General features: G+C 64.3%; 66 protein-coding genes and 3 tRNA genes (2 of these 69 only partly in view). 28 read left to right on the top strand and 41 right to left on the bottom strand.

All coding sequences use genetic code 11. The annotated features are described in order from the left end of the window. A protein-coding gene (locus tag NGM29_RS08745; protein ID WP_254160229.1) for a helix-turn-helix domain-containing protein crosses the window boundary here: on the bottom strand, positions 1–612 show its 5' portion. Its footprint begins 30 nt before the window's first position; the window shows 612 of its 642 coding nt (coding positions 1–612); the start codon lies at positions 610–612; its stop codon lies off the left edge, out of view. Between the two features lie 282 nt (positions 613–894). On the opposite strand from NGM29_RS08745, the gene NGM29_RS08740 reads away from it, so the two are divergent. Beyond that, positions 895–1,551: a helix-turn-helix domain-containing protein gene (locus tag NGM29_RS08740; RefSeq protein WP_254160228.1), complete on the top strand. Its 657-nt coding sequence runs from the start codon at positions 895–897 to the stop codon at positions 1,549–1,551. Between the two features lie 136 nt (positions 1,552–1,687). After that, positions 1,688–2,023, top strand: a complete 336-nt coding sequence (locus tag NGM29_RS08735) for a DUF7344 domain-containing protein (protein ID WP_254160227.1) — start codon at positions 1,688–1,690, stop codon at positions 2,021–2,023. Positions 2,024–2,110: 87 nt separating this feature from the next. Here NGM29_RS08735 and NGM29_RS08730 read toward each other — a convergent pair whose 3' ends face one another. From NGM29_RS08730 to NGM29_RS08720, 3 genes are all read right to left on the bottom strand, one after another. Further along, positions 2,111–2,902 carry an NAD-dependent epimerase/dehydratase family protein gene (locus NGM29_RS08730; protein WP_254160225.1) on the bottom strand — a complete coding sequence of 264 codons (792 nt, stop codon included), beginning with the start codon at positions 2,900–2,902 and terminating at the stop codon, positions 2,111–2,113. A gap of 109 nt (positions 2,903–3,011) precedes the next feature. After that, a complete protein-coding gene (locus NGM29_RS08725; RefSeq protein WP_254160223.1) occupies positions 3,012–3,296 on the bottom strand; it encodes a hypothetical protein in 285 nt (94 codons plus the stop codon). A gap of 153 nt (positions 3,297–3,449) precedes the next feature. Next, positions 3,450–4,856, bottom strand: coding sequence for a hypothetical protein (locus NGM29_RS08720; protein WP_254160221.1), 1,407 nt, complete (start codon positions 4,854–4,856; stop codon positions 3,450–3,452). 323 nt (positions 4,857–5,179) lie between these two features. Between NGM29_RS08720 and NGM29_RS08715 the strand changes: the two genes are divergently transcribed. Further along, positions 5,180–5,443 (top strand): cytochrome C oxidase subunit IV family protein, encoded by a 264-nt coding sequence (locus NGM29_RS08715; RefSeq protein WP_254160219.1) that lies wholly within the window; start codon positions 5,180–5,182, stop codon positions 5,441–5,443. Between the two features lie 377 nt (positions 5,444–5,820). Here NGM29_RS08715 and NGM29_RS08710 read toward each other — a convergent pair whose 3' ends face one another. The 27 genes from NGM29_RS08710 to NGM29_RS08580 form a co-directional block, all read right to left on the bottom strand. After that, complete coding sequence (locus NGM29_RS08710; RefSeq protein WP_254160217.1) at positions 5,821–6,249, bottom strand: hypothetical protein; 429 nt, start codon at positions 6,247–6,249, stop codon at positions 5,821–5,823. A 127-nt stretch (positions 6,250–6,376) separates the two neighbouring features. Continuing rightward, positions 6,377–6,964: an HdeD family acid-resistance protein gene (locus tag NGM29_RS08705; protein ID WP_254160216.1), complete on the bottom strand. Its 588-nt coding sequence runs from the start codon at positions 6,962–6,964 to the stop codon at positions 6,377–6,379. Between the two features lie 201 nt (positions 6,965–7,165). Then, the gene (gene secY, locus NGM29_RS08700; RefSeq protein ID WP_254160215.1) at positions 7,166–8,638 is read right to left on the bottom strand and encodes a preprotein translocase subunit SecY; all 1,473 of its coding nucleotides are present in this window, start codon (positions 8,636–8,638) and stop codon (positions 7,166–7,168) included. A 2-nt stretch (positions 8,639–8,640) separates the two neighbouring features. Next, a complete protein-coding gene (locus NGM29_RS08695; protein ID WP_254160211.1) occupies positions 8,641–9,153 on the bottom strand; it encodes an uL15m family ribosomal protein in 513 nt (170 codons plus the stop codon). A 2-nt stretch (positions 9,154–9,155) separates the two neighbouring features. Next, entirely contained in the window at positions 9,156–9,629 is a 474-nt protein-coding gene (locus NGM29_RS08690) for a 50S ribosomal protein L30 (protein ID WP_254160209.1), read from the bottom strand. Next, complete coding sequence (locus NGM29_RS08685) at positions 9,626–10,258, bottom strand: 30S ribosomal protein S5 (protein ID WP_254160207.1); 633 nt, start codon at positions 10,256–10,258, stop codon at positions 9,626–9,628. The genes NGM29_RS08690 and NGM29_RS08685 overlap by 4 nt, the downstream gene beginning before the upstream one ends. After that, positions 10,255–10,803 (bottom strand): 50S ribosomal protein L18, encoded by a 549-nt coding sequence (locus tag NGM29_RS08680; RefSeq protein ID WP_254160205.1) that lies wholly within the window; start codon positions 10,801–10,803, stop codon positions 10,255–10,257. The genes NGM29_RS08685 and NGM29_RS08680 overlap by 4 nt, the downstream gene beginning before the upstream one ends. After that, positions 10,803–11,252 carry a 50S ribosomal protein L19e gene (locus tag NGM29_RS08675; protein WP_253434020.1) on the bottom strand — a complete coding sequence of 150 codons (450 nt, stop codon included), beginning with the start codon at positions 11,250–11,252 and terminating at the stop codon, positions 10,803–10,805. The genes NGM29_RS08680 and NGM29_RS08675 overlap by 1 nt, the downstream gene beginning before the upstream one ends. Then, positions 11,249–11,956, bottom strand: coding sequence for a 50S ribosomal protein L32e (locus NGM29_RS08670; protein WP_254160203.1), 708 nt, complete (start codon positions 11,954–11,956; stop codon positions 11,249–11,251). The genes NGM29_RS08675 and NGM29_RS08670 overlap by 4 nt, the downstream gene beginning before the upstream one ends. 3 nt (positions 11,957–11,959) lie before the next feature. Next, complete coding sequence (locus NGM29_RS08665) at positions 11,960–12,493, bottom strand: 50S ribosomal protein L6 (protein ID WP_254160201.1); 534 nt, start codon at positions 12,491–12,493, stop codon at positions 11,960–11,962. Between the two features lie 2 nt (positions 12,494–12,495). Then, the gene (locus tag NGM29_RS08660) at positions 12,496–12,888 is read right to left on the bottom strand and encodes a 30S ribosomal protein S8 (protein WP_254160199.1); all 393 of its coding nucleotides are present in this window, start codon (positions 12,886–12,888) and stop codon (positions 12,496–12,498) included. Continuing rightward, entirely contained in the window at positions 12,885–13,067 is a 183-nt protein-coding gene (locus NGM29_RS08655; RefSeq protein WP_254160197.1) for a 30S ribosomal protein S14, read from the bottom strand. The genes NGM29_RS08660 and NGM29_RS08655 overlap by 4 nt, the downstream gene beginning before the upstream one ends. Further along, positions 13,060–13,605: a 50S ribosomal protein L5 gene (locus tag NGM29_RS08650; protein WP_254160195.1), complete on the bottom strand. Its 546-nt coding sequence runs from the start codon at positions 13,603–13,605 to the stop codon at positions 13,060–13,062. The genes NGM29_RS08655 and NGM29_RS08650 overlap by 8 nt, the downstream gene beginning before the upstream one ends. Further along, on the bottom strand, positions 13,602–14,330 hold the full coding sequence (locus tag NGM29_RS08645; protein ID WP_254160193.1) for a 30S ribosomal protein S4e: 729 nt from the start codon (positions 14,328–14,330) through the stop codon (positions 13,602–13,604). Before NGM29_RS08645 ends, NGM29_RS08650 begins: the two co-directional genes overlap by 4 nt. Beyond that, positions 14,327–14,683, bottom strand: coding sequence for a 50S ribosomal protein L24 (gene rplX, locus NGM29_RS08640; protein ID WP_254160191.1), 357 nt, complete (start codon positions 14,681–14,683; stop codon positions 14,327–14,329). Before rplX ends, NGM29_RS08645 begins: the two co-directional genes overlap by 4 nt. An 8-nt stretch (positions 14,684–14,691) precedes the next feature. Then, the gene (locus tag NGM29_RS08635; protein WP_253433997.1) at positions 14,692–15,090 is read right to left on the bottom strand and encodes a 50S ribosomal protein L14; all 399 of its coding nucleotides are present in this window, start codon (positions 15,088–15,090) and stop codon (positions 14,692–14,694) included. After that, positions 15,090–15,545, bottom strand: a complete 456-nt coding sequence (locus NGM29_RS08630) for a 30S ribosomal protein S17 (RefSeq protein WP_254160189.1) — start codon at positions 15,543–15,545, stop codon at positions 15,090–15,092. Before NGM29_RS08630 ends, NGM29_RS08635 begins: the two co-directional genes overlap by 1 nt. Then, positions 15,536–15,934 carry a ribonuclease P protein component 1 gene (locus NGM29_RS08625; protein WP_254160187.1) on the bottom strand — a complete coding sequence of 133 codons (399 nt, stop codon included), beginning with the start codon at positions 15,932–15,934 and terminating at the stop codon, positions 15,536–15,538. The genes NGM29_RS08630 and NGM29_RS08625 overlap by 10 nt, the downstream gene beginning before the upstream one ends. A 4-nt stretch (positions 15,935–15,938) precedes the next feature. After that, a complete protein-coding gene (gene rpmC, locus NGM29_RS08620) occupies positions 15,939–16,160 on the bottom strand; it encodes a 50S ribosomal protein L29 (protein ID WP_254160185.1) in 222 nt (73 codons plus the stop codon). Continuing rightward, positions 16,160–17,137: a 30S ribosomal protein S3 gene (locus NGM29_RS08615; RefSeq protein ID WP_254160183.1), complete on the bottom strand. Its 978-nt coding sequence runs from the start codon at positions 17,135–17,137 to the stop codon at positions 16,160–16,162. Before NGM29_RS08615 ends, rpmC begins: the two co-directional genes overlap by 1 nt. Further along, the gene (locus NGM29_RS08610) at positions 17,137–17,610 is read right to left on the bottom strand and encodes a 50S ribosomal protein L22 (RefSeq protein WP_254160181.1); all 474 of its coding nucleotides are present in this window, start codon (positions 17,608–17,610) and stop codon (positions 17,137–17,139) included. Before NGM29_RS08610 ends, NGM29_RS08615 begins: the two co-directional genes overlap by 1 nt. A 7-nt stretch (positions 17,611–17,617) precedes the next feature. Beyond that, a complete protein-coding gene (locus tag NGM29_RS08605; RefSeq protein WP_254160179.1) occupies positions 17,618–18,043 on the bottom strand; it encodes a 30S ribosomal protein S19 in 426 nt (141 codons plus the stop codon). Continuing rightward, on the bottom strand, positions 18,040–18,762 hold the full coding sequence (locus tag NGM29_RS08600) for a 50S ribosomal protein L2 (RefSeq protein WP_254160177.1): 723 nt from the start codon (positions 18,760–18,762) through the stop codon (positions 18,040–18,042). The genes NGM29_RS08605 and NGM29_RS08600 overlap by 4 nt, the downstream gene beginning before the upstream one ends. 2 nt (positions 18,763–18,764) lie before the next feature. Continuing rightward, positions 18,765–19,019, bottom strand: a complete 255-nt coding sequence (locus tag NGM29_RS08595) for a 50S ribosomal protein L23 (protein WP_254160175.1) — start codon at positions 19,017–19,019, stop codon at positions 18,765–18,767. Then, entirely contained in the window at positions 19,016–19,768 is a 753-nt protein-coding gene (gene rpl4p / locus NGM29_RS08590; protein WP_254160173.1) for a 50S ribosomal protein L4, read from the bottom strand. The genes NGM29_RS08595 and rpl4p overlap by 4 nt, the downstream gene beginning before the upstream one ends. An 11-nt stretch (positions 19,769–19,779) precedes the next feature. Then, positions 19,780–20,799 (bottom strand): 50S ribosomal protein L3, encoded by a 1,020-nt coding sequence (locus NGM29_RS08585; RefSeq protein WP_254160172.1) that lies wholly within the window; start codon positions 20,797–20,799, stop codon positions 19,780–19,782. Positions 20,800–20,803: 4 nt separating this feature from the next. Continuing rightward, positions 20,804–21,685, bottom strand: coding sequence for a putative RNA uridine N3 methyltransferase (locus NGM29_RS08580; protein ID WP_254160171.1), 882 nt, complete (start codon positions 21,683–21,685; stop codon positions 20,804–20,806). A 270-nt stretch (positions 21,686–21,955) separates the two neighbouring features. Between NGM29_RS08580 and NGM29_RS08575 the strand changes: the two genes are divergently transcribed. The 3 genes from NGM29_RS08575 to NGM29_RS08565 all read left to right on the top strand — a co-directional run bounded on the left by NGM29_RS08575 (position 21,956) and on the right by NGM29_RS08565 (position 24,591). After that, positions 21,956–23,869, top strand: a complete 1,914-nt coding sequence (locus tag NGM29_RS08575; RefSeq protein WP_254160169.1) for a polysaccharide deacetylase family protein — start codon at positions 21,956–21,958, stop codon at positions 23,867–23,869. A 151-nt stretch (positions 23,870–24,020) separates the two neighbouring features. Then, positions 24,021–24,091: transfer RNA gene (locus tag NGM29_RS08570), tRNA-Gly, on the top strand. A gap of 320 nt (positions 24,092–24,411) precedes the next feature. Continuing rightward, the gene (locus tag NGM29_RS08565) at positions 24,412–24,591 is read left to right on the top strand and encodes a glycine zipper domain-containing protein (RefSeq protein ID WP_254160167.1); all 180 of its coding nucleotides are present in this window, start codon (positions 24,412–24,414) and stop codon (positions 24,589–24,591) included. A gap of 75 nt (positions 24,592–24,666) precedes the next feature. Here NGM29_RS08565 and NGM29_RS08560 read toward each other — a convergent pair whose 3' ends face one another. Next, positions 24,667–26,793, bottom strand: coding sequence for a PQQ-dependent sugar dehydrogenase (locus NGM29_RS08560; protein WP_254160165.1), 2,127 nt, complete (start codon positions 26,791–26,793; stop codon positions 24,667–24,669). A 443-nt stretch (positions 26,794–27,236) separates the two neighbouring features. Between NGM29_RS08560 and NGM29_RS08555 the strand changes: the two genes are divergently transcribed. From NGM29_RS08555 to NGM29_RS08545, 3 genes are all read left to right on the top strand, one after another. Then, positions 27,237–28,373, top strand: a complete 1,137-nt coding sequence (locus tag NGM29_RS08555) for a cobalamin-independent methionine synthase II family protein (protein WP_254160163.1) — start codon at positions 27,237–27,239, stop codon at positions 28,371–28,373. A gap of 248 nt (positions 28,374–28,621) precedes the next feature. Then, the gene (locus NGM29_RS08550) at positions 28,622–29,461 is read left to right on the top strand and encodes a VOC family protein (protein ID WP_254160161.1); all 840 of its coding nucleotides are present in this window, start codon (positions 28,622–28,624) and stop codon (positions 29,459–29,461) included. Positions 29,462–29,577: 116 nt separating this feature from the next. Next, positions 29,578–30,030: a response regulator gene (locus tag NGM29_RS08545; protein ID WP_254160159.1), complete on the top strand. Its 453-nt coding sequence runs from the start codon at positions 29,578–29,580 to the stop codon at positions 30,028–30,030. Between the two features lie 200 nt (positions 30,031–30,230). Here NGM29_RS08545 and NGM29_RS08540 read toward each other — a convergent pair whose 3' ends face one another. Then, positions 30,231–30,872 carry a DUF7504 family protein gene (locus NGM29_RS08540; RefSeq protein ID WP_254160157.1) on the bottom strand — a complete coding sequence of 214 codons (642 nt, stop codon included), beginning with the start codon at positions 30,870–30,872 and terminating at the stop codon, positions 30,231–30,233. A 225-nt stretch (positions 30,873–31,097) separates the two neighbouring features. Between NGM29_RS08540 and moaA the strand changes: the two genes are divergently transcribed. After that, the gene (gene moaA, locus NGM29_RS08535; protein ID WP_254160155.1) at positions 31,098–32,081 is read left to right on the top strand and encodes a GTP 3',8-cyclase MoaA; all 984 of its coding nucleotides are present in this window, start codon (positions 31,098–31,100) and stop codon (positions 32,079–32,081) included. Positions 32,082–32,138: 57 nt separating this feature from the next. Here moaA and NGM29_RS08530 read toward each other — a convergent pair whose 3' ends face one another. From NGM29_RS08530 to NGM29_RS08520, 3 genes are read right to left on the bottom strand one after another with little or no spacing between them, the layout of a single operon-like run. Next, positions 32,139–32,633, bottom strand: a complete 495-nt coding sequence (locus tag NGM29_RS08530) for a DUF7519 family protein (RefSeq protein ID WP_254160153.1) — start codon at positions 32,631–32,633, stop codon at positions 32,139–32,141. Continuing rightward, on the bottom strand, positions 32,630–34,597 hold the full coding sequence (locus NGM29_RS08525) for a DUF58 domain-containing protein (RefSeq protein WP_254160151.1): 1,968 nt from the start codon (positions 34,595–34,597) through the stop codon (positions 32,630–32,632). The genes NGM29_RS08530 and NGM29_RS08525 overlap by 4 nt, the downstream gene beginning before the upstream one ends. Continuing rightward, the gene (locus tag NGM29_RS08520; protein WP_254160149.1) at positions 34,594–35,553 is read right to left on the bottom strand and encodes a DUF4129 domain-containing protein; all 960 of its coding nucleotides are present in this window, start codon (positions 35,551–35,553) and stop codon (positions 34,594–34,596) included. The genes NGM29_RS08525 and NGM29_RS08520 overlap by 4 nt, the downstream gene beginning before the upstream one ends. A gap of 183 nt (positions 35,554–35,736) precedes the next feature. Between NGM29_RS08520 and NGM29_RS08515 the strand changes: the two genes are divergently transcribed. The 13 genes from NGM29_RS08515 to rpsB all read left to right on the top strand — a co-directional run bounded on the left by NGM29_RS08515 (position 35,737) and on the right by rpsB (position 42,126). Then, positions 35,737–35,819 (top strand) — tRNA-Ser (locus NGM29_RS08515). A gap of 106 nt (positions 35,820–35,925) precedes the next feature. Further along, positions 35,926–36,447 (top strand): 30S ribosomal protein S13, encoded by a 522-nt coding sequence (locus NGM29_RS08510; RefSeq protein ID WP_253433936.1) that lies wholly within the window; start codon positions 35,926–35,928, stop codon positions 36,445–36,447. Further along, positions 36,447–36,968: a 30S ribosomal protein S4 gene (locus NGM29_RS08505; protein WP_254160147.1), complete on the top strand. Its 522-nt coding sequence runs from the start codon at positions 36,447–36,449 to the stop codon at positions 36,966–36,968. The genes NGM29_RS08510 and NGM29_RS08505 overlap by 1 nt, the downstream gene beginning before the upstream one ends. Position 36,969: 1 nt before the next feature. After that, entirely contained in the window at positions 36,970–37,356 is a 387-nt protein-coding gene (locus tag NGM29_RS08500) for a 30S ribosomal protein S11 (protein WP_253433931.1), read from the top strand. A gap of 3 nt (positions 37,357–37,359) precedes the next feature. Then, positions 37,360–38,109 carry a DNA-directed RNA polymerase subunit D gene (locus NGM29_RS08495; protein WP_254160145.1) on the top strand — a complete coding sequence of 250 codons (750 nt, stop codon included), beginning with the start codon at positions 37,360–37,362 and terminating at the stop codon, positions 38,107–38,109. Positions 38,110–38,287: 178 nt separating this feature from the next. Continuing rightward, positions 38,288–38,372: transfer RNA gene (locus tag NGM29_RS08490), tRNA-Leu, on the top strand. A gap of 159 nt (positions 38,373–38,531) precedes the next feature. Next, entirely contained in the window at positions 38,532–38,900 is a 369-nt protein-coding gene (locus NGM29_RS08485) for a 50S ribosomal protein L18e (protein WP_343233696.1), read from the top strand. Then, the gene (locus NGM29_RS08480) at positions 38,900–39,349 is read left to right on the top strand and encodes a 50S ribosomal protein L13 (RefSeq protein WP_254160143.1); all 450 of its coding nucleotides are present in this window, start codon (positions 38,900–38,902) and stop codon (positions 39,347–39,349) included. Before NGM29_RS08485 ends, NGM29_RS08480 begins: the two co-directional genes overlap by 1 nt. Continuing rightward, positions 39,343–39,741, top strand: coding sequence for a 30S ribosomal protein S9 (locus NGM29_RS08475; RefSeq protein ID WP_254160141.1), 399 nt, complete (start codon positions 39,343–39,345; stop codon positions 39,739–39,741). Before NGM29_RS08480 ends, NGM29_RS08475 begins: the two co-directional genes overlap by 7 nt. Before the next feature lie 12 nt (positions 39,742–39,753). After that, the gene (locus NGM29_RS08470) at positions 39,754–39,948 is read left to right on the top strand and encodes a DNA-directed RNA polymerase subunit N (protein ID WP_254160139.1); all 195 of its coding nucleotides are present in this window, start codon (positions 39,754–39,756) and stop codon (positions 39,946–39,948) included. Continuing rightward, positions 39,945–40,124 carry a DNA-directed RNA polymerase subunit K gene (locus NGM29_RS08465; RefSeq protein WP_254160137.1) on the top strand — a complete coding sequence of 60 codons (180 nt, stop codon included), beginning with the start codon at positions 39,945–39,947 and terminating at the stop codon, positions 40,122–40,124. Before NGM29_RS08470 ends, NGM29_RS08465 begins: the two co-directional genes overlap by 4 nt. Beyond that, positions 40,121–41,326, top strand: a complete 1,206-nt coding sequence (gene eno, locus NGM29_RS08460; protein WP_254160135.1) for a phosphopyruvate hydratase — start codon at positions 40,121–40,123, stop codon at positions 41,324–41,326. Before NGM29_RS08465 ends, eno begins: the two co-directional genes overlap by 4 nt. After that, on the top strand, positions 41,323–42,126 hold the full coding sequence (gene rpsB / locus NGM29_RS08455; protein WP_254160134.1) for a 30S ribosomal protein S2: 804 nt from the start codon (positions 41,323–41,325) through the stop codon (positions 42,124–42,126). Before eno ends, rpsB begins: the two co-directional genes overlap by 4 nt. Positions 42,127–42,306: 180 nt before the next feature. Here the strand turns inward: rpsB and NGM29_RS08450 are convergent, their stop codons facing one another. Together NGM29_RS08450 and NGM29_RS08445 are read right to left on the bottom strand one after the other, a co-directional pair. Then, entirely contained in the window at positions 42,307–42,918 is a 612-nt protein-coding gene (locus tag NGM29_RS08450; protein ID WP_254160512.1) for a trimeric intracellular cation channel family protein, read from the bottom strand. 226 nt (positions 42,919–43,144) lie between these two features. Next, positions 43,145–44,392: a DegT/DnrJ/EryC1/StrS family aminotransferase gene (locus NGM29_RS08445; RefSeq protein WP_254160133.1), complete on the bottom strand. Its 1,248-nt coding sequence runs from the start codon at positions 44,390–44,392 to the stop codon at positions 43,145–43,147. Positions 44,393–44,636: 244 nt separating this feature from the next. Between NGM29_RS08445 and NGM29_RS08440 the strand changes: the two genes are divergently transcribed. Together NGM29_RS08440 and NGM29_RS08435 are read left to right on the top strand one after the other, a co-directional pair. Further along, the gene (locus NGM29_RS08440; protein ID WP_254160132.1) at positions 44,637–46,250 is read left to right on the top strand and encodes an alkaline phosphatase family protein; all 1,614 of its coding nucleotides are present in this window, start codon (positions 44,637–44,639) and stop codon (positions 46,248–46,250) included. A 2-nt stretch (positions 46,251–46,252) separates the two neighbouring features. Then, the gene (locus NGM29_RS08435) at positions 46,253–47,269 is read left to right on the top strand and encodes a GNAT family N-acetyltransferase (RefSeq protein WP_254160131.1); all 1,017 of its coding nucleotides are present in this window, start codon (positions 46,253–46,255) and stop codon (positions 47,267–47,269) included. A 266-nt stretch (positions 47,270–47,535) separates the two neighbouring features. Here NGM29_RS08435 and NGM29_RS08430 read toward each other — a convergent pair whose 3' ends face one another. Continuing rightward, complete coding sequence (locus NGM29_RS08430; RefSeq protein WP_254160130.1) at positions 47,536–47,802, bottom strand: MarR family transcriptional regulator; 267 nt, start codon at positions 47,800–47,802, stop codon at positions 47,536–47,538. A gap of 312 nt (positions 47,803–48,114) precedes the next feature. On the opposite strand from NGM29_RS08430, the gene phoU reads away from it, so the two are divergent. Next, positions 48,115–48,786 carry a phosphate signaling complex protein PhoU gene (gene phoU, locus NGM29_RS08425; RefSeq protein ID WP_254160129.1) on the top strand — a complete coding sequence of 224 codons (672 nt, stop codon included), beginning with the start codon at positions 48,115–48,117 and terminating at the stop codon, positions 48,784–48,786. A 181-nt stretch (positions 48,787–48,967) separates the two neighbouring features. Here phoU and NGM29_RS08420 read toward each other — a convergent pair whose 3' ends face one another. Both NGM29_RS08420 and NGM29_RS08415 read right to left on the bottom strand, forming a co-directional pair. After that, entirely contained in the window at positions 48,968–49,381 is a 414-nt protein-coding gene (locus NGM29_RS08420) for an EamA family transporter (protein WP_254160128.1), read from the bottom strand. A 711-nt stretch (positions 49,382–50,092) separates the two neighbouring features. Next, positions 50,093–50,749, bottom strand: a complete 657-nt coding sequence (locus tag NGM29_RS08415; protein ID WP_254160127.1) for a DUF7344 domain-containing protein — start codon at positions 50,747–50,749, stop codon at positions 50,093–50,095. 164 nt (positions 50,750–50,913) lie between these two features. Between NGM29_RS08415 and NGM29_RS08410 the strand changes: the two genes are divergently transcribed. Together NGM29_RS08410 and NGM29_RS08405 are read left to right on the top strand one after the other, a co-directional pair. After that, the gene (locus NGM29_RS08410; RefSeq protein ID WP_254160126.1) at positions 50,914–51,648 is read left to right on the top strand and encodes an MBL fold metallo-hydrolase; all 735 of its coding nucleotides are present in this window, start codon (positions 50,914–50,916) and stop codon (positions 51,646–51,648) included. Positions 51,649–51,771: 123 nt separating this feature from the next. Continuing rightward, a protein-coding gene (locus NGM29_RS08405) for an efflux RND transporter permease subunit (RefSeq protein ID WP_254160125.1) crosses the window boundary here: on the top strand, positions 51,772–52,119 show its 5' end (the start). 2,721 nt of this gene lie beyond the right edge of the window; 348 of the gene's 3,069 nt are visible here — the first part of the coding sequence; the start codon lies at positions 51,772–51,774; its stop codon lies beyond the right edge, outside the window.

Here is a 52,119-nt window from a genome sequence, read left to right as displayed (position 1 = left end):
ACGGCGATGGCCGCGTCTGAGTCGGGACGAAAGCGACTGCTGGGTGATCCCAAGTTCGTCGGCAACGTCCTCGAGCGACGCTTCTCGTGGCGAATCGAAGTAACCCCGCTCGTAGGCCAGCACCAGCGCCTCTCGCTGGGGGTCAGTCAACTCGTAACCGTCGCCCTGTACCGGGAGTAACGCGTGCACGGCAGTGATTTCGATGGGGATGTCATGTTCCTGGCAACTGGTTCGGAACTCGCTGATCGCGCCGCGACTTTCGCCTCGAACCTCGAAACGCCACCCGTCTCTCGTCCCGATCCCGGAGAGAACGGCGACATTGGTCTTGGCAAGCGCGCTCAGGATACCGAAGTACGACTCCTCCCACTCCGCCCGCATGAGAAACTCGCTGTCGACGCTGTCGACGAGGTTGACGCTGACTATGCCAGCGTGAGCCTCGAAGGCGGCTTCAATATCCTCGGCCTCCGCGCCACGGATCCAAAAGTAGGGGATGATCAGGGTCTCGTGCGGGATGAGTCGCTCGAGTTCGACCGTGACCCCCGGCAAGTTTTCGAATATCGTTCCCAGCGGAAACTCCTCTGCTGGACTCGTGAATTCTAGCACGGTAGCCATACTCCCAGTTCGTCGGGACGACGAATAACCGGTGTGGGTGATGTATCAAGCCACGACGCAGCAGTCCGACAATGGCGGTTCGAGGACGACGTGGCGACCCGGGTAATGGCAGTTTAGAGACGCGGTGTGACAGGTAATAGCAGTATGAGCACGATCGGTGCTCTGAGCAGTGGGATTTCGAAGCGGGGAAACGGTTTCCCGATTCTAATCTCGGTAGAGCATGGTGTGCCATGCCACCTAGTTTTGTACCGGCATGGCTAACCATGGTGACGAGAGCGAGTTATGAGTGTGATCGCAGAATTCCGAATCCCCTCCGCCGACTTCGAACTCGGGCGGATTCTGCACATCGAGGGGATTACGTCCATCGAACTCGAGAACCTCGTGCCGATCGGTGAGGCCACCGTTCCCCTCTTCTGGATCCACAACTCGACGCGAGGCTCGTTTGTCGACGCCGTCAAACGCCACCCGACCGTCAACGACGCATCGGAGGTCGACGTCTTCGAGGACCGGACGCTCTTCACGCTCGATTGGGACGCGAACCAGGACCACCTCTTTCGGGGAATCAGAGAAACCGAGGGCCAGCTCTTGAGTGCCACCGGGACACCCGAATCGTGGGCCTTCGAACTGCGGTTCCCCGATCACACGGCCCTCAGCGAGTTCACGACCCGCTGTGAGGACGCACAGATCTCGCTGGAAGTGGCTCGCGTGTACAACCCGACGGAACCAGAAGCCGGTCCGTGGCACGGCCTGACCGGTCCCCAGCGGGAAGCGATCACGTTGGCCGTGGAGATGGGCTACTACGACATCCCGAGAGGCTGTACGACCAAGGAACTCGCCGACGAACTCGAGATTTCCGATCAGGCCGTTACGGAACGACTCCGCCGAGCGATCGGGGCGCTCGTCACGTACACGCTCATCCCCTCCGAGGATGACACGTGAGATCGGGTTCCCTCGTACATCATGGCGAATCCTCACACTTCTCACCCGGTAATGTGTGGATATGGATCGCCAGTCGAGCAAGTCGAGCGCGGCAGGATTGGGTATCGGGGGAGAGGCGACGAGAACCAGTTCACCGGTGAGCAGCGAACCAAATCCTCCCGACAAAGTTCTCCTGGCAATTGCCAGCGAACAGCGTCGAATTATTCTTCGAACGTTAGAGTTCGCCGATGAAGAGGCGATGGAGATGGACGCGCTTGCGGACCGGGTTGCCGAAGCGCTACGGAATACGGATCGAGCAGACAGTGAGCACAGAAAACGCGTCCGAACGGCGCTCCATCACGTCCACCTCCCGAAACTGGAAGCGTGTGGGATGGTCGTCCGCGACCCCGAAACGAATCGGATTCGGAACGCCACCGGCGACCTGGGTCAGGAACTGCTGACGGTACTCGAGTCCTACGAGACACAAGTGTAACGCCGCTTGTGGTGATCGAGCTGTTCGACGGCTCACCCGCATTATTCGAACGGTTCAGGCGATTCTCGGCATAGACATTCCGAGCGATTACCCGTCCAGGACGACGCTCGAGTCGTCTCGAGGTCGATACTCGAGTTCGTGCATCGTCTCGGCCAACGACAGGAAACGGTCGGCGTTGTTCGAAACGCCGTGGGCGGTGATCGCGTGGGTCGAGAGCGAGGCCGAGACCGTCGCCTGAAGCAAGCGTCGACAGTCGGCGGGGCTGAGCCACATCGCGCGGGCGTAACGCTCGCCGGAGCCGTCGCGTTCGTCGCAGGTTTCGCGCAACTCGTCTTCGTCCAGGAGCCAGCCAATTCGCAGGTTCACGACCTCGAGGCCGTGTCTGCGGGCGTAGTACTCACCCATCGCCTCCCCGAAGACCTTCGTCACGCCGTAGTAACTGTCGGGGCTGGGCGGGTCGTCGGGGCGGACGACGCGCGGATCGCCTCCGGTGGTCTCGACCCTCGTCGGGTCCACGACGTTGTCGCCGTTGACGGCGTGGTTCGAACTCGCGAAGATCACCCGCTCGAGGTCGTTCTCGAGGGCGGCCTCGAACGCGTTGTACGCGCCGGCAATATTCGGTCCCTCGAGGTCGTCCCACTCGGCCCTGGGGGAAGGGTTCGCGGCGAGGTGGATCAACACGTCCGCGCCCTCGAGTGCGTTCGAGAAGGCGTCGAGGTTGGCGATCTCGAGCGTCTCGCTGTCGACGTCCTCGTGTTCGCTGTGGCTGAAGAGTCGACAGTCGTACGCCGACAGGGCCTCGATCGCCTGTCGACCGACCCGTCCGGAGGCGCCGGTGATGGCCACCGTCCGATCGGTCGAGCCGTGGTGGGTCGCCATGGACGGCTGTACGACGCTGAGCCCAAAATAGGTCCGGGCGGCGCGTGCCGGTTTTGGCGGATGGGGTCGGGGGCTGGGCTCGAGCGGGACGAACTCGAGGCCTATCGCGTCAGCCCGACCAGACGAGCCCGTAGAGGAACACGAACATGAAGTAGACCAGAAACACCGAGACGGCCGCCTTCGCGTGGAAGGTGAACAGGTCGAACTCCTCGTCCTCGCGGGCCTCCTCGAACGCCTCGTGCTCGTCGTCGCTACAGACGTCGTCGTGAGCCAGACCCACGTGATACGTGAGGAGTTCCTTGGTCTGGAGCGGGCGAGAACAGTAGGGACAGGTCAGTGCCGGTCCCTCATCGGGCACGTCGTATTCGGGTTCGGTGACGGGCTCCGCGTGCATCTACTCCCAGGTAGGGCGCGGTCGAAAAAGTGTCTGCCGGTTCTCCAGAACAGGGGGTCGCTCGAGTGAGACGAGAGTAGAAGCAATAGCGAGCGCGTCGGGTTGCTCGAGTTAGGACGAGGGCGAAAACAGCTACGAACCTCGAGTCCCCACCTAAGCGGGAACGAACGGCGCGCTCAACGTGGGCAACGAGACCAGGTACAGACTGATCATCGTGAAGACGATCATGACGACGATGAACGGATACTGGCTCCGGATCGCCTGAAGCTTCCCGGGGAACAGCTCGATCGAGACCGCGTGGGCTATCCACACGGCGAGCACGTGCCCGACCAGGATGCCAGCGATCTCGACGTACCCGAACCAGGACGTGAGCGCCAGCTGGGTCGGGTTCGCACCCGGGTTCAGGGGCGCGCTCAGGGCCTCGAGCAGGGCCGGCCACAGCGAGATGGAGAAGCCGATGTAGTGAGCGAAGTGGTAGCCGGCCGCGATCGCCAGCAGCGGCGGCGCGTACCTGATCGCGATGTACCGACGGGAGAGATACGTCTCCGCTCTCGAGCGAGTCAGTCCGGCCGCGGTCCAGTAGACCCACCAGCAGAGGGCGTACCCCCCGACCAGCAACAGGAGGTAGACCAGCTGTGGTGGCAGACCGATCCAAACCAGCGCTTCGATTGCTGCGACACCCGGTGGGGTGACGATGAAGCCGCTGAACGTGAGTTCCCAGACTAACACGAGCACGAACCCGACCACCGAGAGGTCCGTCACCACGTCGTCGTCGCTCAACCGGGCGCCCGGCCAGCGCAGCGAGAGGCCGTCGTCGGTTCGCTGGATCGGAGCGACCGACCCGTAGAGGCGAAACCAGACCGACAGCGGGTCGCCCCGCTCGAACCAGGTCGACGACCCAAACGCGACCGCGCCGGCCACTGTCAGCACCGAGTAGACGAGGATGATCGTCGTCAGGAGCCGCGGACTCGAGATGACAGGGGCGACTACCTCGAGCCAGACGAAGACCAGGAGGGCGCCGACGGCCGGCCAGGAACCGAGCGAGGACGGGTACGCACGGTCGAGCGTCGGGAGGACGCTCACGATCCGTCGCCAGGGGTTGAGCGTCGGCCACGGATCGCCGACCGTGTAGGCGACCGTCGTCAAGATGGCGCGGACGACGACGAACGAGAGGAGCACCGTTGCGCTGGTAAGGCCGATCCCCTGCGGGCCGATGATCCCCACGACGACCATTCCGAGGAGGACGCCCACGCCGATCGTCCCGCCGATGATCGAGGCGGCGCGAGCGAACGTCCGATTCGAGAGACCTACGTGCTGATCGTGGGCGTGTGCGAGGAACTCCCGATCGGTGACCAGCATCGTCAACAGCGCGGAGACGCCGACGACGCCCGCGCCGGTCGCAAGATATAGCCACGTCGGGACGCTCACGTCGCCGCGGCTCTGGGTCAATCCGGAGGCGATGTTGCTCGCGGAGACGACGCCCGTTGCGACCGCGACGGCGAGCAAGGCCAGCCCCGCAACGATTCCCGTTCGGCGAGCGGCGACCGATCGCCCAGTCATTGGTCGACTCGAGGGCCCGGACGGGCATGATGGTGTCGTTGTCGAGTCGGGTCCGGCCACCGATAATCCGGACGCTCGTCGCCGATGTTGCAATTGTCGGCTCGAGTGGCCAGTGTCGGTTAAACTGGGCAGCCAGTGTCGACCATGCAGAGCGACCTTCGCCGATCGTACAGTTCGGCCAATTTCGACCGTAGCACGGCCATTTCCGACCGTGCAACACGACCAGTTGAGCACGTGAAGCGCGACCGGTCCCAAACGCGAACAGTCACCCGCGGAAGCCGCATGAGGAAGGTATAAGTGTGCGTCTCTCCGAAGTCTCACCAATGTCGAGTGTACGAACCTACACCATCATCTACGTCCTGTTGCTGTCGTTAGGGACGGCAAAGTTCGTGTTCTTCGAACTCCCCTGGTTTACCTACGAGTTCGCCGTAGGAGCGACGCTCTTCCTCGCCGTCATCAAGTCCCTACTCATCTCGGGCTGGTACCAGCACCTCGTGGACGAGCCGCGCTCGATCACCTATGTGATGCTCAGCGCCGTTTTCATGGTCTTCCTGCTGGCGGTCGCCGCCGGCTTCTCGATCCAGTAGCGGTCGACGGCCGCGGCGGTTCGCATGGCCTCTCCCGTTTTCTCGCCTGTACCGTTCTTTCTCTCATCTCATTCCTCCCGCTCTCAGTCTCGCGAACGTCGTGGCGTGACTTCGCTCGAGTCGACGACTAGGACGTCGTCACGGCAAAGTCACACCGGGTGCCGACGTCACAGACGTATTGGGCGAGTCCACGGCCCGATGTACAGACGTCTCCGATGAACCCACATCACGAGGCAGTCATCGTACGGACGTGCCCCCAGCAGGCTGCGCCCACTGTCACTGGATAACACTCGAGAACGATAGAAGCGTCCGCACTCGCTCGAGCGATCGATACGGCCAGTCGGGAAAACGTACTGAAGTACTGAAAAGATGCCAGCCTATCCCATCAGGAGGAGGACTGCAACCGCGAGCAGTCCCAGGACGCCCAGGGTGAGCGTCGCGAAGGCAACGCCCATGGCCGTGTTTCCGAACCGATCTCGAGCGGCGAAGTACGCACCGAAGAAGACGTAGCCGATCAGGGCGGCGCCGCCGACGGCGAAGACGATCGGTTCGACCAGTGCGGAGTCCACGTACTCTCCTTCGCTGACGACCAGGACCGCGCCGGCCAGGAGGGCGATGGCAGTGCCGACGAAGCCGAGCGCCCAGATCGCGGGCGTCTTCGCGAGGGCGACGATGCGGCTGTCTTCGGTAGCCGTTCGTGGCGACCACTCGGCGTACCCGCTGCGCGTTCCCGCGTGCCCGCTCGGCGTCGCGCGCTGACCCATTCGGGTGATGATCGCCGCCGCGCCGAGCACGATTAATCCCATCAGGAGTGTGCTTATCAGGTATATCTCTGACATCGAACCAGCTCTTAGAACAGGCTTGTCCCTTCGCCCATATATATCCTGCAGTTGTGCCTCCGCCAGTGGTCGCTCGAGGGTCGAAAAGAGTGCGTCAGGCGCCGCGAGGACTTGTAGCCGGCGGCGTCATGTCCTCGCCAGCGCTGCGGCCGCGGTAGGCTACGGCGATCATCGATATTCCCGTCGCGAGCAGGCTGGCGCCGACGACGAACCCGACGACCCAGGCCGCACTCGAGGGGAATCCGGCCCAGAGCAGCCCCGCCAGGATGAGCGAGAGCGTCCCGCTGGCGGCGATCCAGCCGCGTCCCGCCTCGCCGGCCATCTGCAGGGCGAGGGCGAGCTCGGCGAACCCGTCGACGAGCAGGTACGCAATGACCAGCAGCGTCAGGCTGGCGAGTCCGACGATCGGGTTCACGAACAGGAGCAAGCCAGCGGCGATGGAAATGCCCGCGAGCGTCGCCTGCCAAAGCGACCCTTTCCAGTCTCGGGTGGTGAACGCGTGTCCAGCGTGGGCGATCCCGCCGACCACCAGTAGTCCGCCGAGGAGGTACGTAACGGCGAGTCCCGTGGCGAACGGGAGGGCAATCGCGAGCAATCCGATGAGTACAATCGCGCTTCCCGCGTAGGCCAGCGGTCGCCAGTTCGTCGTTCCCATTCCGCTTTCTGTAGTCACTGTGCTCATTATAGTCACCAGTACTACTACGACGTGTGAGAGGATATAACTTTTATATGTTTTGATATATTGTCGCGGAGACGGACCAGTCCGAACCGGGACGTATCCGTCGCTGACGACGCTACAGCGGCCATAGAGATTTCGAGTGCTCGAGGGTAGTAGCGTCGCTCGAGAGCGGTGAGAACGGCAGAAAGTGTGCGACAGACGTGGCTACTCGCCGCCGAACATCTGGCGCATCATCGGATGCATCTCCATCAACTGCTCCTCGGCGATCTCCTCGTACAGTTTGTACGTGATCGAGACCGCGAGCAGCAGGCCGGTTCCGGAGACGGCGCCGATGGTGCCGAGCATGTTCGCCCAGACGGCGAGCAACCCGACGAGCGCGCCGCCGATGACGGTCACTTGCGGAATGTACCGCTCCATGACCTTCTCGACGACAACCGCGTTCTGGCGGAAGCCGGGGATCTGCATCCCGGAGTTCTGGATCTGTCGAGCCGTCGCTTTCGGCCCCATGTCCGTCGTCTCGACCCAGAAGATGGCGAAGATGGCACCGCCGACGACCATGAAGGTCACGTCGATGCCGATCCGCACCATGATCTGCCAGGGGTCGATTCCCGCGGGGGTCTGTCCCGTCCACCACATCCAGTCGTTCGGCGAGTAGATCGGCGCGAAGTAGTAGAAGAACCCGCCGACCGGCTGTCCGTTGGCGTAGACGCCGAGCCATCCGGGCATCGACCACTGACTCTGGATGATCTGGCCGAGGAACTGGATGTTCGCCTGCACGGCGCGAACGAGGATCATCGGCAGGACGCTCGCGTAGATGAGCTTCACGGGGAAGCGTCCGCGAGCACCCTTCACGCGGGCGTGGCTCAGCGGAATCTCGACGCGGACGGATTCCGCGTAGACGACGATCCCGAAGATCAACAGCGTCGTCGCGAGCGCCAACAGTTGGCCACCGTTATCGGCGATGAACAGCGTGTTGAAACCCTCGCTACTGAGCCAGGAGTTGACCGCGATCTCGTCAGTGAACAGGATCTGGTACCAGCTGTAGAAGAATCCCTCGTCGGAAAGCGAGAGGAATCCCGAGACGAGGCGCTGGCTGACCCCGGCGATGATGAACAGGCCGACACCGCTGCCAACGCCCCACTTGCTGACCACCTCGTCCATGTAGAGGATGAGGATCCCGCCGATGAAGATCTGTATGAACATCAGCGTCTGAACCTCCGCCCCGGTGAGCGTGAGGCCGCCGAGTTCGATGACGTTCGCTGCCGGAAGGAAGCTGCCGGCGAACACCATCGGCAGGGCCGTCAGCGCCGTCATCACGACGACGAGCAACTTCTGCAGGCCCTGGTAGAGGACCTGGTCGCGCGGGTCGTCGGTGTCGAGCCCGAGCAGATTCGCCCCACCGAGCAACTGCAACACGATGCTGGCGGTGACGATTGGGCCGATACCGACCTGCAGGAGCGAGCCGTGTGCACCGGCGAGGATTGCCCGGAACTGGCCGAACAGGTCCTCACCACCCTGGGTACTGATCCCCAAAACCGCGATGTTCGTCAGGAAGAAGTACAGCACGAGGATTCCCGCCGTCCACCCCAGCTTTCGCTTGAAGGGGACGTGCCCCTCCGGGCGGCGGACGGTGGGCATCCGCGTCAAGACCGGTTCGGCGGCTTCCTTCCATCCCATGGTTAGTCCTCGGTCGCCTCGTCGGCTTCGTCAGCGTCGTCCGCGTCGTCATCGTCCGCCTCCGCAGCCTGCTGTGCACGCTCGGAGACGATCGCTTCACCACCGGCGTCCTCGAGTTTCTCGCGGGCCGTCTCGGTGAAGGCGTCCGCGGTGATCTCGAGTGCGTTCCGGACCTGGCCGCTGCCGAGGACCTTGACGACGTCGGCCTCGTAGCCGTCATCGACGACGTCGCGGGCGTCGATGGCGTAGCCGTCGCCGGTCTCTTCAGCCTGATCGTCGGCGACGTAGAGGATCGCGTCCTCGTCGAGTTTCTGGACGTCGATCTCGGCGACGGTGGGCTGGGCGCCCTGCGGTCGCTTGAAGCCGTGTTTCTCTCTCGATTCGTAGTTGTGGAACTCGTGTTTGTCACGCCCGGCTTTGCCGCGGCCACCTCGGTGGCCGGCCCCGCGGCGGTTCTTGTGCGTACCGCCGCCGTGGGTTCGCGAGCCGCGCTGACGTCGTTTCTTGCTCGTCATGGTTATCGCATCGCCGTTAGCAGGGCGTTAATCTCCTCGGTTGTATGCTTTCCGAGTTGCCCACCGTTTCCGGTTGGGTGTTTGACGCCCTCGTGGCCACCACGTGGCGGGTGCAGTCGCAGCGTCGGCGACAGCCCCTGCTCGCGAAGCGTCGTCTCCTCTGCGAGGAGCGCCTCGGCGAGGGCGGCGAAGTCGTCGAACTCGGTGTGCTCGGCGATCCAGTCCTCGTTGACATCGGACTGGCGGCCCTCGAGCGGTTCCGCTCGCTTTTCGAGCACCGTCTCGAGTACCTCGGCGTCGGGTTCGCCGTAGGCCACGAAGTCGTGGACTTTGGTGATCATCCCGCGGTAGGTGTCGGAGTCGGGGACGATGGTGAGGTGGTTGACCTTGTGCAGGTTCAGCATCGACAGCGTGTCGTCGACAGCCTGCTGGCGGTTGACCTCGCCGCGAATCTGGACGATTGCTTTCGCCGTCATCGTTCGGCCACCTCTCGTGGGATGCGCGACTGCGAGGCGTTCTCGAGCGCGTTGTAGGTCGCTTTCGCCAGGTTCACCGTCGTTCGGGTGTTGCCGTGGCTCTTCGTCCAGGCGTTTTCGATGCCGGCGAGTTCGAGCACCGCGCGCACGGTGTCGCTCGCGGCCAGGCCCAGCCCCTCGGGGGCTGGGATGAGTTCGACCTCGACGGAGCCGGCCTTGCCGGTCGTCCGTCGGGTCAGCGAGTGAGGCCGGTCCGAACGGTCCTCCCACGACCCGGAGCCGCGGGGCACCTGGATGAGGTTCAGCTTCGCGATACCGATCGCCTTCTGGATGGCGGCGCCGACCTGGTCCTCGCGACCCTCGGCGTAGCCGACGAAGCCGTCGCGGTTGCCGACGGCGACGACACACCGGAACTTCACCCGGCGGCCGGAGTCGGTCATCCGCTGGACCATGTTGATGTCCAGCACCTCGTCGTTCAGTCCGGGGAGGAGCTGGTCGACGAGTTCGGGCTCTTTGAGGGGAAGTCCAGAGTTGAGGGCGTCCTCCATCGTGTCGATTTCGCCCTCCTGAACGAGCTTCCCGAGTCGGGTTACAGGCTGCCACCCGTTGTCGTAGTCGTTTGCACTCATTCTAAGATCGCCTCTCGTACGTCGTCGAAGTGTTCGGGAAGGTCCGTCGCGTCGAAGTCGCCGCTGTAAAGCGGCTCGTCGAGCTGTTCGGCGTACTCGGCGATGTGCTCGCCGCGAGTACGCGACCAGTCGGCGAGGACGCTGTCGTTGTGGGGAATCTCGAGCCCCGCGTCGATCGCGCCCTCCTGGATCGCGAACACTTTGTTTCCGGGCGTCGCCTTGTTGAGGCCGATATCGAGGACGGCCTCGTCGACGCCGGCGTCTACCGCTCGCTTCCCGGCCAGCAGGCCGGTCAGGTACGCAGCCGAGAGGTTACTCGTCGGCGCGTTCCAGCCGTACTCCTCGAGGTCGCTCGAGTGAGCACTGGCGAGCGTGTCGTCACCGTTAGGGCCGGGGGTGATCAGCTGCGCCGTGGCGTGCTTGTTGCTCACGCGAGCAACGAGGCGGGGTTTCCCCGATTTCAGCAGGCGCAACCTCTGATGGTAGTCTGTCCGGACCTCACGGCGACGCCGCATCGGTACCTTGTATCGTGGTCCTGTCGCCATTATTGGTCACCGTATTCGTTGTCGATGTAGTTCAACAGGTACCGGACGCTGCGGAACTCCCCGCCGGCTGCCTTGCGGTAGAGCTGGCGGTACTGCGTGGGCGTAATCTCGCCCTGGTCGCGGAGTTCGCGGAGCTTCCGGCGCTGTGCGCGAATCTTGTTCGTCCACTCCTCTTTCTGGTTCTGGCGGGCACCCTTCTTGCCGCGGCGCTTGCCAGGCCCCTTCTTGTGGCCGTAGGAGCGCTTCTCATTGCGTTTGCGGGCACGGCCGCGGGAGTTTCCGCGGGCGTCTTTCGCCCGGATCGTTCCGTCGTCGATCAGTTCGCGAATCTCCTCGCGAGTGATCGCCGACGCGATGTCGCCCTGGGCCTCGGGATCGAACCAGACGCGGTTCTGCCCGACGTCGAGGACGTCCGCTGCGAGTCGCTTCTGTGAACTCAGGTCAGTCATTCGTCCACCTCGACTTCGACGTAGGTCGGGTTCAGAACGCGGATTTCCGCGTCCTCGGCCTGCTCCTCGATTCGCTCGCGCTTGCGAGCGCCGACGGAGCTGGCGATGCGGACGGCCTGGGTGTCGCCGTCGACACCCTCGAGGTCGTCCGTGTTCTCGACGTAGACCTCCTCGAAACCGCTCGGGTGTTTGCCCCGAACGGCCTCGGGCGTGCGGTAGCCGGCCTGGACCTTCGGGCCCTTGCCTTTGATACCACGACGCTGCTTCGAGAGGCCACCACGCGGGCGCCGCCACGATTCCGGCGTGCGCTTTTTCTTGTGGTAGTCCTGTCGCTTGAACTGCGGCTTGCCCTCGGCGTGGCGCCGGCCGAGCAGGCGCGCTTCCTCGTCGTCGAGGTCGGGCGTCTTCTCGGTCAGGCCACGGGGCTGCAGTTCGGTCTCGACGTCTTCGGTCGCTTCTTCTTCCTCGGCGGCCTCGTCTTCGATCTCGGCCTCGGTCTCTTCCGTAACCTCGAGGTCGCCGACGTCGGCTTTGATACGCGCAGCGAGCGCGTTACCGATGCCCTCGGCCTCGGCCAGGTCGTCCTGGTCGGCCTCTTTGACGTCCTCGATGGACTCGAACCCGGCCTCGCGGAGTGCGTCGGCCTTGCTCTCACCGACGCCGCTGATGTCTTCGAGTTCCTGTGGTTGGTCGTCGTCAGCCATCTATCAGGCACCTCCTTTCTGTGGCTTCTGGGTGATGTAGACCCCGTCCTGGAAGACGCGGGTGTCCTTGCCTTTCACCTTGGTCAGCTGTTCGATGTCGGCGGCGGTCTGACCGACGTGCTCCTTGTTCGGGCCGGAGAGCGTCAGCGCTTCGCCGTCGACGTTAACCTCGGTGTCGCCGTGGATAGTCGTTCGTCGCGGTGCTTTCTCGCCGAGGAAGTTCTCGATGACGACCTCCTCGCCTTCGACGCGGACCTGCATCGGGAAGTGAGAGTAGAAGACTTCCATCTCGTACTCCCATCCCTCGGTCACGCCGTGGAAGGCGTTTCGGATGTGGCTCTCGAAGGTGCCGACGGTCGCGTTCGTTTTCGCGTTCTCCGTCTCGCTCTCGATGACCACGCGGTCGTCGTCGACGTCGACAGTGACGTCCGGGTACCAGAGGCGGCGGGTAACGCTGCCTTCCGGGCCCTCGATCGTCACGTCGAGGTGATCGACCTCGGCGGTTACGTCGTCTGGGATGTCCAGTTCGGTTCGCATTGTTAGTAGACGTACGCGATCACCTGGCCACCGATGCCCTGCTCTCGAGCCTCGTAGTGGCTCATGATTCCTTCACTCGTCGTCACGACGAGCGCGCCGAAGTCTCGAGCCGGGAGGAATCGCTTCTCCCACTTCTCGAATTCGTCGGCCTTGACGGAATATCGGGGCTTGACGGGGCCGCATTTGTTGATCGCTCCTTTCAGTTCGACCTCGAACGTGCCGGCTTTGCCGTCGTCGACGAACTCGAAGCCGTCGATGTACCCGCGGTCGTAGAAGACCTCGAGGACGCTGCCGATGACGTTGGAGGCGGGTTCTACCTCGTGGCTCAGGTGTCCGACGCTCTCGGCATTGTCGATGCCCGACAGCGCGTTACTGAGTGGATCGTTCCCGGTCATTTGTACTTCTTGAATCCCATGTCGCGGGCGATCTCGCGGAAGCACTGCCGGCACAGGTTGATGTCGTACTTGCCGACCAGCCCCTGCTTGCGACCACAGCGCTGGCAGGCCGCTTCCTGCCCCGTGCGCTTGGCGGCGTGCTCGCCCGTCTGTTCGTTCTCAGTTTCGCTTTCACTCATCGTCTGGCACCTCCACGTCCACGTCGTAACTCGACTCGAGGTACGCGATGGCGTCCTCGGGGGTCAGTCGGTGTCGCGACGGAATCGCCTGGGTCGCTTTGGCTCGCTTCGTGACGCGATAGCCCGGTCGGACCAGGTTGACCGTCACGTCCAGGCCGTAGATCCCGACGTTCGGGTCGTACTCCTGGCTCGGGAACTCGGTGTGCTCGGCGACGCCGAAGCTGAAGTTCCCGGTCTGGTCGAACTGTGACGCCGAGAGGTCCGCGAGCGGCAGCGCCGTCTCGAGGAAGTCCTCGGCGTCGTCACCGCGGAGGGTGACCTTCGTGCCGATCGGGTCGCCCTGGCGGATGCCGAACTCGGGTTCGGTCGCCTTCGCCTGGGTGCGGACGCTCTGCTGGCCCGTAATCTCCTCGATGATGTCCTCGGCCCGTCCGAGGTCGCGGCCGCCGCGGCCGACGCCCATGTGGACGACGACTTTCTCGACGCGGGGTTCGCGCATCTCGTGGAAGTCGGCCTCGCCGGCTTCACTTTCGCTCATTCGTCGTCACCTCCGCTCGCCGCTTCCGACGAGTCGTCGTCGCCGACGAAGTTCTCGTCGATGACGAACACGTACTCCTCGACGGTTTCGAACTCGCCGTCGTCGGTTTCGACCGTGACGATGTTCGAGCCGCTACCGAGGGTGACGTCGATGTTGACGAGTTCGCCGATCTTCCCGCCGTGATTGCCGCTGACGGCGGTGACCAGCGCACCCTCCTCGTAGGGGAAGTGCGCGACGACCGACTTGTCCTCGTTGTCGACGACGATCGAGTCGTTCGTGCTGTAGTCTTCGTCGACGACGACGTTCGTGCCGTCGTGGAGCGAGAGCTGCGTCTCGCCGCCTCTGACCTGCTGTTTACCGACGACCTTGCCGAGACGGCTGTCCGCGGCGTCGGCGTCGATATCGATCAGCGAGAGGCGGCCGCCCTCGTCGGGGAAGACGCGGTAGTACTCCTCGCGTCCGGGGAAGCCGACGATGTCGAACATCCCGATGGGACGCTTCTCGTCGTTGATCAGTTCGCCGTTGACCAGGATCGCGTCCTGGGAGAGGGCGTACCGGGCTTCCTTCTTCGAGTCGACGTAACCGAGGACGTCCCGAAGGAGGATGACCAGCGGAACGCCGGCTTCGCCGTGGGGGCCGGCGCGCGCTTTGACGGTGAAGACGTCGGTCTTGCGCTCGACCGGCCACGATTTCGGTACCGAGAGTCGTTTCTGATGGTTGCTCATTCGCTATCACCTTCCAGGCGCGCCTCGCGACGCTCGTCCGAGAGCTCGAGCTCCACGATCCGGACGTTCGACGCATCGAGCGGTCGGGCGACTTCCTCGCCGTCTGCCGTCTCGACCGTCACGTCCTCGACGTGGATCACGGCCTCATCGAGGTCGACGCGCATGACCTCGCCTTCGTCGCCGGCGAAGTCACCGCGCATGACCTCGACGCGGTCGCCCGCGTTGACGCGGGTGCGACGCACGCCGTACTCCTCGCGGAGGTCCGCCGAGAGCGTGGCGTGAACCTGCTTGTGCTTCTGGTGAAGCGGCGCCTGCTCAGTCTGGGTTCGTTGTTTGCGTGGTTGTTTACTCATAGTCTATCCTATACGATCATCGTCGCCGTGCTGGCGATTGCGCCGAAGCGCTCCGCGACCTCGCGGGCGATGGGGCCCTTGATCTCGGTGCCTCGAGGCTCCTCGTTCTCGTCGACGATGACGGCGGCGTTGTCCTCGAACTTCAGGCGCGTTCCGTCCGGCCGGCGGATCGACTTCCGCTGGCGGACGACGACGGCCTCGAGGACTTGGCGTCGCATCTCGGGGGTACCCTTCGTCACGGAGACCGTGACTTTGTCACCAAGACCCGCCTTCGGCTGGCGGTTCTTGGTGCCGTGGTAGCCCGCGACGCTGATGATTTTCAGCTCGCGTGCGCCGGAGTTGTCGGCGCAGGTCACGAGCGAGCCCTTCTTCAGGCCCTGCGTGACGTCGGCTTTCATCGCCTCCATCAGGCATCACCCTCGTTGGCTTCGTCCTCGTCGCCGGAACTGCCGGCCAAGTCTTCGGCCGACAGTTGAGGGTCGTGTTCCTCTTCCAGCGTCAGTTCGGCGACGTCAACGGCGGTCGCTTCCTGGGTTATTTCGACGACCACGTGCGATTTCGTCTTCGACAGTGGTCGGGTCTCTGCGATCTTGACCGTATCGCCAACCGAGAGCGGCTCGAGCACGCCCGGCACGTGTGCCGGAATGCGCGAGCGACGTTTCATTTGACGGTCGTATTTCGGAACCGTCACGTCGTACTCTCGCTCGACGACTACGGTCTTGTCCATGTCCGTCGAGACGACGGTGCCGACGAGGATCTGACCTCGGACCGGCAGGTCGCCGTAGAACGGACACTTCTCGTAGTCGTACTCCTCCGGGTTTTCGGGTTCCGGAGGCGTTTCAACGTCTAGTCCTATTGCCATGGTGAGTCACCTTTCGTTTCGGTGCGTCGGGCGGGTCGTGAGAGCAGTCGCGATCCATCGACCGTAACGTAGGCTACGCCCTCGCCAGCACAGTCTGTGAGCGAGTCGTCGCCCCCAGGTTGTGTATCGGCCAGTTTGGACGTAGTCCCCGGAGACTTCTCGTCTCCGGCGGCTTCATCTGTGATCGCGAATTCGAATACCGAGCCCGATTTCGGCACGGTGAGCACCCGGGACGTCCCGTTCTCGCGAACTTCGACCGAGAGGGTATTCGTCGTCTCGAGGACGACTCGTCCCTCGATACCCACGCGGCCGGCGTCGTCGCTATCGACGACCCGGACTGGCAGGCCATTGAGTTCGTGTCGCGGGAGCGTTTCGGGTGTCAGTGCCATTTGCTTATTCCTCGTCGGTGTCGTCGAGGTCGCCTTCTTCCTTCTGGATCGTCTTGACCCGCGCGACGGTCCGCTTGAGTTCGCCGATTTCGCCCGGATTCTCCGGGGCGCCACCGGCGGCGAGGACCGCGTTGGCGTTCAGCAGTTCCGTCTCGAGGTCCTCGAGTTCGGACTGCCGTTCGGCGGGCGTCATGTCGCGGATCTCCTCGGTGTGGAGGATCGCCATCAGGCGTCACCTCCCTCGTCTGCTTCGTCTTCGTCTTCAGCTTCAGCTTCGTCCTCGGCTTCCATCTCCGCGACGAGATCCTCCGCTTCGGCCTCGATCTCCTCGTTGAGTTCGTCGAGTTCCTCCTCGACGTCCTCGGCGTCGACCGCTGCCTCGGATTCGCCAGCGTCGGTCTCTTCCTCGTCGGCGACTTCTTCCTCGATGACCTCTTCGACGACGTCTTCGTCGATTTCGGCCTCGTCGGCCGGGGCCGGTTCGCCGGCTTCGGCTTCCGTCTCTCCGGCGTCAGGCTCGGCCTCTTCTGGCTCGCCCTCAAGCAACTCCTCGACGCCCTCAGCCTCGTTGGCCTCGACGGCATCTGGGACGACTTCCTCGGGATCGAGGTCGTCGTGGATGCGGAAGTCGTCGGGAAGCTCGGCTCCCGGCGGGATGATCTTGACCGTCACGCCGATCGTACCGAGCTTCATGACCGCGACGCCCTGGCCGGTGTCGACGATCTCCTCGGCAGGTTCGCCGTTGTGCTTGATGTAGCCACGGTTGAACTTCTCGACGCGCGAGCGTGCGCCCGTGACCTTGCCAGCGAGGACAATCTCGGCGCCGAGGGCGCCAGCGTCCATGATCCGGTCGATCGTCGTGTGACCGGCCTTCCGGAAGTACCAGCCTCGCTCCAGGGCGTTAGCCAGTCGATCCGCGACGATCCGCGCGTTGAGGTCGGGTTCGTCGACCTCCTGGACGTCGATCTGGGGGTCCTCGAGGTTGAACTTCTCCTCAAGGGCCGACGTGACCTTCCGGATGTTCTCGCCGCCCTTGCCGATGACCATCCCCGGCTTCTCGGCCTTGAGGACGATCTGGGTTCCCATCGGCGTCTTGGCGACGTCCATGCCACCGTAGCCCGCGCGGCCGAGTTCCTCTTCGAAGAACTCGTCGATCTGGGACCGCTGCAGGCCGTTTTCGATGAATTCGTGTTCGTCTGCCATTAGTCGTCACCTTCTGCGTCCGCGTCCGCGACGACGATTTCGACGTCGACCTGCGGGGTGTTCCAGGCGGAGGCCCGGCCCATCGCACGCGGTTTGCGCCCGACGGACTCGCCGACCTTGTGGGCGGCACAGTGGGCGATTTCCATCGACCCACCGTCGAAGCCCTGGTGGTCGGCGTTGGCCGCCACGTTCTCGAGCAGTTCGAGGAACGCCTTGCTGGCCTTCTCGGGGTAGCGACCGGCGTCCCAGCCGTCGATGTCCGAGCGGTGGCCGACGCCGGAGTTGTGCGACCGGAACGGAACCGAGCGCTCGCCGTCGACGACCGCCTCGAGGTACTCGACGGCGTCGTCGACCGTTCGACCCTTGATCTCGCGGGCGATCTCCTTGCTGTGCTTGTGGCTCATGTGACGCTCCCGGAGCATCGCTTTCGCGGTGGTGTCCGGGTCGGCGTCGACTGAGTAGTTGATTCCCATGCGATGATCACTTCAGTGGGACGAACTTCGACGATCGGGTCGCGCCGATGCCGGCCTGTCCGTGCGTGACGGACGTTCGGGTGAGCTGGAACTCACCGAGGTAGTGGCCGATCATCTCGGGCTCGATCCGAACGCGCTCGAAGCTCTGTCCGGTGTAGACGGCGAAGGTCAGCCCGACGAACTCCGGCAGCACCGGCATGTTGCGCAGGTGCGTCCGGATCGGCGAGTTGGCCGTCTCCTGTTCGTCTTTCTTGCGAGCCTTCTCGAGCAACTTCTCCTGCTCGACCGAGAGCCCGCGCACGATACTCCGTCGCTGTCGTGCCGGAAGCACGTCAGCGACCTCCTCGAGCTCCATCTCCTGGAGCTCCTCGAGCGTGTGACCGCGGTAGGTGAACTCCTCACCCTCGCGGCCGGTACGGTATTCCGAACTCATTTGTTTCCACCTCGACCGGTTCGCCGGGAGGCGATGTCACCGACTTTCCGTCCCGGGGGTGCGTCCTTCGAGACGGATTTGGGGCGACCAGGGTGCTGACGACCGCCGCCACCGAAGGGGTGGTCGACGGCGTTCATGGCGACCCCGCGGACGCGCGGCCACTTGATCCCGCGGGCGCGCATCTTGTGGTACTTCTTTCCTGCCTTGACGAACGGCTTCTCCGTGCGGCCGCCACCGGCGACGACGCCGATGGTGGCACGGCACTGGGGATCGAGCCGCTTGACTTCGCCACTTGGCAGCTGGACGACCGCAGCCTTGCGGTCGTGGGTGATGAGGTCCGCGTTGACGCCGGAGGCGCGAGCGAACTTGCCGCCGTCGCCCGGCTTGGCCTCGACGTTACAGACCGGGACCCCCTCGGGGATCTCCGCGAGCGGGAGCGTGTTCCCGGGTTTGATCTCGGCGCTGACGCCGACCTGGATCTCTTCGCCGACGGCGACGCCCTCGGGAACGAGGATCAGGCGCTGTTCGCCGTCCTCGAACTCGACGGCCGCGATCGGCGCCGAGCGAGCCGGGTCGTGCTCGATGTTCACGACCTCGCCCGAGACCACGTCGGTGTCCTCGAGCGTCTTGTGCTCGAGATTCGCCTTGTATCGGTGCGACGGTGCGCGGAACGTGGGCGATCCGCGCCCTCGACGCTGACCGAAGATTCGTCGTCCCATGCTCAGAACACCCCGATTCGTGAGGCGACTTCCTGGGCGTCGTCGTCCTCGCCCAGCGTCACCGTTGCCTTCTTCGTGCCGTCCATGGTGATCTGTGTGTTCACGTTCGCGACCTCGACGTCGAAGCGCTCCTCGATGGCGTCACGGATCTTGGGTTTCGAGGCGTCGACGTGCACGAGGAACTGGAGCTTGTTCTCGAAGTCCATGTCGTTCATGGCCTTCTCGGTCACGAGGGGGTGTTCGATGATTCCGCTCATCGGTCGGCCACCTCCTCGAGTGCGCTCTCGGTCCAGACGGTCAGTCGACCGGCCTGGGTGCCCGGTGCGAGGTCCTCGGCGTTGACCTCGGCGGCGGTCGCCACGTCGGCACCCGCGAGGTTGCGGGCGCCACGCGAGGGACCGGCCTCGCTCGAGGTCACGAAGAGAATCGACTTGGGCTGTTTGTGCTTGCGACCGCGGAGCTTCCCCTGCCCCGAGCGGACGCTGCGTCCGTCGTCGGCGCGCTGGATGTCTGCATCGACGCCGGCGGCCTCGAGGAAGGAGACGACCTCCTTCGTCTTCACGAGGTCCTCGAAGTCGTCGCTGACGACCAGCGGAAGTTCGGCGTCGTCGTCGAAGGCGTGTCCGCGCTCGGCGACAATCTCGGCGTCGGCCGTCGCGGCGATGGCGCTTCGGGTCGCGAGCTTGCGCTCTTTCTTGTTGATCGATTCGCCCTGGTCCTTCTCGGCCTTCGGCGGGTGGGCCCGTCGTCCCTTGACGGCCTGCGGGACGCGGCGAGCGCGTCCGTTCTGCCGGGGTACGTGGGCCATCCCGCGACCGCTACCGAACGATTCGGCGGGGGTACGCATCCCGGCGAACTCGTCGGCACCGTAAGCCTGTTTTCGGTTTGCCTGTGCGACGCGGACCGCGCGGGCGATCAGGTCCGGGCGGTACTCCGTCTCGAAGACCGCCGGGAGCTCGACCTCCCCCGCGTCTGCGCCGTCCAGGTCTCGTACTGTTGCGTTCATGTGTTGCTAGTTCACCCCTGGTTGGATGCGGTGGAGACGTAGCGCACCTCGGGATCGAGACGCGGCTGGTCTCCGGGTCGAATCGCCGGGCGGAAGCGCACGAGGCGCTTGTTTGGCCCGGGGAGCGAGCCCTTGATCAACGCGTGCGGGCCGTCGACCTCGCCGTAGTTGACGAAGCCGCCGTCGACCGTCGCGTCGTCGCCGTCGCCGATGTCGACGAGGCGCTTGTTGAGCTCGGTCCGCTGGTGGTACCCGGTCTGACCTTGCTGGGGGACCGTCGAGCGGACGCGGCTCGGGTTCCAGGGACCGAGGTTCCCGATGCGGCGGCGCCATCCCTGCCGGGCGTGCTTGCCCTTGCGCTTCTGGACGCCCCATCGCTTGACGGGACCCTGGGTACCTTTCCCCTTGGTGACGCCGCTGGCGTCGACGTACTCGCCGGCGCGGAACACGTCGTTCATGACGTGCTCGCCGCCCTCGGCGATCGTCTCGAGCGCGAAGTCGACGCGGTCCTCGACGGAGCCGCCGCCGACGCGCGTTTCCATGACGTCGGGTTTCTTCTTGGGAACCGAGGGGATCGAACCGGGGACGGTGTGGGTGATGACGCGAACGTCGTCGACCCGACCGGCCTCGAGTTCCTCGCGGAACTCGTCTTCGGCGGCCTCGGCGTCGTACTCGTCGCCGGGGACGTCGAGGACGCGCTCGAGTTCGTCGACGAACTCGGTGGTCCAGACCTCGGTAATCGGTTGCTGTCCATACGGTGTGTTCTCGTACGCACGCAGGGCGACGGCGCGCATCGGCGGCGTCTCCACGATGGTTACGGGAACGGTCTGTTCCATTCCCTCGGTCGGCGAGTTAGCGGTGTCGTCGACCATAACCACGTGGGTCATGCCGGCCTTGTAGCCCGCGAAGCCCTGGAGCGTTGGCTGTCCGTCGTCGTCCGGCCACGAGGAAAAGCGTGGGACCTCGCTGGTCGCCCGCTTTCGTGGGCCGAACCCGAGTGAGCCTTTGCGTGGTGCGTTTGGTTGTGGCATTCTATCACGCTCTCAGTGAGAGGGGGGCGAGGGTGGCGAACAGAGCCTCCTCCGTTCGCACGACCGCGCTCCCCTGGTTCGGAACCGTATTGAGCCAGAGGTCGAACCCCGTTTCCGTGCGCAGATCGCTGGGTTCGACGTTTGCGTCGTCCTCGGTATCGGCGTAGGCGGCCTCGATGGCCCCCTGGTCGATACCGAGGATGTCCGGCAACCCTCTCTCGGGTGCGCCGAAGGCGACGGTCATCCCGTCCCGTTCGACGCGTCCGGCCAGCGTCTCGAGGCGTCCCACGGTGAGCGGTTCACCATATCGGGAGGCCGCGATACGAACGCCGGCGTCCTCACGGCCGAGTGCTGCCGGGAGGTCCGTCCGCTCGACGGCGAACCCCGGTGAGGGTTCGTCGACGAGTTTCGCCCGGACCGGTCGTCGCGAAGAGATCCTGACGGTCACGCGCTCTCCCTCGCCGACCTCCATTCCGGGAGGCGTGTTGAGGGAGATCGGGTGTTGCAGTCCGCAATTGACCCGGACGCGCCCTTCAGGTCCGACCTCGGTCACGATTCCTTGTCTTGTCGACCCCGAACCGTTCGATTCGGAGCCGGTCTGTGACGGGGCACGGAGCGGCGGTAAGACGCCCACGGCCTCCAGTTCGTCCCGCTTGCCCCAGGCCTCCTTTCGGAGGTAAGGGGGGGTCGCGGCGTACCGCAAGACGGTTTCGACGAACCCGTCGCCAAATCGCCCGTCGTCGCCCCCTGGATCGGGGTAGACGATCAGGCGATCGGCCCGGAAGATAGTCGCCGCACGGGCGACGTATCCGAGTTTGCGAGTGGCCTCGCGTTTGTCCTCGGCTTCCCGGCTGAGTGACGACGGCACGAGCACGCTGACGGTCATACCGCGACTTCGGCGCCTCGTCACTAGACTGTAGCGATGTGTTACGGACAGTGTCTTAAAAGGGTAGCGGATTCGATTCCCGGCTGTGAGCGGTTCGCAGGGCAGAATTCGTGACACTTGGGCACACAAAATGGTCGCGAGAACGCGGTAATTGCTACCGGGTTCGGCGGGCTTAGCGAGAGGGAAAGGTCGGTCCTTATCCGTGAAACGGTTGGATTTCATTCATTATATCCTCCATTAAGAAGGTCCCCGGTCCCAGACGGTGACCCAATGCAACCGTCATCCCGACGCAAACTGTTGGCTGCACTGGGCGCAGGCTCGGCATCGTTCGCTGGCTGTCTGGATATGATCCCTGGCGGCGACCCAAGAGACGGGAACGGAAATGGAAACGGAACCTCGGGCAACGGCAACGGGAACGGCGACAGCGATCGAACCGGGAACGGCGACGACGACGGTGGCAACATCGCGTGGCCCGCGATCGAAACTGGCGAACCCATCGACACCTTCGAGAATCTCGAGCACTGGCGGACGACGGAAGGGACGATCGAGGCCGCACCTGACGAGGCCAGAACGGGGTCGCAGGCGGCGGTCCTCGAGAGCGACTCGAGTCAGGTCATCGCTACGACGCCATTCCCGGATCGGCTCGACCTCGGCGGTTACGACGTCTCGCTGGCGGTCAAGGTGGAGTCAGCTAACCGGGTCGCCCTCGAGGTCGAAACCGGCAGCCGTGACAACCGACTGAAGAGCATCCGCGTGGTCCCTGGCGGGTACGAAGGCTGGCTCCGCATCGACTTCGGATACGGCCAGAAGTACGGCGAACTCGACCTTCCGAACGTCACCCGGCTAAACATCATCGGGTACGGCCCCGAGGACGGACCCACGCGACTTGTGGTCGACGACCTCCGGAAGAAGCAGGGCGTCGACAACGGCAAGGCAATCCTGGCGTTCTACGGCGGCCACCGTACCCAGTACGAGCGCGCCGCGCCGATGCTCGAAGAACGCGGCTGGTCTGCAGCAGTCGCCGTCGATCCCGAACAGATCGGCGGGCGCAGCCAGATGTCGCTCGAGCAACTCGAGGAACTGCGGGACCAGGGCTGGGACGTCTGTGCCTATCCCGTAAGCCAGGGTGCGCTTCCGGAGATGCCAATCGAGCGCCAGAAGCGCGTCCTCGAAGTCACCCGAACCGCGCTCGAAGAGCGGGGCTTCGAAAAGGGCGCCCGGCACTTCGTCGTCCCGGAGGATAGGATGACCCAGGAGACTCACAAGGCACTCCGCGAGCACTACGAGTCGGGGCTGCTGTTCGGCGGCGGACCGACCAGTGGCAATCCGACCTCCATTCACACCCTCCCACAGATCTGGGGGCCGGCCCTTCACGAGGGCGTTCGCCGTCATATCAACAACGTCGACCAGTGGAACCAGCTCTCCATCCTTCGCATTCCGCGGATCGTCGAGGGCGAATCGACCTCGAACAGCATGTCGATCGACGACCTGGAGCACTTGCTCAACCACATCGAACAGCGTGGTCTCGATGTCGTGACGCTGTCAGACGTGGTCGACGGCAACCTGAGTGGCGGTGACGACGGCGGCGACGGTGACGGCGAAGAAGACGAAACCGCCGAACGGCCGGAGGGAACGATCTTCGAGAGCGGCCGCTCGCTCTCCTTCGATGGGGATGGTTCGGCGACGTCGGACTCGTTCGACCTCTCGGAAGGAATTCTCGTGGGAGACTTCTCTGCCGACGGCGAGTTCGTCGCCAGGCTCCAGTCGAGCGACGACAACCTGGCTGACAACCTGCTGGCACAGACCGCCGGCGGTGCCGATGGCGAATCGATGATGGTCGTCGGCGGGGGCTCCTACGAACTCGAGGTCGAGGCCGACGGCGAGTGGGAGATTGACCTCGATCAACCCGAAGTTCACGCCGACGACCTGACCGACATCCCGACCTCGGCGTCCGGAACGGGGCCGTCGTTCGTCGGCCCGCTGTGGACCGAAAAGGACCTCAGCGTCGATGGCAGTTACAGCGGGGACGGGTCGGTCATCGTGGACGGCTGGGGAGTCGACGGCAGCTGGGAACAACTGGTGAACCAGAGCGGGGAGTTCCAGGGCTCGCGGTCGTACGACGCCGCCAACGTCTGCTGGATCGACATCGAGGCCGACGGCGACTGGTCGTTCGAGATCAAGTGAGCCAACGCCGTCGCCGCGAGCCTCGAGGGTGTTTATCGAGTCGGTAAATCGCCGTCCGGGCGCGCGGTGTGAGTCGTGCAGTCGTAGCCCACACCCCTCCCAATTCGCAACCCTTATACACCCTTGCCGGTGTAGGTGAGAGTGCAACCGGGCGCTGGTAGTGTAGTGGTATCACGTGACCTTGCCATGGTCACAACCTGGGTTCAAATCCCAGCCAGCGCACTTCTACGGAGAACAATACCGACGAGCACCGCGTAGCGTGTGCTCGCCATCCGCCATCGGTGAGCCGTGAAGTCACCCGAAGATTTGAATCAGACCGAGAGGTTCTGTGAGCGTCGCGAACAGGTTCTCGAGCGTGGTTCAAATCCCAGTCAGTACATTTTCACTGAATCAATCTGACGAGCGTAGCGAGTCGCTCGGGGCTCAGGGCGAAAAACGTACTTCTCCCCGAGAGTTCGTTCAGTCCGAGAGGTCCAATTCGCACAACCGCTTTCCGTACGTTCAGCGATAGTATTATCTCCAGATACAGCGAGTATGTCCTCATGGCTTCCAGAGACGGAGAGGACGAGTCCCGACGAGCGCCCGGGACGGGGATGTCGATCGGGCTCGTACTCGGCGTCGCCATCGGCGTCGCGATGGACGAGTTGGCTATCGGGATCGCTCTCGGAATCGTCCTCGGTGCGGGCATCGACGCCGGCTGGCCGGAAAATCAGCAGTCGTAGATCTTCCATCGGCTCGAGTGGGAGCGAGGAGAACGCCTCTTCGAGCCGTATTGGTGCGAGTCGGTTCGTTGCTGATTACGTCTCGTTGTCGGTTTCGTTACCGTCAGTTTCGTTGTTATCTGTTTCGTTGCTGTCAGTCCCGTCACCCTGGTCTTCATCTTCATCCTGCGTGTCCTCGGTCGCCTCCTCGTCCGACTCCTGTTCGTCAGCCCCATCCTCGGATACCGAGATGTCGTCTCCCTCGCCCGATGGCACGATCTTCATGACGACTCCCGTGTCGCCCGACGGCACACCCTCTCGATTTGCGAGGACGTAGACGTTACCGTCGCCGTCCTGGCCGAACTGCCGAACGAAGTAGGGGAAGGAACCGTCGTCGGTCCCCGAGACCTGGAGTTCTTCCATCTCCCAGAGTTCGTCACGGGGTATGGCCTCGACGTCCTCTTCCCCGCCGTCAGCATCGTCGCTCGAGTTGGTATCCGCCGTCTCGTTGTCGTCCGAACCCCCGTCGTCGCCCGAACCCCCGTCGTCGTCGGTAGGCTCTGACGCCGCGAGGAGTCGACCCGCCGGCGCCTGGCGAGCCGGATCGGACGTCCAGTCGCCGAAGACGTACTTGCCCTGTAACTCCTCGAGCTGGTCGGCCTCGTACACGTGGCCGCCGATAATCGTGATCCCGACCGTCTCGCCCTCGTACACGTGGGGGTATTCGACGATCGGATCCTGCAGTTCCTGGCCGTTGTACGGCGGTTCGTCGGGAGCGGCGTCCGGACAGTCTGCGGGCGGATCGCTCGGGCTATCCGTACTGAAGCAGTGGGTCCCCTCCTTGACGTTCCAGCCGTAGTTGCCGCCGGCTTCGACGAGGTTCGCCTCCTCGTAGAGGTCCTGCCCGGCGTCGGAAACGAACAGTCGCCCGTCGCTGTCGAACGAGATGCCGAACGGGTTCCGGAACCCCCACGCGTAGTACTCGTCGATGGCATCGTCCACGTCGACCAGGGGATTGTCGTCCGGGATGGCGTAGGGTTTGTCGTCGCTCTCCGCGTCGACGTCGATCCGATGGATGCCACCGAGGAGGGTATCGGTGACGTTCTGTCCGTTACCGCCGGCGTTCTCGTCGTACCAGTCCTCGAGGTGGCCCTCCATGTCGTCGTTCGCGCCGCCGCCGTCGCCCATCGGGACGTACAGGTAGCCGTCAGGTCCGAAGGCCATCGGACCCGCGTCGTGGTTGTACTGCGGTTTCTGGAACTCCAGGAGGACGGTCTCCGAGTCCGGGTCGGCTTCACTCCGGTCGCCCGACGCGTGGAACTCCGAGATGACTTCGACGTGGCTCCAGCCCTCGGGCGTCTCGTCGTTCGGCGGCGCGCTGTAGTGAACGAAGAAGCGACAGTTCTCGGCGAAGTTCGGGTGGACCTCCACGCCGAGGAGACCCCGTTCGTCGTAGTCCTGGTTCGGATCGGCGTACGATCCTTCGAACGTCCCGAGTTCGACCAGCCGGTCGCTCACGTCGAGGAACGGTTCCTCTCGCCGTCCGTCGCCGTCGACGAGCCATAGTTCGCCCGTTTGATCGGCGACGAGGTACTGGTCCTGGTCCTGGTCCTGACCCCCACCGATCACGGCAAAGTCGGTCGGCGCCGTCATCCCCTCCGCGACCGACTGGAGCCCGATTTCGGCCCCCGGATCGAAGAACGCCGGTACCTCGCCGTCTTCCGACTCGTCACCTGTTTCGTCGTCGGTTTCACCGTCGATCGAGACCTCCCCGCGCATCGTTCCTGCGTGCGGTTCGCAGTAGTACTCCGCCATCTCGCTCGTCGCCTCGAACTCGAGCGTCTGGGTCTCCCCTTCCTCGGCCAGGAGTTCGGTGCGCTCGAGTTCCTCGCCGTCGCCGTCGACGATGACGATGTTGTGCGCCTGGCCGTCGAGGTTCTCCCACGTGAGTTCGTACGTCGTCCCCTCCTCGAGTTCCAGCGTTGGGTTGGTTTCGCCTTCGATTTCGTCCGGAGCGACTCCTTGCCATCCGCTGGTCTCACCCCCGAGTTCGATCGTCTCGCTCTCCTGGGCGAGCGTCGAGTTACCGATTGCGGCGAGGCCACCCGCAGCGGCGGTCGCCTGGAGCAGTCGTCGCCGCGTGGTCGGCCACCAGCGAGAGTTCCCGGTCCCGGATTCGTACGGACGAGTGGTTCGCTCGTCGTCGCCTGGCTGTTCGTTCATAACGCTCGAGACGGCGATAGACGAATGGATAAACGCCACCAATCGTTCCCGTAATTTTCTCGCTCAATCGGCTGTTGTTCCTGTACTGTACGAGGGCCACCAGTGGACGCGTCCGTAACGCCGAGTTACCCGGTGCCATCGTCGAACCCGCTCCGTCGCGATTGCGGCGCCCAATAGATCCTCCCGTGGTCGTATTGGACCACTTCGCGCCTCCGGATCGGACGTAACAGCGCGTTTACTTCGAACGCACCGAGTGACTGGTGACGCCGACGGATCGTCGCCGTTGATCGTAGTCGATTTCGCTCTCGAGGACGGCGACGGACTCCCCCTCTCTGGGGGACCGGCCGGCGAAATAGTCGACGGCCTTCCGTACGCCACGCGGACGTCGGAGAAGAGAATATAAACGTGGCTCGAGCACGTTCACGTGACACGAGTGAACGTAGATGTCCAGTGATCTCTCCATCCAGACGACGCACGTCGGAAGCCTTCCCCGGTCGGACGCCCTCCGCGAAGTGTTGCGACGCGACGACGATTCGCGTTCGGAGGCGTTCGAGACCGCCGTCGGCGAGGCGGTCCGCGACGTGGTTCGCAAACAGGCCGAAGCGGGAATCGACGTCGCGAACGACGGCGAACAGAGTCGGCTCGCGTACTCCGTCGACGTGACGAATCGCCTCTCCGGGTACTCGGACCGGTTCGCCGAGCGCGACCTGCCGGCCGACCTCGAGGAGTATCCCGAGTTCGCCGAACACGCGCTGGGTGACATCGACAACATCGGCGGACCGATCGCGACGGGTCCCATCGAGTACGTCGGGGAGGAGGCCCTCGAACGAGACCTGGCTCGCTTCGGCGAGGCGGTCGAGGAGACGGGCGTTTCCTTCAGCGATCGATTCCACACCGCGCCGTCGCCGGGGGCCGTGCTCCGGTTCACCGACTCGACGTATCACGACTCAAACGAGGAGTACATCTTCGACCTCGCGGAGTCGCTCCGGACCGAGTACGAGATTATCGTCGACAGCGGCGCACAGTTACAGATCGACGCGCCGGAACTGCTCGCCGGGTTCACGATCACCTACAAGGACGCCTCGACCGACGAGTTCCGCGACCAGGTCGAAACCTACGTGGAGGCGATCAACGTCGCGCTCGGCGACGTCCCGTCCGACCGCGTTCGACTCCACGCCTGCTGGGGGAACTACCCGGGTCCTCACCACCACGACGTGGCGCTTGGCGACGTCATCGACAAATTCTACGAGGCCGACGTTTCGGGTCTGGTCGTCGAAGGCGCGAATCCCCGGCACAACCACGAGTACCGGACGATCGCAGAGCACCCGCTCCCCGACGACTGGACGCTCGTTCCCGGCGTGATCGACGTGAAGACGAACGTCGTCGAGCACCCCGAGGTCGTCGCGGACCGACTCGAGCGATTCGCCGAGAGCGTCGGCGATCCGTCGCGAATAGTCGCCGGCTGCGATTGCGGTTTCGAGACGGTGATGACCGCGAACCTCGTTTATCCGGCGCTCGTCTGGAAGAAACTCGAGTCGCTGGTCCAGGGTGCGGAACTCGCTTCGAATCGGCTCGCGTGACCAGTCTGGGCCATTGGAGACGTCTCCGGACGATTTCCGCCTCCCGAACGAGCTAGGAGAGTCGGAAGAACCAGACGAACGCACTCCCTCGAGCAACCGCCGGATGACATCGGCGTAACCAGGTGAAACTGGTGTTCGCGAAAGTATATCGGATTCACGCCCGAATATCTAACAGAACATCGTGACAGCCACCAGCCGGATCGACGACCGACGAACACCGCCCGCCGCCGACGAGGATTCCGAATCGCATGACTGACCACCTCCCGGATTCGACGCGCATCGGTCGCACCGCGCTGACCGTCGCGAACCTCGAGGAATCGATCGAGTTCTATCGAGACGTCGTCGGGCTCGTCGTCCGAGCGAACAGCGAGACGGCGGCGACGCTCGGCACCGAGACGGAACCGTTGCTCGAGCTTCGCCGAGACGCCGATGCCACACCACGCAATCGGAGCCAGGCGGGGCTGTTCCACAACGCCTTCGAGGTCGCCTCGAGAGCCGCGCTCGGGGCTGCCCTCGAGCGGATTCGCGACCGGTGGACGCTGAACGGCGCCTCCGACCACTACGTCAGCGAGGCGCTGTACCTCGACGACCCCGACGGCAACGGCGTCGAGATCTACTGCGACCGACCGCAGTCGGCGTGGCCGCGTCGCGACGACGGAACGGTTCGGATCGGCACGATTCCACTGGATCTCGAGGGTGTCGCCGCCGAGTCGGACGGAGCGGCGACCGTTCCCGACGGGACGACGGTCGGTCACGTCCACCTCGAAACGACCTCGCTCGAGGCCGCTCGCGAGTTCTACGTCAATACGCTGGGATTCGAAGTACAGACCGAACTCGACAGAGCCCTGTTCGTCTCGGCGGGCGGCTACCACCACCACCTGGGCGTGAACACGTGGGCCGGTCGATCGCAGCCACGACCGGTGGACGGCCGCGGGCTGGCGTGGTTCGAACTCCTCGTTCCGAGCGCGGCGGCACTCGAGACGATCCACGACCGACTGGTCGCCACCGACGTCTCCGTGACGGACCGTGAGAACGGATTCGAGACTACCGATCCGGACGGAGTCACGGTTCGCGTCGGAATCGCGTGAGCCGTCACGAGCGTACGTCGTCGCTTGCGGTTCTTCCACACGAAATCGACGCGTGTCGGTGCTTACCCCACATGCTTAGGGACCACCTTTAGGCAGGTCTGGAAGAAAGGACGTGTGTGCAGACGTTCAGACCAACGGAGCCCGTCGATATTCTCCTCATCGAGGACAACCCAGGAGACATTCGGCTCACCGAGGAGGCGTTCAAATCGGCTCTGAACGAGGTGCGCTTTCAGATTGCGACGGACGGCGAGGAAGCCGTTCGAATCTTACACGAGTGCCAACAGGACGACGAACGGCCCTTTCCCGATCTGATCTTACTGGACCTGAACCTCCCTCGGCTCGATGGGTTTTCAATTCTCGAGATGCTGAAAGACGACTTCGATCACCCGTCCCCGCCGGTGTTGGTCCTCTCGAGTTCGACGGCCAGAGAAGACATCATCAAATCGTACGAACGGGCCGCCAACGCCTACCTGACCAAACCCGATTCGCCGGACGAGTTCGATTCGATGGTGCGAGCAGTCGAGGATTTCTGGATCGAGTCGGTACAACACCCGCCGATCGAGTCCTGAGGCGGAGGGCTGTCGGCGGTGATCGTCGCGTCCCGTCGCGTCCGCTCACTGTCGACGCTAATCGATCGTCGATACCTGCCGCCGCTTCGCCTCAGAAGGGGTTTTCGGTAGTAGCAGTTTTCGCGCCGTCGTACACAGGGCCGAACTCGAGCGGTAGTCGCAGAGACTCAAGCGTTATCCGCAGAGCGTCGAACTCATACTCACGGCTCGAATTCGACGACGTCGTCGAAGAGATGCGTAAGTGTCATGATCGTCTCCCTGTCGTGGACCGACGAGTCGACGTGGACGTACGCGACGGCGTCGGCCCGACGGATTTCCTCAAGGGTCACGTGCAGGAATCGGAAAGTCATCTCGAGACCTTTGCGCTCAAGCAGCGGTGTGAGTGATTCGAACCAGAGGATGGGGTGCTGGTTCGGGCTCGAGTCTGTGTTCGAGTCCTCGGTTTCACCCTTGCCCTCGTCCCACCGCGAGAGTGCGTCGCCGATCGCGATGCCGATGCCGGTGACGTCCTCGGTACCGACGGTGAGGATGTGCGCCTGGGGGAGTTCCACAGAACTGGTGCCGGCGGTTATCGAACGGGTAACCTCGCCGATGGAGACGATGCTGAATTGACTCGGAAAGTCGCCGATGCGCGACCGCCAGGCGTCCAGTATGGCCTCGGCCGTGTGGACGCGAGAGACGACGACCGTCGGCCGCTCGTCGTCGGCCTTGTCGGTCGGATCGGGAGAACGAATGCCCTCGACGGTGGTAACGATGTCGGACGCGTCCATGGAGGGGCTGACGACAAGTACGCTCGAGCCCGGGTCGTACTGATCGAGCGCTGCCGGAGGAGAACGTCCCATAGGAACCCCTCGTCGGTCCTCGTAATAAAGCGCCCGGCCGTGACAGCCCAGGACGGAGTAAATATTACCACGCCGATCGCCGAGGAATCGGCTGCCTCGTCGATGGTGGTTGCCCGCATGCTCCTGAGGGAAAACTACGCACGCGCCTAAAAAGTAACCACAAGCGGTTACCTCTCGTCCGAATGTACCCTCGAGTTTAAGCGGTTTCGTGCGTAAGACAGTCGCATGCTCACCGACGACTTCGGGCGCGAGGTTTCCGGGGTACGTATCTCGCTCACCGATCGGTGTAACTTCGACTGCATCTACTGTCACAACGAAGGACTGGGGGACACGCGGGGACCGATGGACCCGCGAGAAAACGAGATGGGGACCGACGACGTCGTCCGTTTTCTCGAGGTCGCCGCCGAGTTCGACGTCGAGGCCGTCAAGTTCACCGGCGGCGAGCCGATGTTACGGGACGACCTCGAGGAGATTATCGAGCGGACGCCCGACTCGATGGCCGTCTCGCTGACGACTAACGGTACCTTCCTGCCCGACCGCGCCGAAGCACTCGTCGACGCCGGACTCGAGCGAGTGAACGTCTCCCAGGACGCCCTCGATCCGGAGGCGTTCGCCGCGGTGACGAAGAGCGGGGCCTACGACCGGGTGATCGAGGGCGTCGAGGCGGCACTCGAGGCCGGCCTGGATCCGGTCAAACTCAACATGGTCGTGTTCGAACACACCGCGGGGTACGTCCCGCAGATGGTCGAGCACGTGGCCGAAAACGACGGCCTGCAACTCCAGTTGATCGAGTACATGCCGGAGTTGACCGGCAAGCCCGAGTGGAACGTCGAGATCGAGCGCGTCCACGACTGGCTGGCCGACCAGGCCGAGGCAATCGAACACCGCGAGATGCACGACCGGAAGCGCTACTGGATCGGCCAGGAGGACGGAGACGGTCGCGGGATGGTCGAGATCGTCGATCCCGTCGAGAACCCGACGTTCTGTGCGAACTGCCACCGCGTTCGCGTCACCCACGAGGGGTACCTCAAGGGGTGTCTCAACCGCAACGACGACCTGCGTCCGATGGGCGAGATGACCAGACCCGAGATTCGCGAGGCGTTCCGCGAGGTCGTCGCCAATCGCGTGCCCTACTACGGCGAGTACATGGTCCGGAACGCGAGTGGAGAGTGGGAGCTCAACGACGAATACATCGACGTCGGCGCCTGATTCGCGACTCGTGGAAGAACGCTACTTGGTGCCCTGGCGCAGCCACCAGGACGAACGCTACTTGAGCGCAGCTACGAGGAAGACGACAGCGAGCAACAGCAATACGACGCCGCCAGCGGGCTGTCCGCCGCCGCCGAAGACGTACACGCCGTACCCGAGGGTCGCCGCGACCAGCCCGACCGAGAGACTCGAGACGACGTGGACGCCCTCGAGGCGGCGGGTATCGGTTTCTCGGCCGAGTTGCTCGCCGAGTTCGACGGCGCTCCGGCCGAGGTCCAGGGCGACGAGGGCGGCGATGGCACCGACGACCGTCACTTCGGGGGGCATCCCCTGCAACCCGCTGAGGACGACGGCGACGAACAGCAATCCGGCGCCGGCGTCGGTCGCGTCGGTGATCCCCCATACCAGGCCCGCGACGAGCGAGGCGGTTCCGACGACAGCGAGGACCGCACCGGCTGGCGACCCGACGGCGGTCGCTCCGACGACGATCACCGCGGCGAGAGCCGCCCCGAGGCTCGCGATCAGCGTCGGTCGCCTGGTCAGTTCGTTCATCGGCGACCACCCGCGTTCGCTCGAGCGACCGCCTCGTCGATCGTCTCCGATGGCTCCCAGTCGATCACGGGGACGCCGGCTCGCTGGAGGTCGAACCGCCTGATGCGGCGGGCGACGCGGGCCAGTTGCTGACTGGTCGTCCGTTCGGCCGTTGGATTCGGACTGATGACGGTGAGCGCGTGGCCCCTGGCGTCCAGGCGACGGACGATCCGGGCCGCGGCGGCGTCGCACAGGGGACTGAGGAAGACGATCTGGGTCTCGGCGGCGAGACGGCGACGGATCATCCGCAGCTGTGGTCGCCACTGGGTTTCCTCGTGAGGCGGTTCCGTCGAGAACTGCTCGTGAGACGCGAGCGCCTCGCTGAGCCGAATTCGGTGGTGCTGTCCCGACGAGGGAGCGATCCAGCACGTCTCGCGCAAGTTGAGCCGCCGATTGGCTTCCCGGTTGACGGGGCCGAGCGCGGCTAGCCCGACTGTATCGCCGGCATCGAGCAGTGACGCGGCGATCCGACCGGCCGCTTCGACGGACCGATCGATCGCGTGAGCGGCGTCGGGCTGGTGTGCGAGGTAGGAGGTCTTCCGCGCGTCGATCAACACGAGGACTCGAGCGGCCCGTTCCTCGTGGAATTCGAGGGTTGCGAGTTCGCCCGACCGGGCGTGACGATTCCAGTCGATCCGGTTGAGCGGGTCGTTGCGCCGATACTCGCGAACCGAGTGAAACTGCATCCCCTCCCCCGAGTCGGCGGTCGTCAGCTGACCGGAAAACGCCGCGGCGGCGGGTCTGAGCGGGACCGCGGTCGTGAGCGGCTGGAGCGTCGGTTCGGCGACGATGGCCGTCTCCGTCTCGGTCGTGAGATACGATTCGCGTTCGCTCGAGCGCGAGAGGTCGCGCGTGAGCGCGAGTGCCGGGTCGAACCCGTGTCTGCCGCGGCGGGCCGTGACGGTGTACTCGAGAGTCACCGAGTCGTGGGGGCGAAGCGACGTCCCGAGCCGTGCCGAACCCGACTCGAGTGCGAGTCCCGCGGGAATCCCGTCGACGAACCGGAGATCCGGGACGAACCCGTCCGAGTCGTTGGTGATCGTCACCGTTACCGTCACCTCCTCGCCCGGATCAGGGTGGTCGTCACTGAGCGTGCGCTCGAGGGTGAGGTCGGGGTCTGGGGCGTCCCGAAGGTGGGCGAAGCCAGCGTAGCCGACCCCGACGACGCCGGCGAGGACGGTACCCGGTGACTGGACGACGGCGCCGACGCCGACGGCGAAGAGCGCGAGACCGCCGACGCCCGTCCAGTACCCGGTCTCGCGAATCGACCGTTCGACCCGACCGGTGAACGAGTCCTGGGTCGTCCGTGGGGTGACGTCCTCCAGTTCTTCCGGGTCGTACTGCGGGATCGAGTCGGGCAGTACCTGATCGCCGAGGCCGCCGTACCCGATCGCCGCGATCGAGGCCGCCGTTCGCTGGACGTTCTGCCGGAAGGTCGTCTCGCGGTCGAGTGCAGCCACGACCCGATTCCGGAGGGACGTCTCCGGGGGGTCGAGCTCCGGCGAGAGAAACGCAGCGACGCGTTCGTCGGCCGTCCAGGTGCCCGATTCGATGCGGTCGCGCGCGTCCTCCGTCGAGAGCCCATCGAACCGCGTGAGAACCGCCATCGCAGCCTCACGGAGCCCGTCGACGATGCGTCTCGAGCCGGAGATGAATCCGTAGGAGTCGGTTCGAAACTGAGCGATGGCGCTCGAGAGCGTCCGTCCGGGCACGGGAACGGTCGTCCGGTGTTCGGGATCCGTCGTCGTCGTCAGGTCGCGTTCAGTGCGGCGGCGGCTGAATCCGCTCACTGCGACCAGGATCGCCAGCACGCCTATCAGGCCGATCAGGCTCTGTCCGGCGTTGAAGCTGGTCGCACCGACGAGAACGAACACGCCGGCGAGAAAGGCGAATACGCCGACGACGAGTGGCAGACGGCGGGTCATCGACCGTCACCTCGATCGGTTCGGCCTGCTGCGTCCGTTTCGCCGTACGTCGACTCGATCGATCGCAGGATCGAGACCGCCCGTTCCTCGCGTTCGTCGGTCGTGTCCTCGTGGCCATAGCGAACGGCCTCGAACAGGTCCGTGAGTTCCTCGACATGGTCGCGCTCGAGGCCCGCGTCGATCGCGATGGCCGCGAACTCGCGGGGCGTCGTCGACTCGGGACGGTCGACCTCGAGGAGGTCGGTCATCTCGAGCCAGGCGCGGTAGATCTCGTTGTCGACTCCCGTCGAGGACTCGTCGGCGATTCGATCCGCAGCGCGACCGGCGGCAGCAGCGACCGCCGCTTGTTCGGCGTTTTGCGCGTCCGCCGCGTCCTCGAGTGCCGTGGCATCATCCGTCGACGAGGACCGCTTGCTCGCGACGAGGCCACCGACGAATATCGTCGCGATGACGGCGAGAGCGCCGAGGAGCGGGCCGAAATCGAACGAGGTGTCCGTGCTTTGGGCGTCGCTCCCGGGACTGCCGCTGCCGCCGGAGGTGTTGTTTGGCGGCTCGACCCTGTTGCTCTCGTTCGGGAACTCCGGCGGCGCACCGAGCTCGAGGATGAGATAGGCGAGCGCGAGTAGGACCAGTGCCGCGAGCACCGCGGCAGCTCCCATCTTGACGACCTCGCGCCGGTAGTTGATCAGGTACCAGACCACCACGAGCGCCATAATGATTAGTAACGCGTACACGAGGTACTGGAGAAATGCCGGTGTCGAGCCGGGCTCGCCCGCACCCGAATCGGCGTACGGGTCACCTTCTCCTTCGCCCGGCCCTTCACCGACGCCTTCGCCGGTGCCGACGCCGTCGCTCCCGGGATCGGTGGGCGTGGTTATAGTCGCGGCGACGAGACCGATCGCGACGATCACGAGGAGGGCAACCGCCAGACGGAGGAGCGCTTCTTTGGAAGGCACCGATTGTCAGTCCGTTGTTCCTAGTTCCTAATAAGTCGTAGCATTTCGGTGTGGTAGCACGCGGCGCGAGACTGACGAATCACGGCCTTTCGTTGCCCTTAAGTACTGGCCACGGGAAGTGACGGGTGCAATACGAATGTAGGGGGTCGGCCCCGAGTCCGGAAGGGCGACGATGACCACGGTGTCGTGGTAGCCAAGCGGCCCAAGGCGCATGGTTGCTAACCATGTGGCGTCAAGCCTCCGGGGTTCAAATCCCCGCCACGACGTCGATCACCCACTCGCAGCCGGCCACGAGTCACGGGACCCAAACATACAACCCGTGATCCGTCGCCGGCGAGAGCCGATCAACGAACCACAGACGACCTACAACACATGAGTGAGGAAGAACCGCAAGAACAGGAGGAAGACGAGCTTCAGTACTTCGTCCGGATCGGGCAGACCGACCTCGACGGCACGAAGTCCGTCGAACGCTCGCTCGCCGAGATGAACGGGATCGGCCGACGTGCCGCCCGGATCATCGCGGAGGAAGCCGGCGTCGACCGTACGGCGACGTTCGGTGCCCTCGATCAAGAGACGATCGACGAAGTCGTCACGCACGTAGAGAACTACGCCGAGGACGTCCCGGAGTGGCTTACCAACCGCCAGAAGGACTTCTACACCGGCGAATCGACCCACGAGATCGGGAACGATCTCCAGTTGACCCGTCAACACGACATCAACCGCATGAAGATGATCGACTCCTACCGAGGAGTCCGTCACAAGCGCGGTCAGAAGGTCCGCGGCCAGCGGACGAAGTCCACCGGTCGTACGGAAGGAACCATCGGCGTCAACGTCGAGGAAATCCGTGAAGAACAGGCCGAGGAAGCCGCGGCGGAAGCGGAGGATGACGAATAATGCCGCTGGGATCCAACACCAAACAGTACGAGACGCCGAATCACCCCTACCAGGGCGAGCGCATCTCGAGCGAGCACGCGCTGCTCGACCGCTACGGCCTGAAGAACAAAGAAGAGCTCTGGCGAGCCCAGTCCGAACTTCGCTCGTACCGACGCGAGGCTCGTGATCTGCTCGCCCAGCCACAGGACGAAGCGACCGTCATCAACCGGACCGAGGAGTTCCTCGGACGCCTCAAGCGCGTCGGGATCCTCAACGAAGGCGACGAACTCGGCGCCGTCCTAAGCCTCGAGATCGAGGACGTCCTCGAGCGCCGTCTCCAGACGGTCGCCTACCGCAAGGGACTGGCCCAGACGCCACAGCAGGCGCGCCAGTTCATCACGCACGGCCACATCGTCCTCGACGGTCAGCGCCAGCGAATCCCGTCGTACGTCGTCGACGTCGACGAGGAGGACCTGGTCGACATCGACGAGAACAGTCCGATCGCGGACGAACTCCACCCGGCACGAGCGGAGGGTCAATAACATGGCAGACGACGACAAATGGGGCATTGCCCACGTACACGCATCGTTCAACAACACCGTCATGACCGTGACCGACCTCACGGGTGCGGAAACGATCGCGAAGTCCTCCGGCGGGACGGCGGTCAAGCAGAACCGCGACGAGGCGTCGCCGTACGCGGCCATGCAGATGGCCGAGTCCATCGCCGACGAGATCAAGGCGGCCGGCATCACCGGCCTCCACGTCCGCGTTCGCGGTCCCGGTGGCAACCTACAGAAGTCCCCCGGACCCGGCGCACAGGCGACGATCCGCGCGCTCGCCCGTGCAGGTCTCGAGATTGGCCGCATCGAAGACGTCACGCCGATCCCCCACGACGGATCGCGCGCACCCAAAGGCAAGGGCGGCTACTAGATCATGACTGAAGCGTACGACGTCGAGTTCGTCGAACGCGACGACCGGAGCGCGCGCTTTCTCGTCCGCGGCCTCACACCCGCGTTCGCCAACGGCATCCGCCGGGCGATGATCGCGGACGTACCCACGATGGCGATCGACGAGGTTCGCTTCATCGAGAACTCGTCGGTGATGTTCGACGAGCAACTCGCGCTTCGACTGGGGCTCGTCCCGCTGACGACGCCCCCGGAAGGCGAGTTCGTCGAGGACGACACCGTCACCCTCTCGATCGACGTCGAAGGACCGGCGACCGCCTACTCGGGCGACCTGGTCACGAGCGACGACCTCGTTCGGCCCGCCGACGAGAACGTCCCGATCATCGATCTCAAGGACGGACAGCGCCTCGAGGCCGAGGCCGACGCCGTGATCGACCGCGGCAAGGACCACGCCAAACACCAGGGCGGCGTGGCCGTCGGCTACCGCCACTTACAGCGCGTGACCGTCGAGGACGACCTCTCCGAGTTCGAAGACGAGGAGACCCAGATCGTCCGCGGCGTGATCGAAGAGGACGGCGAACTCGTTCCCACGAGCGAGTTCGGCCACGACCTCTCCGAGCGCTACCCCGGCAAGCAAGTGCGCGTCGAGGACGTGGCCGGCGCGTTCGTCTTCCACGTCGAGACCGATGGCTCGTTCAGCGTCGAGGAACTCGTCACGCGCGCGGTCGATTCGATCGACCGCCGCGCGGCCGAACTCGAGGAAGCCGTTCAGCTGTAAGCGTCCCCCGAACAACGAACAACACACGAACCACCAATGATCCGACGTCCCACCCCCGTTCACACACACGCTGGGTCGCCATCGACGGCCGTCGAGGCCGCGAGCGGCGAAACTGGCAGCCGATCGGACTCCCAAATCGAAAGGGGTTTTACGGGGCGACGGGTACGGAGGAGTGCGAGCAGGGATAGCCAAGTCAGGCCAACGGCGCAGCGTTCAGGGCGCTGTCTCGTAGGAGTCCGCAGGTTCAAATCCTGCTCCCTGCATCACTTCTCCGATCGAAATCGGACGCCGACCGCTCGAGGAACGGTTTCGGCCGAGTCTCGAGCGTTCGTCGGCGTCTCGACGACTACGACTACGATTGCGACTACGACCGCGATTGCGGCTGCGACTTCGACTGCACCTGCAATCGCGACGCAGACCGAATCTGGAGGAAATCAATGAGTACAAAGACCAATCCGCGACTCACCGATCTCATCGCCGAGTTGAAGTCGACGTCCCGACAGCGGGACGCGGCCGTCTGGCGAGACATCGCGGACCGTCTCGAGAAGCCCCGCCGCAACCACGCGGAAGTCAACCTAGGGCGGATCGAGCGGTACGCACGCGAGGAAGAGACCGTCGTCGTCCCCGGCAAGGTGCTGGGGTCCGGCGCACTGCAAAAGAACGTTACCGTCGCCGCCGTCGACTTCTCGTCGTCGGCCGAGACGAAGATCGAACAGGTCGGCCAGTCGGTCTCGCTCGAGCAGCTGCTCGAGGAGAACCCCGACGGGTCGAACGTCCGGGTGATCGCCTGATGAGCGTCGCCGAATACGACGCCGACGTCGTCGTCGACGCCCGCGACTGCATCCTCGGCCGCGTGGCCAGCGAGGTCGCCCAGCGCGCCCTCGACGGCGAGCGCGTCGCCATCGTCAACGCCGAAGACGCCGTGATCACCGGCGACAAGAACGACGTGTTCGAAACCTACCGGACGCGCCAGCAACTCGGCTCCGACAACGGGCCGTACTACCCGCGTCGTCCGGACGCCATCCTGAAGCGCGCCGTTCGCGGCATGCTTCCCGCGAAGAAGCCCCGCGGCCGCGAGGCGCTCTCGAACGTCCGCGTCTACGTCGGCAACCCCTACGAGGGCGACGATGACTACGAGGCCGAGGTCCTGGAGGGCACGTCGCTGGACCGACTCTCGAACATCCGCTTCGTCCACCTGCACGAAGTCTCCGAACAGTTAGGTGCTAACGTCACATGGTAACGAACACGAGTGGAAAGAAGAAGACGGCCGTCGCCCGCGCCACGGTGCGCGAGGGTGAGGGTCGCGTCCGAATCAACTCCCAGCCGGTCGAGCTGGTCGAACCCGAGATGTCCCGACTGAAGATGCTCGAGCCGTTCCGCATCGCGGGCGACGACCTCCGCGACGGGATCGACGTTGAAGTCCACGTCGAGGGTGGCGGCGTCAGCGGACAGGCCAACGCCGTCCGCACCGCCATCGCGCGCGGCATCGTCCAGCACGCCAACGACGCCGAACTCCGCGACGCGTACATGGAGTTCGACCGCTCGCTGCTGGTCAACGACGTTCGACAGTCCGAACCCAAGAAGTGGGGCGGCCCCGGCGCACGGGCCCGCTACCAGAAGTCCTACCGCTGAGGTGATCAAGATATGATGGTACCGGTCCGGTGTTTCACGTGCGGTAACGTCGTCGGCGAACACTGGGAAGCGTTCGACGAGCGAGCGAACGAGGGCGGCGAGGACCCACAGGAGGTCCTCGACGATCTCGGCGTCGACCGCTTCTGTTGCCGACGCATGCTCGTCAGTCACACCGACCTCGTCGACGTCGTCTCACCCTACCAATGATGCAACAACGCCACAACCGATACGAGAAAGCGCGCATCCTCGGCGCTCGAGCGCTGCAGGTGTCCTACGGGGCACCAGTGTTGATCGACACGGATCAGTCCGAACCGATCCTGATCGCGGCCGAGGAGTACGACGAGGGCGTGTTGCCCTTCACCGTCCATCGAGGAGGGAAATGACGCGCATCACCGACGTTCGACTCCGGGAAGTGCTGGACTCGCGAGGGAACCCGACGGTCGAGGCCGACGTCCTCACCGAGAGTGGCGGATTCGGCCGCGCCGCGGCCCCCTCGGGAGCCAGCACCGGCGAGTACGAAGCGATCGAGCGGCCGGCCGGCGAGGCCATCGCCGCCGCCCGCGAAACCGCCGTCCCGCGTCTCGTCGGTGAGGCCTTCGCCGGCAACCAGCGCGAGGTCGACGGCATCCTTCGGGCGGCCGACGGTACCGACGACTTCTCGGAAATCGGCGCCAACAGCGCGGTCGCCATCTCGATGGCCGCCGCCAAGGCAGGCGCCGACGTACTCGGTGCGCCGCTGTTTCAGCATCTGGGCGGTACCTTCCGCGGCGACAACTTCCCGGTTCCGCTCGGAAACGTCGTCGGCGGTGGCGAACACGCCGCCGACGCGACGGACATCCAGGAGTTCCTCTCGGCACCGGTCGGCGCCCCGAGCGTCGCCGAGGCCGTCTTCGCGAACGCGGCGGTCCACGCCGAGGTCTCGGAACTGCTCCACGAGCGCGACGTCGCCGCCGGCAAGGGCGACGAGGGCGCGTGGGCACCGTCTATCGACGACGCCGAGGCCTTCGACATCGTCGATGAAGCGGTATCGACCATCGAGGACGAGGTCGGCTTCGAGATCCGGTTCGGCCTGGACGTCGCCGCTGCCGAGATGTACGACGACGACGCCGGCGTCTACGAGTACAGCAACACGACTCGAGACACCGACGAACAGATCGCCTACGTCGCCGACCTCGTCGAAGAGTACGACCTGGTCTACGTCGAGGACCCCCTCGACGAGAACGACTACGAGGGCTTCGCGAAACTCACCGAGAAGGTGGGTGACCGGACGCTCGTCTGTGGTGACGACCTGTTCGTCACCAACACCGAGCGACTGGCCGAGGGGATCGAACAGGGTGCGGCAAACAGCATCCTGATCAAACCCAACCAGATCGGGACGCTCACCGACGCCTTCGACGCGATCGAACTCGCCCGCGCGAACGGCTACGAGTCGATCGTCTCCCACCGCTCGGGCGAGACCGAGGACACGACCATCGCACACCTCGCCGTGGCGACGGACGTCCCGTTCATCAAGACGGGCGCCGTCGGCGGCGAGCGAACCGCCAAACTCAACGAACTCATCCGAATTGCAGACGATGCGACATGACTGAGGACAACGCACAACAGGACGGACTCGACGCCGCCGAGGCGGAGATCGACGAGGAGCCAGCCGAAGGGGCCGGCCCCGCCGCCGAATCCGCCGACGAGGACGTCGAGCCAGTAGACGAACAGAACGCCGAGGCCGGCGATGCGGCGGCCGCGGACGAACAGGAAGAAGAGGAGCCAGCCGGACCCACGCTCGACGACGACGTCATGAGCGACGAGGAGGCCGACCTCCTCATCCCTGTCGAGGACTACCTCGGCGCCGGGGTCCACATCGGGACCCAGCAGAAGACCCAGGACATGGAGCGGTTCATCCACCGCGTCCGGACCGACGGCCTCTACGTGCTGGACGTCTCGAAGACCGACGGCCGCATCCGCACGGCCGCGGACTTCCTCGCGAACTACGCGCCCGAACAGATTCTGGTGACCTCGAGTCGCCAGTACGGTCGCTTCCCCGCCGAGAAGTTCGCCGAGGCCGTGGGTGCACGCGCCCGCACCGGGCGGTTCATCCCGGGGACGCTGACCAACCCCAAGTACGACGGCTACATCGAGCCAGATGTCGTGGTCGTCACCGACCCCATCGGTGACGCCCAGGCCGTCAAGGAGGCCATCACGGTGGGCATTCCGGTCATCGCGATGTGTGACTCGAACAACCAGACGAGCAACGTCGACCTCGTCGTCCCGACGAACAACAAGGGGCGCAAGGCGCTGTCGGTCGTCTACTGGCTGCTGGCCAACGAAACCCTCGACCGCCGCGGTGCAGAGCCCAGCTACGCGCTCGAGGACTTCGAGAGCCTGGTGTAAGGCCGCGTTTCGATCGTGTTTTCCGCGAGTTCGAGCCGGTGAGCGGCGGCGCCAGCGCTGTCGTTATCGGTGGTGTCAGAGCAGCTAGCGAGCAGATACTGGGACTCGAGGTACGCGTCGAGGCTCTCGGGAGGACAAAGTCCCTACTCACCGGCGACAGTCTCGAGTTCGAGGAGAGACCTACTCGCCGGTGACGGCCTCGAGTCGCTGGGCCGTTGGCACGGTCCAGCCCCGCGAGAGGGCGAGCACCCGGGTCCCGACGGTGACGGTCGCACAGGCCGCAGCCGCCAGGGTCGCGTCGGCGGCGAGCGCCGTGAAGAGCCAGTAGGCGCTCCCGCCGAGGACGGCGCAACTGGCGTAGAAGTCCTCGAAGAGGATGAACGGGGACCGATCCAGCAACAGGTCGGCGAACGCGCCGCCGCCCACGGCGTTGATCGTGGCGATGGCGACGACGCCGAACGCCGGCAAACCGATTTCGATGGCGACGATCGCTCCCGCCGTGGCGAACGCCGCGAGGCCAATAGCGTCGGCGTACAGCGTGATCGGTCGGTCGTCGGGTGCCTCGAGCCAGGCGTAGAGGACGACCGCCAGACAGACGCCGAGGAGTCCGAGAGCGACCTCCCCCACGTTCTGCAGGGCGAGCGGGACGCGGCCGACCAGCACGTCGCGCGTCGCACCGCCGGCGAACGCGGTCACGAGGCCGACGACGGTGACGCCGAAGAGGTCGAACTCCGCCCGAATCGCTTTGGCGGATCCGACCAGGGCGAACGCGACCAGCCCGATCGCATTCATCACGAGGAAGGGGTCCACGACGAGCGTCTGAAATCGACTCACTACGAGTGGCCACGAGCGAGACGGTATTGACTGTGTCGGACGATCGTTCGCGACTTGAGGCGCTTTTCAGGAGAATTTCGCACCTCGAGCCCGAAGCCAATGCTACAAATTATATAGTAAATGATGTAGCGCGGCTACCAGGACATCCGTCCTGGCGCGTCGTGAGGCGAGAATCGAACGCTCGTCACCTGGGCTCGAGGCGGCGCTCGATAGCCCGTTCTACCGCACGAATCGAGTCCGGATCGATGTGCTGGTGAACCGGCAGGAGGACGACCGTCTCGGAGAGCCGGTGGGCCGTCTCGTAGGCGGGATTCTCGAGCACCGACCGCGAGAGCCGCGGCCAGGTGTGCACGCCGCGGACACCGTGGGACTCGAGCAGGCGACGGAGCCGTTCGGGTCGATCGGTTCGGACGGGGAAGACCTGGGGGCAGACCCCCGGCGGGGGCGTCTCGAAGAGGGGGTCGACGTCGGGACGGTTCGCGAACAACGCGGACCAGGCGCGGTAGTTCTCCCGTCGACGCGAGCGGATCTCGTAGGGGTCCGTTCCCGCGAGTACCGACGCAGAGAGCCGCGACAGACGCCGCTTCGACGCCTCGTATCGACGATTCGAATCGGGAATCTCCTCGCCGCCACGATTGGTCCTCGAGACCCTGGTGGCAGCGTCCTCGAGTGACGGACGTCGAGCGAAGGCGTTGGTCGCGAGCGATTTACAGACGAACGCGAGGTCCGACCGTCGAACGCGACCGTCGACGCCGGCCAGGGTGGACGGCTCGAATCGCGCCGAAACGTCCGGATCCGAGAGGTAGAGTGCCGCCCCGTTCGGGATCGCCAGCAGTTTCCACAGGCTGGTCACGCCGACGTCGCCTCGCGTTCCGAGCAATCGACCACGCTCGAGGCTGAGCGGGCCGTGTGCGTTGTCCTCGACGTGGGAGCAGTCGTACTCGTCGACCAGCGATTCGATTACGTCGAACCCCCGTTGGGGGAACCCGAAGTAGTTCACGGAGACGACGGCGAGCGTCCGGTCGTCGATGCGGGACTCCAGGTCCCGCCGGTTTGGCGCGAGCGACTCGGTGATGGCGTAGTGCCGGGGTTCGAGGTCGAGTTCGCGAATCGGTTCGACGACGGCGTCGGGCAGGTACGCGGGGAGGAGGACGTTCGTGGCCGCTCCTTCGTCCAACGCCAGGAGCGTCGCGAGGCCGTCGCGGAGCGCCGCCTTGCTCGAGCCGTAGTACGCCATTTCGTCGGCACGTCCCTCGAGGTAGGCGGCGACGGTCGGGCGATTCGGGTGAGACGCCAGAGGGGTGTCGTCCGCGAGCGCACCCGTGGCTCGGAATCGAGTCGGCGCGATGAACGCCTGCTCGAGGAGAGGGCGTCCGCCGTCGCGTATCGACGCGAGTACCGACGGCGTTCCCCCGATCATTGCTTCGTCCATGCCCGCTTGCCGTCGATCGATTTCCGTCCTGCCACCATTGGCGAAGCCACCCGCCCTGCCATCATCGGTGAAACCATGGACAGCCACCGGCTTAGTGATGCGGACGATACGGATCGATTCGGTCGTTCAACGTCGGCTTACAGCCTCCCAGAACCCAGCTGTATCGTCCGCCGACCAGGGGAAGTCTCGACGTACACGGTCAATACAGTTGCATAACAATGGTGCCGACGACCAACACTCGACTATGGATGACGACGGACCACAACTGCTCGTCGTGGGGCTCGACGCGGGCTGTTTTCCGGTGCTCGAGCCACTGTTCGAGGCGGGAACGACGCCGACGCTTCGTCGCCTGTTCGAGGTCGGTGCCTGCGGCCCGCTCGAGTCACAACTGCCGCCGTGGACGGCGAGTGCCTGGCCCAGCCTCTACACGGGACAGAACCCGGGCAAACACGGCGTCTACGACTTCCTCCGGTTTGACGGCTACGACTGGGACGTCGTCAACGCCTCGCACGTCCGCGCCCGGCCGGTCTGGGAACTGCTGAGCGACCACGGCCTCTCGAGCGTCGTCGTCAACGTGCCCGTGACCCACCCAACGCGGGAGTTCGATGGCGCGCTGATTCCGGGAATGACCGCGCCGGAGGATCCGCCGTGTCATCCGGGAGGGATCCTTGAAGAAATCGAAGCCGAGTGTGGCGAGTACCGGGTCTATCCCCGAAGCGGCCCCGAACCCGCGACGTCGATCGAGAGCTACGAGCGGACGATAGCGGGACGGGGCCGGGCCTTTCGGTACCTCCTCGAGCGATTCGAACCCGCGTTCGCCTTCCTCCAGTTCCAGCAGACCGACTCCGTGTTTCACGAGCGCCCGGGCGAGAAGCGAGCCATCGAGGCGGTCTATCGGGCCGTCGACGACCAGCTCGCCCGGATCATCCTCGAGTTCGAGCCGGACAACGTCCTCGTCGTCAGCGACCACGGTATGGGCCGGGTCGAGGGCTGGGAGTTTCGCATCAACGAGTTCCTCCGCGATCGGGGCGACGTGGTCGCAAAGCAAGGCGGCGATGGGATGCCCACCTGGTCGCGAGCCTGGCAGAACGACCTGCTCGAGGGCGAGTCGGCGGGTGCCCACGACCGAAGCGCCCTCGAGCGAGCGACGAACCTGGCGGCCCGGGCTGGGATTACGACCCAGCGCGTCGCCGACGTGCTCGACCGTGTCGGACTGAAAGAGGCCGTGGGTAAGCGGGTGCCGAACGACGTGATCCGGTCGGCGAGCGAGCAGGTCGACTTCCCGAACTCGAAGGCGTACCTCCGCTCGAAAAGCGAACTCGGCGTCAGGATCAACCTCGAGGGACGAGAGCCCAACGGGCAGGTGTCGACCGGGGAGTACGACGCCTATCGGCAGGCCCTCATCGAGGACCTCCGTGCCGTCGAGACGCCCGACGGCGAGGTGATGTTCGAGGCCGTCGAGCCGCGAGAGGCGGTCTTCGACGGTCCCGAACTCGAACGAGCGCCCGACATCGTGACGGTCCCGGCAGGCTTCGATAACGCGGTCGTCGAGGGACTCGAGGGCGAACACTTCGCCGAGCCCTGGGAGTCGTGGAACCACAAGCGAACGGGCGTGATCGCCGCGGCCGGGACGGGTTTTGACGAGGACGCCTCGCTCTCGGGTGCAACGATCTTCGACGTCGCTCCGACCATCTGCTCGTTCTTCGACGTGAACGTCGACGCGGCGATGGACGGCGAGGCGCTCCCGGTGGTCGAGGCGAGCGAGCGCGCCGAGTACCCGAGCTACGAACCGGACGCAATCACGGCCACCGAGGACGCAGTCGTCGAGGACCGACTGACGGACCTGGGGTACCTCTGACCATGGGCATCGAAATCGAGCGATTGGACGTCCGCGAGGATGCCGACGAGTGGAACCGGTACGTCGAGCGCGCAGACCGGACGCACCCGCTCTACCGGGCCGAATCGCTCGCGCTGCAGGCGGAGGACACGAACACGACGGTCCACCCGCTAGTCGGGTTCAAGGGGCAGGAGGTCGTCGGTCTCTTTCCCGTATTCGAGTTCAGGAAGGGGCCGGTTACGGGCGCGTTCTCGCCGGCGCCGTACTCATGGGCCTGCTACCTCGGACCGGTCACGTGCAACCTCGAGAAGCTGAAACGGCGCAAGATGGACCGGCGAACGAAGGCGTTCCTGGAGGAGAGCCTCGCGTGGGTCGAGGCAAACCTCTCGCCGATGTACGCCAAGTTCGAGTCGGTTCGCATCGGCGACGTTCGCCCCTTCGTCTGGAACGGCTACGAGGTCGAGCCGAAGTACACCTACGTCGTCGACCTCGGGGACGACCTCGACCACTTGCTCGATACATTCAGCGGCGACGCCAGATCCAACGTGCGAAGCGCCGACGACTTCGAGGGCGTGTACGTGATCGAGGAGGGGTCCATCGACGACATCGACCGAATCGTCGAGCAGGTCCGGTCGCGCTACGCGAGCCAGGGGCAGTCGTTTCACCTATCCGCTGGGTTCGTTCGATCGCTATACGAAGAACTCCCCCGGGGGTCGGTCCGGCCCTACGTCTGTCGCGTGAACGGTGACTTCCAGGGCGGCATCCTGGTGCTCGAGTCGGACTCGACGCGGTATCGCTGGCAGGGAGGGGTGAAACCGGACGCGGACGTCGACTTACCGGTCAACGATCTGCTCGACTGGCAGGTCATGCGCGACGGTCTCGAGACCGGCCTCGAGCGCTACGACCTGGTCGGAGCGGGAGTGCCGAGCATCAACCGCTACAAGGCGAAGTTCAACCCGCGTCTCGAGACCCACTATACGGTCACGTCTGGGGCGTTCGGACTCGACGTGTTGATCGACAGGTATCGGAAGCGAAAGTGAGACGGGAGCGGTCGCTCGCGATGAGGCGGTCGGCGCGTGAGGAAGCGGTCGACGCGCGAAGTGCATACAAGCGAGCCACTACTCGAGGGGTGGACCGGCAGGTCACTACACAATGGACATGCCGGCGGGACACTACTCGAGAGACAAACCGACCGCTCACCAGACGAGCGATCGAAGAATGGGTGGCCCGGTATGGTGGTGCGATGCTGTGACAGGGTCGACGGGGTGGGCCACCCCCGAACCGGAGCGAACGGCCGAATCGGCCGTTACAACTCGCCGTCGACCGTGTAGATCGACCGGCGCGCGTCGCGAAGTGACGGGCGGCTGTCGATACAGTCGACGTTCTCGAGTTTCGTGAGCGCGTAGCGGACGGTCCGCGCGCACAGCCGAGACTCCGTCGCAATCTCTTCCTGGGTCATCGCGCCCTCGTACTCGAGTACCTTGTAAACCAGCTTGGCACTCGGTGGGAGGTCGCTGACCAGTGTACTCTGCGTCGATTCGTCGCTAGTGTGTTCGGTATCTGTGACGCTCATTGGTCGAGGCGGGTCGGTACGTCGACAGACCACGGATCCCACTATCAACGGCCCCCATCGTTCACGGAACTATGGGGTCACTATACGTCGATACACTGTGATTGACACGCTTCGAGCCTGAAACCGATAAAACGGGCCGTAGCGGCGATTTTCCGTCAGTACAACGATCACATATAGGGTGTATAATCGTTTCTGCCGTAGCAAACGAGGGTCCGGTCGGGCGTGATCGACGCGCTCGGAGGACGGACCGACGACGCGGCGGCGACCCACACGTACGTAAGGTATTTGGACGCCCGCCGTGGTGATTCTTGCATGGCCAGAACCTCCTACCAGGAACAGCTTCTGGAACTCCGATCGGACATCTGTTACATGGGCGAAGTCGTCATGGAACGCCTCCGGATGGGCCTCGACGCACTCGAGCAAAAGGACGAGGACCTCGCCAACGAGGTCATCACCGGCGACGGCGAGATCAACCGGATGTACCTCGACCTCGAGCAACAGTGTATCGACCTCCTGGCACTCCAGCAGCCAGTCGCCAGCGATCTGCGGTTCATCGCCTCGTCGTTCAAGGTTATCACCGACCTCGAGCGGATCGGCGACCTGGCGGTCAACCTCGGGGAGTACACCATCGACGCGGAACAGGATCTCTTTCCCGACGTCGACGTACAGGCGATGGGCGAACTCACCCTAGAGATGATCGACGACGCGATGCAGGCCTACGACGAGGAGGACGTCGACGCCTGCCGTGAACTCGCGGTGCGAGACGACGACCTCGACCACTTCGCCGAACGGGCGAGCGAGATTGTCGTCCGCGATCTCATCGAGCGGGAACTCGACGCACCAGACGAGGTCGAGACCCTCCTCCAGGACGTCTCTCGCCTCCTGTTGACGATTCGAGACCTGGAACGGGTGGGCGACCACGCGGTCAACATCGCCGCCCGGACGCTGTACATGGTCGAGAACGACGACGAACTCATCTACTGAGTCGCCAGCTCTGTTGAATCCCTTCGTAGTTGATAGGAATCGCGTGCTGAATATAGAGAGTGGATACAGCAAACTGACTTTGTCTGTTGCGGGCATCCTCTGTTGAATCAACCGGTCAATAGTCCTGCCTATCGTTTGGTTCTTGCCCGACGATTCAGCATGAGTGTTCGTTGAAGAGAAATTACGTAGCAATCAGGATGACTGCGACGCCACCGAAGGCGATGCCGAGCGCCTTCTTCGCTGTAACTGCTTCTCCCAAAATGATGATGCCGAGGAATGCCCCACCGACGAGGAACATCCCAAAAACCGGAACGACGATGCTCACGGGGCCGGTCGAGAGTGCGCGGAAATACCCAACCATAGCACCGGTAAGACAGAGCCCAGCCGCAAGTGCGAACGGGACAGACCGACTCGTCAGAGACTGAACCGACCAGTCGCCAAACAGCGCTGCCACGGTCGTCGCTCCGACAGCCAGTGTGATGACTGCGATCGGCATGACGGTGAACGCTGGCAGTCCCTGCAGTGCTATTTTCATGAACAGAAAGGCAAACGAATAGCAGACCATCGCTAGCAGGGCCCACAGGACGTAGCTCACAAATACCACTCTTCTGAGTCTGTGATGATTCGGTGCTCGTGCCAGTAAATCATAAATCTTGCACAAACATTAGAGATGTTTGACTATAAAATCAGTGCTGGTAGAGTACAACCGAATACGACAGTGCTCGCTACCTCATCTGTACTGAGCGATGGCACTGTCCATCACCTTGAGGAAAGCTCTCATGCTGTATTCGCGCTCTGAGTTCAGCACGGGTTGTTCGAACTACTCAGTTCCTGTCAGGAGTGGCGTGACCGATTTAGAGGACGTAGTCAGCATGTCCGTAGAGTTCAAACGGAAGAATTGTGGACAAAACTTATTATTTCTTATCAAAATGAGATAGAGCATGGTACACTGCCCTGACTGTGAAGTAACGCTCTCGGAGAAGGAGGATGTCGAGTTCGTAGAAATGGACGCTACTACTGGGTTTTTCGCAGCGTCAAAACGATTCTACCTGATTGCGTGTGGGCACTGCGGCGCGGCAATCGGCGGCGGTGTAGCAGGAGCAAAGGCCTGATACGCCAACGTAGTAGCCGTAGTGTCTGCATTTGCCGTCGATAGCTTCGTTAAAAGCCTCCAATATGCAGTGCAACATTCGCGCTCTGTATTCAGCAGTCATACTGAAACCGATCACCGCTCGAGGGGTTCAACGAAGCCGAGTCGCCCACGTTGCAGCGCGATTAGGGTCGGCGACCGATCATACTACCGCCGTCACCGACTGATTCTGGTTTGTATCGCCTCGAGGTCGAGTCCGTTCATCCATCCCGTTGCCACCAGTGCGTGGAAAATCGACAGCATTGCGAACGAGGAGACGACGAAACCAGCGGCGGCAAGCGCGGGGAACGGGAGAACGCCGCCCGCCGCCAGACCGACCAGGGCGACGCCGAGACCGGAGAGGGTGAGGTACGGTCGCCACCACGCTCGAGCGATTCCGTCCTCGTCCTCGTCCTCGACTCCGCCCCCGGCCTCGGACGTGGTGAGGTACTCGTCGAAGTGTTCGACGAGCGCCAGCGGGGTGACGGCCCCGCGGTCCTTGTGATAGCGCACGACCCCGTACTCGTCGAGTTTGGGCAGGTGCGTCTGGTAGAGCGAGATGTAGACCCGCTGGCGCTGGCGGGAGGTCAGTCTCTCCGGCGTCGTCTCCTGTTCGCGTGCAGCGACCCACTCGGCGAGCTCCCGGACGTCGACGGGTTCGTCGCGCCGACGGAGGTACCGGAGCGTATCGCGCCGACGACGCGTCTGTAAGATGTGATACCGGTCGTCGGGCGGAAGCGACGGTGGAGAGTCACCCGAACGACGCCCGGCGGTCGCTGACGCTTCCCTGACCGCTAACGCCGGATCCGGCGGGTTGGACTCCCCGGGACTCATTTGTACGTTACCCGATACGTAAATCACATTATATAAATTGATGGTTTCACCTATCACTTTTGATAGGACGGTCGGCGCACATCGTTTCACCAGATCGACCGAACGACGGCACGGTCTCGAGCCGTCAGCGAACATATATCCGTGATCCGGCCACATCTACGAGTATGCGCGTCACGTTTCTCGGCACCGGCAGCGCGATCCCGACCGGTGAACGCTTCCAGACCGGGTTGCTCGTCCAGGACGCGGGACGGACCGTCCTCGTCGACTGCGGCGCCGGCGTCCTCCAGCGCCTCCAGCAGTCTGGCGTCGGCTTCGAGGCGGTCTCGAGCGTCCTCCTGACCCACCACCACCTGGATCACGTCTCCGACCTGCTTCCATTGATGAAGGCGCGGTGGCTCGCCGGCGAAGAGCACCTCGAGGTGGTCGGCCCGCAGGGAACGAAGGCGCTCGTCGACGGCTTGCTCGAGGTCCACGAGTACATGCAGGACAGACTCAAGTTGCGGATCAGAGAGGTCGTTCCGGGCTCGTTCACGGTGGCTGACTTCGACGTCGAGGCCTACGAGACGCGTCACTCGCTGCCGTGTCTGGCCTACCGCTTCGGCGATTACGTCACCTTCAGCGGCGACACGGAGGCGTTCGCGGGGCTGGCGAACTTCGCCGACGGCTCGGCGATCCTGATCCACGACTGTTCGTTCCCCGACGACGTCGACGTCTCGAACCATCCCACGCCGAGCGAACTCGGGCAGGTCCTCGAGGGTCACGAAATCGGTCGCGTCTACCTGAGCCACCTCTACCCCCACACCGACGGCCGTCACACGGAGATGCGCGAGTCGATCGCTCGCCACTACGACGGCGACGTGCGATTCGCCGAGGACCTCCAGACGGTTTCGGTCGAGTAGCCGTCTTGGGCCCGATCGAACCAGCGTCGTCTCGAGACGCGCCGTCATCAAGTTATATACTCGCGGCCTGTCAACGGCTCATCGAATGCAGGGAGACGGGTCGCACGGTCGGCAGGTGGTCGCGTGAGGCGACGCTCCCGACTGGTCGAGGCGATCGCGACCCACGCGCGTCTCGTGCTGGTCGGCTGTCTCCTCGCGACGCTGTGCTTCGGCGCGGGGATTCCCGCTCTCGAGACGGACACTACCCTCGAGCAGTTCCGGACCGACACGCCCGAGAGCGAGGCGCTCGCATACGCCGATCGCCACTTCGAGGAACGAGACGAGAACACGACGGCCGTTCACGTCGTCGTCACCGACGAGAACGCCCTCGAGCGCGAGTCGCTGCTCGAGGGCCTCCGGTTCCAGCAGTCGCTCCGCCAGGACGAGACGATCGGACCGACGCTGGTCGAGAACGACTCGACGATCGGCGTC

Origin of the sequence: Natronosalvus rutilus, from assembly GCF_024204665.1 — an archaeon.
Lineage (GTDB): Archaea > Halobacteriota > Halobacteria > Halobacteriales > Natrialbaceae > Natronosalvus > Natronosalvus rutilus.
Note: the sequence above shows the minus strand (reverse complement) of the source record. Positions and strands in the feature narration are given on the sequence as shown.

Excerpts from the sequence above, each read along its gene's own strand:
- NGM29_RS08730 (WP_254160225.1), bottom strand. The coding sequence starts at position 2,902 with ATGGCGACCCACCACGGCTCGACCGATCGGACGGTGGCCATCACCGGC.
- NGM29_RS08630 (WP_254160189.1), bottom strand. The coding sequence starts at position 15,545 with ATGGCAATAGGACTAGACGTTGAAACGCCTCCGGAACCCGAAAACCCG.
- NGM29_RS08500 (WP_253433931.1), top strand. The coding sequence starts at position 36,970 with ATGGCAGACGACGACAAATGGGGCATTGCCCACGTACACGCATCGTTC.
- rplX (WP_254160191.1), bottom strand. The coding sequence starts at position 14,683 with ATGAGTAAACAACCACGCAAACAACGAACCCAGACTGAGCAGGCGCCG.
- NGM29_RS08635 (WP_253433997.1), bottom strand. The coding sequence starts at position 15,090 with ATGGAGGCGATGAAAGCCGACGTCACGCAGGGCCTGAAGAAGGGCTCG.
- NGM29_RS08650 (WP_254160195.1), bottom strand. The coding sequence starts at position 13,605 with ATGAGCGAAAGTGAAGCCGGCGAGGCCGACTTCCACGAGATGCGCGAA.
- NGM29_RS08435 (WP_254160131.1), top strand. The coding sequence starts at position 46,253 with ATGGGCATCGAAATCGAGCGATTGGACGTCCGCGAGGATGCCGACGAG.
- NGM29_RS08575 (WP_254160169.1), top strand. The coding sequence starts at position 21,956 with ATGCAACCGTCATCCCGACGCAAACTGTTGGCTGCACTGGGCGCAGGC.
- NGM29_RS08480 (WP_254160143.1), top strand. The coding sequence starts at position 38,900 with ATGAGCGTCGCCGAATACGACGCCGACGTCGTCGTCGACGCCCGCGAC.
- phoU (WP_254160129.1), top strand. The coding sequence starts at position 48,115 with ATGGCCAGAACCTCCTACCAGGAACAGCTTCTGGAACTCCGATCGGAC.
- secY (WP_254160215.1), bottom strand. The coding sequence starts at position 8,638 with ATGGGATGGAAGGAAGCCGCCGAACCGGTCTTGACGCGGATGCCCACC.
- NGM29_RS08525 (WP_254160151.1), bottom strand. The coding sequence starts at position 34,597 with ATGACCCGCCGTCTGCCACTCGTCGTCGGCGTATTCGCCTTTCTCGCC.
- NGM29_RS08725 (WP_254160223.1), bottom strand. The coding sequence starts at position 3,296 with ATGCACGCGGAGCCCGTCACCGAACCCGAATACGACGTGCCCGATGAG.
- NGM29_RS08740 (WP_254160228.1), top strand. The coding sequence starts at position 895 with ATGAGTGTGATCGCAGAATTCCGAATCCCCTCCGCCGACTTCGAACTC.
- NGM29_RS08670 (WP_254160203.1), bottom strand. The coding sequence starts at position 11,956 with ATGGCTGACGACGACCAACCACAGGAACTCGAAGACATCAGCGGCGTC.
- moaA (WP_254160155.1), top strand. The coding sequence starts at position 31,098 with ATGCTCACCGACGACTTCGGGCGCGAGGTTTCCGGGGTACGTATCTCG.
- NGM29_RS08495 (WP_254160145.1), top strand. The coding sequence starts at position 37,360 with ATGACTGAAGCGTACGACGTCGAGTTCGTCGAACGCGACGACCGGAGC.
- NGM29_RS08505 (WP_254160147.1), top strand. The coding sequence starts at position 36,447 with ATGCCGCTGGGATCCAACACCAAACAGTACGAGACGCCGAATCACCCC.
- NGM29_RS08555 (WP_254160163.1), top strand. The coding sequence starts at position 27,237 with ATGTCCAGTGATCTCTCCATCCAGACGACGCACGTCGGAAGCCTTCCC.
- NGM29_RS08665 (WP_254160201.1), bottom strand. The coding sequence starts at position 12,493 with ATGCGAACCGAACTGGACATCCCAGACGACGTAACCGCCGAGGTCGAT.
- NGM29_RS08530 (WP_254160153.1), bottom strand. The coding sequence starts at position 32,633 with ATGAACGAACTGACCAGGCGACCGACGCTGATCGCGAGCCTCGGGGCG.
- rpmC (WP_254160185.1), bottom strand. The coding sequence starts at position 16,160 with ATGGCGATCCTCCACACCGAGGAGATCCGCGACATGACGCCCGCCGAA.
- NGM29_RS08615 (WP_254160183.1), bottom strand. The coding sequence starts at position 17,137 with ATGGCAGACGAACACGAATTCATCGAAAACGGCCTGCAGCGGTCCCAG.
- NGM29_RS08600 (WP_254160177.1), bottom strand. The coding sequence starts at position 18,762 with ATGGGACGACGAATCTTCGGTCAGCGTCGAGGGCGCGGATCGCCCACG.
- rpsB (WP_254160134.1), top strand. The coding sequence starts at position 41,323 with ATGACTGAGGACAACGCACAACAGGACGGACTCGACGCCGCCGAGGCG.
- NGM29_RS08565 (WP_254160167.1), top strand. The coding sequence starts at position 24,412 with ATGGCTTCCAGAGACGGAGAGGACGAGTCCCGACGAGCGCCCGGGACG.
- NGM29_RS08625 (WP_254160187.1), bottom strand. The coding sequence starts at position 15,934 with ATGGCACTGACACCCGAAACGCTCCCGCGACACGAACTCAATGGCCTG.
- NGM29_RS08715 (WP_254160219.1), top strand. The coding sequence starts at position 5,180 with ATGTCGAGTGTACGAACCTACACCATCATCTACGTCCTGTTGCTGTCG.
- NGM29_RS08550 (WP_254160161.1), top strand. The coding sequence starts at position 28,622 with ATGACTGACCACCTCCCGGATTCGACGCGCATCGGTCGCACCGCGCTG.
- rpl4p (WP_254160173.1), bottom strand. The coding sequence starts at position 19,768 with ATGAACGCAACAGTACGAGACCTGGACGGCGCAGACGCGGGGGAGGTC.
- NGM29_RS08445 (WP_254160133.1), bottom strand. The coding sequence starts at position 44,392 with ATGGACGAAGCAATGATCGGGGGAACGCCGTCGGTACTCGCGTCGATA.
- NGM29_RS08710 (WP_254160217.1), bottom strand. The coding sequence starts at position 6,249 with ATGGGATTAATCGTGCTCGGCGCGGCGGCGATCATCACCCGAATGGGT.
- NGM29_RS08690 (WP_254160209.1), bottom strand. The coding sequence starts at position 9,629 with ATGACGGCGAAAGCAATCGTCCAGATTCGCGGCGAGGTCAACCGCCAG.
- NGM29_RS08675 (WP_253434020.1), bottom strand. The coding sequence starts at position 11,252 with ATGACTGACCTGAGTTCACAGAAGCGACTCGCAGCGGACGTCCTCGAC.
- NGM29_RS08580 (WP_254160171.1), bottom strand. The coding sequence starts at position 21,685 with ATGACCGTCAGCGTGCTCGTGCCGTCGTCACTCAGCCGGGAAGCCGAG.
- NGM29_RS08645 (WP_254160193.1), bottom strand. The coding sequence starts at position 14,330 with ATGAGCAACCATCAGAAACGACTCTCGGTACCGAAATCGTGGCCGGTC.
- NGM29_RS08720 (WP_254160221.1), bottom strand. The coding sequence starts at position 4,856 with ATGACTGGGCGATCGGTCGCCGCTCGCCGAACGGGAATCGTTGCGGGG.
- NGM29_RS08430 (WP_254160130.1), bottom strand. The coding sequence starts at position 47,802 with ATGAGCGTCACAGATACCGAACACACTAGCGACGAATCGACGCAGAGT.
- NGM29_RS08680 (WP_254160205.1), bottom strand. The coding sequence starts at position 10,803 with ATGGCGACAGGACCACGATACAAGGTACCGATGCGGCGTCGCCGTGAG.
- NGM29_RS08560 (WP_254160165.1), bottom strand. The coding sequence starts at position 26,793 with ATGAACGAACAGCCAGGCGACGACGAGCGAACCACTCGTCCGTACGAA.
- NGM29_RS08655 (WP_254160197.1), bottom strand. The coding sequence starts at position 13,067 with ATGAGTGAAAGCGAAACTGAGAACGAACAGACGGGCGAGCACGCCGCC.
- NGM29_RS08415 (WP_254160127.1), bottom strand. The coding sequence starts at position 50,749 with ATGAGTCCCGGGGAGTCCAACCCGCCGGATCCGGCGTTAGCGGTCAGG.
- NGM29_RS08685 (WP_254160207.1), bottom strand. The coding sequence starts at position 10,258 with ATGAGTGCAAACGACTACGACAACGGGTGGCAGCCTGTAACCCGACTC.
- NGM29_RS08470 (WP_254160139.1), top strand. The coding sequence starts at position 39,754 with ATGATGGTACCGGTCCGGTGTTTCACGTGCGGTAACGTCGTCGGCGAA.
- NGM29_RS08585 (WP_254160172.1), bottom strand. The coding sequence starts at position 20,799 with ATGCCACAACCAAACGCACCACGCAAAGGCTCACTCGGGTTCGGCCCA.
- NGM29_RS08695 (WP_254160211.1), bottom strand. The coding sequence starts at position 9,153 with ATGACGAGCAAGAAACGACGTCAGCGCGGCTCGCGAACCCACGGCGGC.
- NGM29_RS08440 (WP_254160132.1), top strand. The coding sequence starts at position 44,637 with ATGGATGACGACGGACCACAACTGCTCGTCGTGGGGCTCGACGCGGGC.
- NGM29_RS08450 (WP_254160512.1), bottom strand. The coding sequence starts at position 42,918 with ATGAATGCGATCGGGCTGGTCGCGTTCGCCCTGGTCGGATCCGCCAAA.
- NGM29_RS08705 (WP_254160216.1), bottom strand. The coding sequence starts at position 6,964 with ATGAGCACAGTGACTACAGAAAGCGGAATGGGAACGACGAACTGGCGA.
- NGM29_RS08660 (WP_254160199.1), bottom strand. The coding sequence starts at position 12,888 with ATGACCGGGAACGATCCACTCAGTAACGCGCTGTCGGGCATCGACAAT.
- NGM29_RS08410 (WP_254160126.1), top strand. The coding sequence starts at position 50,914 with ATGCGCGTCACGTTTCTCGGCACCGGCAGCGCGATCCCGACCGGTGAA.
- eno (WP_254160135.1), top strand. The coding sequence starts at position 40,121 with ATGACGCGCATCACCGACGTTCGACTCCGGGAAGTGCTGGACTCGCGA.
- NGM29_RS08595 (WP_254160175.1), bottom strand. The coding sequence starts at position 19,019 with ATGAGCGGAATCATCGAACACCCCCTCGTGACCGAGAAGGCCATGAAC.
- NGM29_RS08540 (WP_254160157.1), bottom strand. The coding sequence starts at position 30,872 with ATGGGACGTTCTCCTCCGGCAGCGCTCGATCAGTACGACCCGGGCTCG.
- NGM29_RS08510 (WP_253433936.1), top strand. The coding sequence starts at position 35,926 with ATGAGTGAGGAAGAACCGCAAGAACAGGAGGAAGACGAGCTTCAGTAC.
- NGM29_RS08605 (WP_254160179.1), bottom strand. The coding sequence starts at position 18,043 with ATGAGTTCGGAATACCGTACCGGCCGCGAGGGTGAGGAGTTCACCTAC.
- NGM29_RS08465 (WP_254160137.1), top strand. The coding sequence starts at position 39,945 with ATGATGCAACAACGCCACAACCGATACGAGAAAGCGCGCATCCTCGGC.
- NGM29_RS08475 (WP_254160141.1), top strand. The coding sequence starts at position 39,343 with ATGGTAACGAACACGAGTGGAAAGAAGAAGACGGCCGTCGCCCGCGCC.
- NGM29_RS08610 (WP_254160181.1), bottom strand. The coding sequence starts at position 17,610 with ATGGGAATCAACTACTCAGTCGACGCCGACCCGGACACCACCGCGAAA.